This window comes from Halovenus marina (genome assembly GCF_051414115.1).
Taxonomy (GTDB): domain Archaea; phylum Halobacteriota; class Halobacteria; order Halobacteriales; family Haloarculaceae; genus Halovenus; species Halovenus marina.
Genome location: NZ_JBLKNZ010000001.1, coordinates 2,462,283 through 2,519,953, shown reverse-complemented (window position 1 = coordinate 2,519,953; position 57,671 = coordinate 2,462,283). Strand labels below are relative to the sequence as shown.

Annotated in this window: 47 protein-coding genes (2 of these 47 cut by a window edge); 20 read left to right on the top strand and 27 right to left on the bottom strand. The window is 63.2% G+C overall.

Going from position 1 to position 57,671, the window contains the following annotated elements; genetic code table 11:
• Positions 1-620, bottom strand: the 5' end (the start) of a protein-coding gene (locus tag ACMGFL_RS12770; protein WP_436935918.1) for an eIF2B alpha/beta/delta subunit family protein. 631 nt of this gene lie to the left of the window's left edge; 620 of the gene's 1,251 nt are visible here — the first part of the coding sequence; its start codon is at positions 618-620; its stop codon lies beyond the left edge, outside the window.
• A gap of 121 nt (positions 621-741) precedes the next feature.
• Here ACMGFL_RS12770 and ACMGFL_RS12765 point away from each other — a divergent pair, with 121 nt between their 5' ends.
• Complete coding sequence (locus tag ACMGFL_RS12765; protein WP_436935917.1) at positions 742-1,434, top strand: metallophosphoesterase; 693 nt, start codon at positions 742-744, stop codon at positions 1,432-1,434.
• 18 nt (positions 1,435-1,452) lie between these two features.
• Here the strand turns inward: ACMGFL_RS12765 and ACMGFL_RS12760 are convergent, their stop codons facing one another.
• A complete protein-coding gene (locus ACMGFL_RS12760; protein WP_436935916.1) occupies positions 1,453-2,724 on the bottom strand; it encodes an NAD(P)/FAD-dependent oxidoreductase in 1,272 nt (423 codons plus the stop codon).
• Positions 2,725-2,802: 78 nt separating this feature from the next.
• Between ACMGFL_RS12760 and ACMGFL_RS12755 the strand changes: the two genes are divergently transcribed.
• From ACMGFL_RS12755 to ACMGFL_RS12745, 3 genes are all read left to right on the top strand, one after another.
• Positions 2,803-3,978, top strand: coding sequence for a threonine synthase (locus tag ACMGFL_RS12755; protein WP_436935915.1), 1,176 nt, complete (start codon positions 2,803-2,805; stop codon positions 3,976-3,978).
• An 81-nt stretch (positions 3,979-4,059) separates the two neighbouring features.
• Positions 4,060-4,911, top strand: a complete 852-nt coding sequence (locus ACMGFL_RS12750) for a shikimate kinase (protein ID WP_436935914.1) — start codon at positions 4,060-4,062, stop codon at positions 4,909-4,911.
• The gene (locus ACMGFL_RS12745; protein WP_436935913.1) at positions 4,904-5,212 is read left to right on the top strand and encodes a chorismate mutase; all 309 of its coding nucleotides are present in this window, start codon (positions 4,904-4,906) and stop codon (positions 5,210-5,212) included. The genes ACMGFL_RS12750 and ACMGFL_RS12745 overlap by 8 nt, the downstream gene beginning before the upstream one ends.
• A 194-nt stretch (positions 5,213-5,406) precedes the next feature.
• Here the strand turns inward: ACMGFL_RS12745 and ACMGFL_RS12740 are convergent, their stop codons facing one another.
• From ACMGFL_RS12740 to ACMGFL_RS12730, 3 genes are all read right to left on the bottom strand, one after another.
• Positions 5,407-5,793, bottom strand: a complete 387-nt coding sequence (locus ACMGFL_RS12740) for a PIN domain-containing protein (protein WP_436935912.1) — start codon at positions 5,791-5,793, stop codon at positions 5,407-5,409.
• The gene (locus ACMGFL_RS12735) at positions 5,790-6,035 is read right to left on the bottom strand and encodes an AbrB/MazE/SpoVT family DNA-binding domain-containing protein (protein WP_436935911.1); all 246 of its coding nucleotides are present in this window, start codon (positions 6,033-6,035) and stop codon (positions 5,790-5,792) included. Before ACMGFL_RS12735 ends, ACMGFL_RS12740 begins: the two co-directional genes overlap by 4 nt.
• A 179-nt stretch (positions 6,036-6,214) precedes the next feature.
• Positions 6,215-6,649 (bottom strand): FAD synthase family protein, encoded by a 435-nt coding sequence (locus tag ACMGFL_RS12730; RefSeq protein ID WP_436935910.1) that lies wholly within the window; start codon positions 6,647-6,649, stop codon positions 6,215-6,217.
• Positions 6,650-6,838: 189 nt separating this feature from the next.
• On the opposite strand from ACMGFL_RS12730, the gene han reads away from it, so the two are divergent.
• Positions 6,839-8,767, top strand: a complete 1,929-nt coding sequence (gene han / locus ACMGFL_RS12725; protein WP_436935909.1) for a Hef-associated nuclease — start codon at positions 6,839-6,841, stop codon at positions 8,765-8,767.
• A 22-nt stretch (positions 8,768-8,789) separates the two neighbouring features.
• Here han and ACMGFL_RS12720 read toward each other — a convergent pair whose 3' ends face one another.
• Positions 8,790-10,430: a phospholipase D-like domain-containing protein gene (locus ACMGFL_RS12720; RefSeq protein WP_436935908.1), complete on the bottom strand. Its 1,641-nt coding sequence runs from the start codon at positions 10,428-10,430 to the stop codon at positions 8,790-8,792.
• Positions 10,431-10,573: 143 nt separating this feature from the next.
• On the opposite strand from ACMGFL_RS12720, the gene ACMGFL_RS12715 reads away from it, so the two are divergent.
• Positions 10,574-10,816, top strand: a complete 243-nt coding sequence (locus ACMGFL_RS12715; protein ID WP_436935907.1) for a DUF8151 family protein — start codon at positions 10,574-10,576, stop codon at positions 10,814-10,816.
• A gap of 18 nt (positions 10,817-10,834) precedes the next feature.
• Here the strand turns inward: ACMGFL_RS12715 and ACMGFL_RS12710 are convergent, their stop codons facing one another.
• A complete protein-coding gene (locus tag ACMGFL_RS12710; RefSeq protein ID WP_436935906.1) occupies positions 10,835-11,005 on the bottom strand; it encodes an HVO_0758 family zinc finger protein in 171 nt (56 codons plus the stop codon).
• A 106-nt stretch (positions 11,006-11,111) separates the two neighbouring features.
• On the opposite strand from ACMGFL_RS12710, the gene ACMGFL_RS12705 reads away from it, so the two are divergent.
• Positions 11,112-12,203: a glycosyltransferase family protein gene (locus tag ACMGFL_RS12705; RefSeq protein ID WP_436935905.1), complete on the top strand. Its 1,092-nt coding sequence runs from the start codon at positions 11,112-11,114 to the stop codon at positions 12,201-12,203.
• Between the two features lie 17 nt (positions 12,204-12,220).
• Here ACMGFL_RS12705 and ACMGFL_RS12700 read toward each other — a convergent pair whose 3' ends face one another.
• Positions 12,221-12,844 (bottom strand): YkgJ family cysteine cluster protein, encoded by a 624-nt coding sequence (locus tag ACMGFL_RS12700; RefSeq protein WP_436935904.1) that lies wholly within the window; start codon positions 12,842-12,844, stop codon positions 12,221-12,223.
• Positions 12,845-12,870: 26 nt separating this feature from the next.
• Positions 12,871-13,188: a transcription factor S gene (locus ACMGFL_RS12695; RefSeq protein WP_436935903.1), complete on the bottom strand. Its 318-nt coding sequence runs from the start codon at positions 13,186-13,188 to the stop codon at positions 12,871-12,873.
• Positions 13,189-13,341: 153 nt separating this feature from the next.
• Between ACMGFL_RS12695 and ACMGFL_RS12690 the strand changes: the two genes are divergently transcribed.
• On the top strand, positions 13,342-14,733 hold the full coding sequence (locus ACMGFL_RS12690; protein ID WP_436935902.1) for a PAS domain S-box protein: 1,392 nt from the start codon (positions 13,342-13,344) through the stop codon (positions 14,731-14,733).
• A 148-nt stretch (positions 14,734-14,881) separates the two neighbouring features.
• Here ACMGFL_RS12690 and ACMGFL_RS12685 read toward each other — a convergent pair whose 3' ends face one another.
• From ACMGFL_RS12685 to ACMGFL_RS12660, 6 genes are all read right to left on the bottom strand, one after another.
• Positions 14,882-15,700, bottom strand: coding sequence for an HpcH/HpaI aldolase family protein (locus tag ACMGFL_RS12685; RefSeq protein ID WP_436935901.1), 819 nt, complete (start codon positions 15,698-15,700; stop codon positions 14,882-14,884).
• 73 nt (positions 15,701-15,773) lie between these two features.
• Positions 15,774-16,529 (bottom strand): DUF8135 domain-containing protein, encoded by a 756-nt coding sequence (locus ACMGFL_RS12680; RefSeq protein ID WP_436935900.1) that lies wholly within the window; start codon positions 16,527-16,529, stop codon positions 15,774-15,776.
• Complete coding sequence (locus ACMGFL_RS12675; RefSeq protein WP_436935899.1) at positions 16,526-17,368, bottom strand: hypothetical protein; 843 nt, start codon at positions 17,366-17,368, stop codon at positions 16,526-16,528. Before ACMGFL_RS12675 ends, ACMGFL_RS12680 begins: the two co-directional genes overlap by 4 nt.
• Before the next feature lie 54 nt (positions 17,369-17,422).
• Positions 17,423-18,262, bottom strand: coding sequence for an RAD55 family ATPase (locus tag ACMGFL_RS12670; protein ID WP_436935898.1), 840 nt, complete (start codon positions 18,260-18,262; stop codon positions 17,423-17,425).
• A 59-nt stretch (positions 18,263-18,321) separates the two neighbouring features.
• The gene (hmgB, locus tag ACMGFL_RS12665; RefSeq protein ID WP_436935897.1) at positions 18,322-19,659 is read right to left on the bottom strand and encodes a hydroxymethylglutaryl-CoA synthase; all 1,338 of its coding nucleotides are present in this window, start codon (positions 19,657-19,659) and stop codon (positions 18,322-18,324) included.
• An 87-nt stretch (positions 19,660-19,746) separates the two neighbouring features.
• Positions 19,747-20,784, bottom strand: coding sequence for a lactonase family protein (locus tag ACMGFL_RS12660; protein ID WP_436935896.1), 1,038 nt, complete (start codon positions 20,782-20,784; stop codon positions 19,747-19,749).
• 204 nt (positions 20,785-20,988) lie between these two features.
• Between ACMGFL_RS12660 and ACMGFL_RS12655 the strand changes: the two genes are divergently transcribed.
• Both ACMGFL_RS12655 and ACMGFL_RS12650 read left to right on the top strand, forming a co-directional pair.
• A complete protein-coding gene (locus tag ACMGFL_RS12655; RefSeq protein ID WP_436935895.1) occupies positions 20,989-23,166 on the top strand; it encodes a heavy metal translocating P-type ATPase in 2,178 nt (725 codons plus the stop codon).
• 53 nt (positions 23,167-23,219) lie between these two features.
• The gene (locus ACMGFL_RS12650) at positions 23,220-23,795 is read left to right on the top strand and encodes a flavodoxin domain-containing protein (RefSeq protein WP_436935894.1); all 576 of its coding nucleotides are present in this window, start codon (positions 23,220-23,222) and stop codon (positions 23,793-23,795) included.
• A 44-nt stretch (positions 23,796-23,839) separates the two neighbouring features.
• On the opposite strand, the gene ACMGFL_RS12645 is transcribed toward ACMGFL_RS12650, so the two are convergent.
• From ACMGFL_RS12645 to ACMGFL_RS12615, 7 genes are all read right to left on the bottom strand, one after another.
• On the bottom strand, positions 23,840-24,079 hold the full coding sequence (locus ACMGFL_RS12645; RefSeq protein WP_436935893.1) for a hypothetical protein: 240 nt from the start codon (positions 24,077-24,079) through the stop codon (positions 23,840-23,842).
• 86 nt (positions 24,080-24,165) lie between these two features.
• On the bottom strand, positions 24,166-24,654 hold the full coding sequence (locus tag ACMGFL_RS12640) for a universal stress protein (RefSeq protein WP_436935892.1): 489 nt from the start codon (positions 24,652-24,654) through the stop codon (positions 24,166-24,168).
• A gap of 89 nt (positions 24,655-24,743) precedes the next feature.
• Positions 24,744-26,402: a hypothetical protein gene (locus tag ACMGFL_RS12635; RefSeq protein ID WP_436935891.1), complete on the bottom strand. Its 1,659-nt coding sequence runs from the start codon at positions 26,400-26,402 to the stop codon at positions 24,744-24,746.
• The gene (locus ACMGFL_RS12630; RefSeq protein ID WP_436935890.1) at positions 26,399-27,304 is read right to left on the bottom strand and encodes an ABC transporter ATP-binding protein; all 906 of its coding nucleotides are present in this window, start codon (positions 27,302-27,304) and stop codon (positions 26,399-26,401) included. The genes ACMGFL_RS12635 and ACMGFL_RS12630 overlap by 4 nt, the downstream gene beginning before the upstream one ends.
• 71 nt (positions 27,305-27,375) lie before the next feature.
• Positions 27,376-27,813, bottom strand: coding sequence for a hypothetical protein (locus ACMGFL_RS12625; RefSeq protein ID WP_436935889.1), 438 nt, complete (start codon positions 27,811-27,813; stop codon positions 27,376-27,378).
• 58 nt (positions 27,814-27,871) lie between these two features.
• Entirely contained in the window at positions 27,872-28,240 is a 369-nt protein-coding gene (locus ACMGFL_RS12620) for a DUF8147 domain-containing protein (protein ID WP_436935888.1), read from the bottom strand.
• Positions 28,241-28,275: 35 nt separating this feature from the next.
• On the bottom strand, positions 28,276-30,894 hold the full coding sequence (locus tag ACMGFL_RS12615; protein ID WP_436935887.1) for a cation-translocating P-type ATPase: 2,619 nt from the start codon (positions 30,892-30,894) through the stop codon (positions 28,276-28,278).
• 215 nt (positions 30,895-31,109) lie between these two features.
• On the opposite strand from ACMGFL_RS12615, the gene ACMGFL_RS12610 reads away from it, so the two are divergent.
• Positions 31,110-31,619, top strand: a complete 510-nt coding sequence (locus tag ACMGFL_RS12610) for a VTT domain-containing protein (protein ID WP_436935886.1) — start codon at positions 31,110-31,112, stop codon at positions 31,617-31,619.
• Positions 31,620-31,709: 90 nt separating this feature from the next.
• Here the strand turns inward: ACMGFL_RS12610 and ACMGFL_RS12605 are convergent, their stop codons facing one another.
• Together ACMGFL_RS12605 and ACMGFL_RS12600 are read right to left on the bottom strand one after the other, a co-directional pair.
• Complete coding sequence (locus ACMGFL_RS12605; RefSeq protein ID WP_436935885.1) at positions 31,710-32,744, bottom strand: PhoU domain-containing protein; 1,035 nt, start codon at positions 32,742-32,744, stop codon at positions 31,710-31,712.
• A gap of 122 nt (positions 32,745-32,866) precedes the next feature.
• Positions 32,867-33,934 carry an ATP-NAD kinase family protein gene (locus tag ACMGFL_RS12600; RefSeq protein WP_436935884.1) on the bottom strand — a complete coding sequence of 356 codons (1,068 nt, stop codon included), beginning with the start codon at positions 33,932-33,934 and terminating at the stop codon, positions 32,867-32,869.
• Between the two features lie 111 nt (positions 33,935-34,045).
• Between ACMGFL_RS12600 and ACMGFL_RS12595 the strand changes: the two genes are divergently transcribed.
• The gene (locus ACMGFL_RS12595) at positions 34,046-34,171 is read left to right on the top strand and encodes a hypothetical protein (RefSeq protein WP_436935883.1); all 126 of its coding nucleotides are present in this window, start codon (positions 34,046-34,048) and stop codon (positions 34,169-34,171) included.
• Here ACMGFL_RS12595 and ACMGFL_RS12590 read toward each other — a convergent pair.
• Positions 34,168-35,433, bottom strand: coding sequence for a NosD domain-containing protein (locus tag ACMGFL_RS12590; RefSeq protein WP_436935882.1), 1,266 nt, complete (start codon positions 35,431-35,433; stop codon positions 34,168-34,170). The two genes, ACMGFL_RS12595 and ACMGFL_RS12590, sit on opposite strands and share 4 nt — an antisense overlap.
• A 503-nt stretch (positions 35,434-35,936) precedes the next feature.
• Here ACMGFL_RS12590 and ACMGFL_RS12585 point away from each other — a divergent pair.
• The 4 genes from ACMGFL_RS12585 to ACMGFL_RS12570 all read left to right on the top strand — a co-directional run bounded on the left by ACMGFL_RS12585 (position 35,937) and on the right by ACMGFL_RS12570 (position 53,525).
• On the top strand, positions 35,937-46,928 hold the full coding sequence (locus ACMGFL_RS12585) for a PQQ-dependent sugar dehydrogenase (RefSeq protein ID WP_436935881.1): 10,992 nt from the start codon (positions 35,937-35,939) through the stop codon (positions 46,926-46,928).
• Between the two features lie 4 nt (positions 46,929-46,932).
• On the top strand, positions 46,933-49,422 hold the full coding sequence (locus tag ACMGFL_RS12580; protein WP_436935880.1) for an NPCBM/NEW2 domain-containing protein: 2,490 nt from the start codon (positions 46,933-46,935) through the stop codon (positions 49,420-49,422).
• Positions 49,423-49,606: 184 nt separating this feature from the next.
• Positions 49,607-52,276 (top strand): PKD domain-containing protein, encoded by a 2,670-nt coding sequence (locus ACMGFL_RS12575; protein ID WP_436935879.1) that lies wholly within the window; start codon positions 49,607-49,609, stop codon positions 52,274-52,276.
• 94 nt (positions 52,277-52,370) lie between these two features.
• Positions 52,371-53,525, top strand: coding sequence for a glycosyltransferase family 2 protein (locus ACMGFL_RS12570; RefSeq protein ID WP_436935878.1), 1,155 nt, complete (start codon positions 52,371-52,373; stop codon positions 53,523-53,525).
• Between the two features lie 25 nt (positions 53,526-53,550).
• On the opposite strand, the gene ACMGFL_RS12565 is transcribed toward ACMGFL_RS12570, so the two are convergent.
• Positions 53,551-54,261: a competence/damage-inducible protein A gene (locus tag ACMGFL_RS12565; protein ID WP_436935877.1), complete on the bottom strand. Its 711-nt coding sequence runs from the start codon at positions 54,259-54,261 to the stop codon at positions 53,551-53,553.
• 128 nt (positions 54,262-54,389) lie between these two features.
• Here ACMGFL_RS12565 and ACMGFL_RS12560 point away from each other — a divergent pair, with 128 nt between their 5' ends.
• Positions 54,390-54,584, top strand: a complete 195-nt coding sequence (locus tag ACMGFL_RS12560; protein ID WP_436935876.1) for a DUF8015 family protein — start codon at positions 54,390-54,392, stop codon at positions 54,582-54,584.
• 27 nt (positions 54,585-54,611) lie between these two features.
• Here the strand turns inward: ACMGFL_RS12560 and ACMGFL_RS12555 are convergent, their stop codons facing one another.
• Positions 54,612-54,959, bottom strand: a complete 348-nt coding sequence (locus ACMGFL_RS12555) for a DUF5811 family protein (RefSeq protein ID WP_436935875.1) — start codon at positions 54,957-54,959, stop codon at positions 54,612-54,614.
• 100 nt (positions 54,960-55,059) lie between these two features.
• Between ACMGFL_RS12555 and ACMGFL_RS12550 the strand changes: the two genes are divergently transcribed.
• From ACMGFL_RS12550 to ACMGFL_RS12540, 3 genes are all read left to right on the top strand, one after another.
• Positions 55,060-55,902 (top strand): polyprenyl synthetase family protein, encoded by an 843-nt coding sequence (locus ACMGFL_RS12550; RefSeq protein ID WP_436935874.1) that lies wholly within the window; start codon positions 55,060-55,062, stop codon positions 55,900-55,902.
• 215 nt (positions 55,903-56,117) lie between these two features.
• Positions 56,118-56,669 carry a hypothetical protein gene (locus ACMGFL_RS12545; protein WP_436935873.1) on the top strand — a complete coding sequence of 184 codons (552 nt, stop codon included), beginning with the start codon at positions 56,118-56,120 and terminating at the stop codon, positions 56,667-56,669.
• Positions 56,670-56,828: 159 nt separating this feature from the next.
• A protein-coding gene (locus tag ACMGFL_RS12540; RefSeq protein WP_436935872.1) for a radical SAM protein crosses the window boundary here: on the top strand, positions 56,829-57,671 show its beginning. 885 nt of this gene lie beyond the right edge of the window; 843 of the gene's 1,728 nt are visible here — the first part of the coding sequence; the start codon lies at positions 56,829-56,831; its stop codon lies off the right edge, out of view.

Below are 57,671 nucleotides of genomic sequence, written 5' to 3'. Positions count from 1 at the left end.
GTCCGGTCGTCTGCAGTTGCCACCGCTCGATTGACGCGGTTTGCGAGTACCGTCATCGACGGCCGAGCGTCGCGAAGATTCCGGGCGACAGCTGCGATCGCTTCGAAGTCGTCCCCAGCGTCGGTTTCGGCCCGCAGCCCTGCCTCGTCACGAAGCACGGCGAGCGCCCGGTAGGAAATCGTTGTAGAGCCATGCTCGGTATCTGCCGCGATGGTCTCGGCGGTCGGACGAACACGGTCGTAGGATGCCCACAGGTCGGGAACAGTTTCGCGTCGGAGGATTTCGGTCGGGCTGACCCACTCGAACTCGCTCGTTTCCCAGTTTGTCGCCACCGCACGGGTGGGACTCTCGAAGAGGTACGGGTGAACGCGCCAGTGCGTTCCTCGCTTCTCGTCGACAACATCGAAGGGATCGCCAACACGGACCAGCGTCGTCCCGTCGGGGTCGATACCCGTCTCTTCGCGAAGTTCGGTTCGCGCCGCCCGGTCGGGGTCACCCTCGGCGTGGCCCGCTACAGCGCCCCACTGACCGGCGTAGGAGCCGACATCGTCGCTGCGGCGGAGCAACAGCACTTCGTCCCGGTGTCTGAGAAAGACGGTGACGACGGAACGCTGTTCCATACCTCCGTTTGGTCGCCGGTCAGTATGTATCTGTCCTGAGAGAATGCGGTCAGTCAGACAGATCACGACGCCACGCGAGTCTCGTCGTCACGCCTATCAGCGTCGGGACCCCAGACGCGGTATGGACGCGTTCTCGGATGTGGTCTTCAGAGACCGTGCCGTCTTCCTCGACGGGACGCTCGTCCTCGCCGACCTGCACGTCGGGCAAGGCGTGACCTCGAACGTCGAGTTTCCCGTCGGCGACGGGGCGGACATGGTCGACCGCTTCGAGACGCTCTGTGACCACTTCGACCCCGAGGAGGTGGTCGTCGCTGGCGACCTGTTACACTCCTTCGACGGCGTGCCGCGACTGGCGGAGTCGACGCTCGGCGGACTACAGTCGGCGGCAGACGCCGCTGGCGTCCGCATCGTCGTCACGCCGGGGAACCACGACACGATGCTCGACACCGTCTGGTCGGGACCGACGACCCCAGAGCATCGCCTCGACGGGACAGTCGTCTGTCACGGCCACGTCGAACCGACCGAGGATGCAACGCGGTACGTAATCGGACACGACCACCCGACGATCACTATCGAAGGACAGCGCCGACCCTGCTATCTCGTCGGGGAGGGAACCTACGAGGGCAGCGACGTGCTCATGCTCCCGTCGTTCAATCGCCTCGTCAGCGGCGTCGAGATAAACGACATGCGAAGCCGGGAGTTCATGTCACCGCTCCTGAGAGACATCGGGTCCATGGCCCCGCACGTGCTCGACCCGGAGACTGGCGAACCGCTCGCCTTTCCGCCACTCGGGGAGTTCAGAAGCCAGCTATAGTGTCCCGTAGCGTTCTGCTCAGCGGTCGTCCGTCGAATCGCTGACCGCGCTCGCGGCCCGGACGCCGCTTTGTATTGCGCCCTGGATCGACGACCACGCGGTGTAATCGCCAGCGAGATAGACGGGGCCGTCGGGCGCGTCGACGGCGGGAAGCGAGTCGCGAAAGCCGGGCGGTTGCGCGAACTGGGCGAACTCGATTCGGTCGGTTCGCAGAAGTTCCAGATCCGCGAAACTATTCTCCGGGTACCACGCCGCCAGCGCGTCGCGCACCTCCTCGGCAAGTGCCTCGTCGTCCGCGTCCTGCTCACCGAGGAAGGTTGCACTCAGCAGGTGGTATCTGTCGGGCGCGTAGGACGGTGCGGCGTCGGTCATCGGTGCGACCTGATTCGGGCGCTCGTCGTCGGCGTTGAGAACGAGTCGCCCCCCAGTGTCGAGTTGCTGACTCCGGGGCACAGAGAACTGCTGTGTCACGCAGGCGCGCCCCTCGGTCGGGATGGACTCGACGCCGGTCAACTCGCGAGCGGAGCGAGGATCGGTCGCAACGACAACAGCATCCGCCCGCACAGTTTCGCTCGCCGTCTCGACGGATGCTTGCTCGTCGTCGGCGCGAACGTCGGTCACGGTTCTGTCGGTTTCGATGGTCCCGCCTGCGTTTCGTGCGCGTGTTGCGAGTTGGTCGGGGATTGCGCCCATCCCCTCAGCGGGAAGTGCCGCTTCACAGTCGAGCAGCATCTTGAAGGTGTACTCGAAGACAAACCGGGAACTCGACAGCGACCGGTCCAGCGTGATCCCGCCGTAGAAGGGCGCGAAAAAGCGGTCACGGAACTGCTCCGAGAAGCCTCTCTCTGCGAGATAGTCGGCAATCGTCTGGTCGTCGTGGTCGAGCAGTTCGGAGACGGGGGCCCGGTCGAGTTCCCGACGTAACCAGAGGACGCGGATGGCATCGCCGAGCGTGACGTTGTGGTTGAGCAGTGTCGGGACGAGCGCGCGCGGGTCCCGAAACGGGTCGGCGAGCGCCGACCGCTCGCCCGGCCGCGCCAGCGTCGCGCCGGGCCGAAAGGTTCCAAGCGACAGCGCATCCAGGTCGAGTTCTGACTGAACTGCGGGATAGGCGGGAAAGAGCACCTGAAATCCCCGGTCGAAGGTGAATCCGTCGTCGTGGGTCGTCCGAACCCGGCCGCCGACGGTCGGTTCGCGCTCGAACAGCGTCACGTCGGCCCCCGCCATAGCGAGTCTGCGAGCGGTGACGAGTCCGGCGAGGCCGCCACCGACGACAGCGACAGCGGTCATACCTCTTCTGTGTGTCCGAGGACCAAAACGCCTGCGAGGTGACGACAGGGCTTAGTCGCCGGAAGTCCACGCGCCGGTATGGAGACGACCGACGCGTTCGCTGGCCTGCGCTGTCTGGACTGTGCCGAGCAGTTCGACCCGGTGTCGACGACACACCGCTGTCCCGACTGCGGAGGGACGCTCGAACCAACCTACGGAAGTGACGAACTCGCAACCGCGACCGAATCGATGCCTGACGAGCCGCGCGGAATCGCAGATTTTGCACCCGTCCTCCCGGTTCCCGCCGACTCGCTCCTCACGACCGGCGAGGCGGCGACGCCGCGAATCGACTGTCCGGATCTGGCTGACGAGTTCGGTGTCGGCGGCGTGGGATTCAAAGCCGAGGGCTGTAACCCGACCGGTGGTGTCATCGACCGCGGGATGGCCGTCGCTGTCTCGGTGGCCCGAGAACACGGGGCGGATGAGGTCGCACTTCCGACCACCGGCAACGGCGGGCAGTCGGCGGCCGCCTACGCCTCCCGTGCGGGGCTTGACTCACACTCGTTTGCACCCTCGCGGACCCCGTTTGCCAACAAGGCGATGATAAACGTCCACGGCGGCGAGATGACGGTCGTCGGCGGCAGATACTCCGACGCGCGCGAGGCGTTCGAGTCGGCGGCGTCCGACCACTACTCGCTTGCGCCCTTCGCGACGCCGTACCGTCACGAGGGGATCAAGACACTCGCGTACGAACTCCACCTCGATGCCGAACCGACGCCGGACGCAGTCGTCTGTCCGACCGGCCACGGCGGGACCCTCGTGGGCATCTACAAGGGCTTTCGTGAGTTGGCGACGGCGGGAGCAATCGAGTCGATTCCACACCTGTACGCCGCGCAGGCCGCGGGATGTGATCCGATCGCAGCGGCGTGGGAGCGCGGCGCCCGCACGCACGACCCGGTCGACCATCCAGATACGATCTGTGGTCCGCTCGAAATCCCCGATCCGGCCGGTGGCTCGTACGTCCTGAACGCGCTCGAAACGACCGGCGGCGCAGCGGTCGCCGTCGAGGACGAGGCGATCCTCGAAGCGGCCGTCTCACGCTCTGGCGCGGGCGTTCCGACGAGTGCGACCGGCGGAACAGCAGTCGCCGCGACGCGACGACTCGCAGACCAGGGCGCCTTCGAGCCGAACGAGACGGTCGTGCTCGTCGATCCGGCGACCGCAAACCGCGAAGCCGACATCCTCCGGAGTCATCTGATGAAACAGGGGATCTAGCGACACTGTCAGATTCCGCCCGAACGTCGGGACACAGAGATCACCACAGGTATATACGGCGCTGTGGGAAGCATAGACACGATGGACGGTCAGGCACGCGCACCCGCGGCCGGGACGGTGTTGAACGCGCTCGCGACGGGAACAGGGTCGGCCTTTGCCATCGACGAGTACGTCACCGCGACCGTCTCGCTGGCGGAGGGTTCTGTCGAGGGAACGGTCGCCGGGCAGGCGGATGCGGACACGCGACTCATCGAGCGGTGTGTCGAGCGCGTGACCGACCGGTTCGGATCCGGGGAAGGCGGAACCGTTCGCACGGACAGCGAGGTGCCGATGGCGTCGGGGCTGAAATCGTCGAGTGCGGCGGCAAACGCCACCGTCATGGCGACGCTCGACGCGCTCGACGCTGCCGACGAGATATCTCGCGAGGAGGCCGCCCGGATCGGCGTCGCGGCCGCACGCGACGTCGGTGTGACCGTCACCGGCGCGTTCGACGATGCGAGCGCGAGCATGCTCGGCGGCGTGACAGTGACGGATAATACGGCGGACGAACTGCTCGCCCGCGAGACGCGCTCGTGGGACGTGCTCGTCTGGACGCCGCCGGAGCGCGCCTACAGCGCAGATGCAGATGTCGAACGATGTCGGGCGGTCGCGTCGATGGCCGAACTGGTTGCGGACCTCGCGCTCGATGGAAACTACGAGCAGGCGATGACGGTCAACGGTCTCGCCTTCTGTGCCGCACTGGGCTTCGATCCGGAGCCGATGGTCGAAGCGATGGAGACCACCGCGGGTGTCTCCCTTTCCGGCACCGGCCCGAGTTTCGTCGCCGTCGGCCAGCGGGAGCGACTCGAATCGCTCGAATCGGTGTGGGCAAGGCGGGACGGGCGGACGCTGCTGACACGGACCCAGACAGAGGGAACGCTCATCGATGACTGAAACCAACAAATCCGCCGGGCTCGACCCGGAGGACATGTCTCTTGAGGAACTGCGCGAAGAGATACGCGATATCGACCACGAAATCGTGGAACTGATCGCCCGGCGAACCTACGTCGCTGACACCATCGCCGAAGTGAAGGCGACGCGGGACCTGCCGACCACGGACGAACAGCAGGAACAGCGTGTGATGGACCGGGCGGGCGAAAATGCAGAGCAGTTCGACGTCGACGCGAATCTCGTCAAGGCCATCTTTCGACTTCTGATCGAGTTGAACAAAGTGGAGCAACGTGAGTCGAGGTAGGCGAAATACGAACTTTTCACGGGCTCTATCGGGCGCTCATCGATGAGAAGCTGGATTCTGAACAGTATTCAGTGGGTCTGACGTTCGAGCAGCAGACGGAAGACGAGAGTCGGCGCACGTTAGGGCATTCAACCACGACAACCGCTACGAGTACCACGCTTCGTTCAGAAAGTACTGTGTTCCCCTGTCCAGAGTCACTCCTCGTCGTTCGGTTCGAGTGGAACTCGTTCTACCTCGATGTCTTCGTAGTCTTTCTCGGAAGAGAGTACGTCCATCCCTCGCGTTTCCGCAGTCGCTGCGTGGAACGCATCGAGTGGCGTCATTCCCTCGTCGTAGTAGTTGACGGCTTTCAGAACTATCTGTTTCTCTTCCTCGTTCCGCACAGGGACGAGTTCGAGCAGGTTCGCCACCAGCGGAACGTAGTCGAACTCGTAGCGTTCCCGGGCCAGGAGGAGTTCGAGATACGAGAACGGTGACGTTTCGATGTCGTATTCGACAATAGCGTCCTCTGCAGAGCCCTGTAACCAATCAGTGTCCTTGGCGAGTGCGAGTAAGAAATCCGTCTCGACGTACACCGTCATCTGTCGCTGCCGGCTTCCTCTGCCTCGTCTTTCGCCTCCACCTCGATGTCCTCCCGAATGTTCTCGACTGATGTATCGTGAAGCTCGCCTGCCGCCTCGCGGACAGCGGCGAGTGGGTCGTCAGCCACCGGGATCAGCTCGATTCTATCCTCGTACATAACGATATGATACTTTTGGCCGTACTTCTCGCGCACCTCTTTCGGGATGTACAGCCGTCCCTGCGCATCCGTCTCTGTTGACATAGATGCGACTATGTTACCACGGAAAAAGAATCTTACCACTAACGCGTGGGTGATGGTTTCCATCAAAGTAATTCAGTAGCGCGTACGGTGGAACTCACCTATTTGAACAAGGTGAAGCAGGGCGAGAGTCGGTAACTACATCCGGCCCAAAAGCAGTCCGGCAGTCGCTCGGTGAGCGTTCAGTCCCGCGGTCGCTCTTCGAGGATCCGGTCGATGATGTCCCGCGTCGAGAGCAGTTCCCCATCGAACTGTGGAGTGCGAGCAGAGGCCCGATGGAGGTCACAGTCGATCCCGCGGCGGTCGAGTTCGGCTTCGAGTGCGTCTGTGTCGTGGTGCTGGTCGTGGCCGAGAACGATGACATCGGGGCTGATCTTCTCGATTGGAACGAAGATGTCGTCGGGATGGCCCAGATGTGCCTCGTCGACGGGGGCGAGTGCTGCAACCATCTCGGTGCGCTGTCGGTCCGGGATGACGGGACCGGGCTTGTGTGTCACGTTCGGTGTCCGTGAGACGATGACGTGAAGATCGTCGCCGAGTTCGGCTGCTTCCTCGAGATAATGTACGTGGCCAGGGTGAAGAATGTCGAACGTCCCCTGCGCGACGACCCGAGTCATGTCTGTGTACTCGACTGCTCGATGACGTCCGTCGACGGCCGTGTTCGCTCGCTCGTGTACGCGGATGGCAAACGGCAGGACGGCCGAACCAGTTCCATACACGGCGTTCGGAACCCGGCCTTTCTAAGCGTTCCGGCTGGACGGCGGGGATATCGAAGCTTAAAAACGGACCAGTGTCCAAAACAGGGTATGACTCCATCTCACGGTACCGGAGAAAACGGTGCCGCACGTGCGGATTCATCCGATAGCGACGGGGAGACGGTCGTCTACGACCTCGACCCGGGCTGTACGATAGACGATATCGAAGCGGACACCCCGTATCGCGCGACTGTCAACGGCGTCGTCGAGTACGGCGTCTTCGTCGACCTCTCGGAGAACGTCTCCGGACTCGTCCACACCTCGAATCTCACCGACAGCTACGAGGTCGGCGAGACGCTCGTCGTCGAACTCGGCGAGGTTCGCGAGAACGGCGACGTAAGCTTCGTCGAGGCCCGCGTCGACGACCCGGCGTACCGACAGGTCGGGGCCGGAACGAGCGTCGACGCCGGGTCACTCGGCGAGCACACCGGCGAGCGTGTCAACGTCGTCGGCCGTGTCGTTCAGATAAAGCAGACGGGCGGGCCGACCATCTTCCAAGTCCGCATCGAGGGCGGCGTCGTCCCCTGCGTGGCCTTCGAGGACGCCGGTGTCCGAGCCTTTCCGGAGGTCGAACTCGACGATATCGTTCGGGCGACCGGAACTCTCGAAGAACGGGACGAGTACACGCAACTCGAAGTCGACCGACTACAGCGACTCGACGGCGAAGGGCGACACCAGGCCATCGAATCGCTCGAAGCCGACGAGACGGGGAGCGAAGCCGCCTCAGTCGAACCGCTGGTCGAGTGGCCAGCCTTCGAGAAGCTCTCCGAGGACCTCCAGATGGTCGCATCACGGCTGCGCGAGGCAGTGCTGAACGGGCGGCCGATCCGGATCCGACATCACGCAGACGGCGACGGACTCTGTGCGGGCGTCCCCCTGCAGTATTCGCTCGAACAGTTCATCGACGAAACGTGGGAGGACCCCCAGTCGTCCCGGCATCTGATCAAGCGACTGCCGAGTAAGGCGCCGTTTTACGAACTCGAAGACGTCACCCGGGACCTGAACTTCGCGCTGGAGAGTCGGAAGCGCCACGGACAGAAGCTCCCGCTCTTTCTGATGCTCGACAACGGGAGCACGGCGGAGGACACGCCCGCCTATCGAAACCTCGCACACTACGACGTGCCGATTCTCGTCGTCGACCACCATCATCCCGACCCCGAGGCAGTCGAAGACCTCGTCGAGACACACGTCAACCCCTACATGTACGGCGAGGATTACCGGATCACGACGGGGATGATGTCGGTCGCTATCGCCCGGATGATCAGCCCGGAGATCACAGACGAGATTCGCCACGTCCCCGCCGTTGCGGGGCTTGCGGACCGCTCGGAAGCCGACGCCATGTCGGATTATCTCGAACTCGCACGCGAAGAGGGATACGATACGAACCGTCTGCGAGCGGTCGGCGAAGCACTCGATTACGCCACCTACTGGCTGCGCTACAGCGCTGGCCGGGAGTTCGTCAACGACCTGTTGAACGTCAACTGCACCGACCGCGGCCGCCACGAGCAACTCGTCGACCTCCTCTCGGAGCGTGCAGAGCGCGACGTCGAGACCCAACTCGATGCGGCGATGGAACACGTCACCCACGAGCGACTCGACAACGGCGCACACCTGTACCGCCTCGACGTGGAGCGCCACGCCAAGCGCTTCACCTACCCTGCGCCCGGCAAAACCACGGGCAAGATCCACGACCGGAAGGTCGAGGAAACTGGCGACCCAGTAATCACGATCGGATTCGGCCCGGACTTTGCCGTCTTGCGCTCTGACGGCGTCCGACTCGATATCCCCGAGTTCGTCTCTGAACTTCAGGAAGAAGTCCCCGGCGGTGGCGTCAGCGGCGGCGGCCACCTCGTCGTCGGGTCGATCAAGTTCGTCAAGGGGATGCGCACACGCGTCATCGACGCACTCGTCGAGAAGATGGCGGAAGCCGAAATCGACGAGGAACTCGGCAGTTCGGCTGTTCTCGCCGACGAAGACTGATTGCTGACGAAAGCCATTCGCTCTAGAAACCGCCCCAGCGGATCTGGTGGACGGCAAATCCCGCGGTGAGCAGTGCACAGACGAGCGCGGCCGCCACTAGCCCGAGCGGGATTGGGCGCTCGTCGTCGCCGCTCCAGTCGGCCTCGAATACCGCCTCGAAGTACGCCGCCGCGCGTTCGCCCTCGAGCAACAGTGCCACCTCGCGGTTGTTCTGTACGGAGTTTGCGTTCCAGTTGATACTACCGATGATCGTTCGGTTACCGTCGAGTATCACCCCCTTCGCGTGTATCTTCTCGAAGGCGTCACCGGGCGTCGCGAGTCTGGTCTCGATCGGGAGGTCGGCGGCCGCAGCTTGGTCGTCGAGCCAGCGCTGGAGCCTGCGGTTGTCCTCCTCGACGTACCACGCACTCGACAGCAAGATCCGAACCTCGACGCCGCGCTCGGCAGCGTCGATCACCGCCTGCAGAAATGCGAAGTCGGGCGCGCCGATGCTCATCTGCTTGATATCGATCGAGTGTTCGGCGGAGCGAATCGCCGCGAGGATTTCCGCCCGGGCGTTGTCGGGTGCGAGCAACAGTCGCGTTCGATTCACCGGAAGTGATGTCGGCTCGAATGCGGTCGGATAGCGCCGAGCACTCGAACTACTCCCCTGAACCGGTTCGCCCTCGGAAACGGCAGGTCTCTCGAACGCAGACCACGGGACCGTGCCGACCCAGTCAGCATCGGCGCGGAAGGTGTCGGTGAGTCCATCGACGATGGCAGACTGATTCGTGATGACGCCCCAGCCGCGACTGGAGTGTCCGCCGGTTCCGCTCGGCTTCCAGTTTTCGGTCGTGACGAGCGCACGGTCGTCGACGACGGCGTATTTCGCGTGGTGGTGTCGGTAACGGGCGCGCTCACCGTCGATGACCGAGACGGGAACCTCCGCACGCTCAAGGCGGTCGAGTGCCGAAGCAACGCTGGCGTCCATGCCGCCAACCGGACTGCCGTCGACGAGCACTTCGACAGCGACGCCTCGGTCGCTGGCTTCGCGAAGTGTCTCCACAACGCGGTCAGCAGAGAGAGTGTACCCTGCCAGCAAGATTCGGTCCTCGGCGCTCGACAGAAACTCGACGGCGCGGTCCGGACTGTCCGGCAACACGAACCCCTCCACGCGCCCGCTGTCGGCCGTGACTGGTGTGAACTCGGTTGCGCCGAGTGGCTCCCACTCGCGGGTTTCAGTGTGATAGATTTCCGATTCCGGCGCTGACTCGTAGCGAACGTCGTCGACGACCGTCCCGTTGTGACGGAGCGAGACAGTGTCCCCGGAGTTGGCGAGTTGCAGTCCACGCTCCACCTGAATTACGGCTCGATCGGTTCCGTTCCGCATCGTCTCTCGGTCGGTAAGCCGTCGGGTCAGCGTGGCGTTCGTCGACAGCGTCAGTGTCCGGTCAGTGGCAGTGCTGTTGTCTTCGACCAGCGTGGCGAGTGAGATTGGTTCGCCGTCGTCCACGAGCGTGTATTCGGCAAGGTCCGTGCCTGCTGGCACGTCGACGGTGACGAACTCGCCGTGGTCGCCGTCAGTCGTCGGGTTCGGGTACACCGCCGTAATCGTCGGTTCGGCGGCGACAGGAGCCCCGAGCGAACCAAGCAGTGTCAGGACGACGACGATACGAGCGATCACACGGCGGGATGGTTCGTTCCGAGATAAAAACGTACGCCCGGCGTGTCCCTCTGAGCGGTGGCAAACACAGGGTTGCAGACGCTCTTGCGTCGGTCCGATAGGTTTTTCCACGCGCATTAGAGAGTGGTGTATGATTACACACCATGCAAGAGGAAGTCATCGAACTGGGCATCGAAGCGTTCGTGTTCCTCAGTTACGCGGTCGCAGCAGCGGGAGTGTCCGCACTTGGCCTCTTTTTCGAGTACCGAAGCTACCTGTTCAGCAACTCCGGGGAGATGGTGCTTGCAGTCTGGCTTGCAGGACTTGGGCTGATAATGTTTGGCTTTGCGGCCCTCATCAGCAGAAATAAGCTGCTTGTGGCATACAGCGGGCTTCGGTCGGAGTAGGGGTAGTTCCCGGATATCTCAGCCGACGTCCTTCCACTCACTCCCGCATTCGGGGCACTTTCGCACCTTTCCAATTTTGTCGGGATCGTTTTTCGTCGTCAGCTCGGCGTCACACTCGGTGCAGGTCAGCCGACCGTAGGTGTCTTTCTCGACTGCGCCAGAGCGCAGACCTTTACGAATTGATTCCATATCGCCCACTACTCTCGCAGGGTAGTTAAGTGTCCTGACCAGTACGGGATCGCTGTCACATCACGGGATCGCGAGGTTTTTCGACATCCAGCCATACCTTGCCCTAATGGAATACGTCCAGGAGCGCATCACCACGCTCCACGACTTTGGCGATGTCTCGCCGTCCGCCCCCCTCGAACGGACGACTGTCGTGGTGCCGCTGGCCCAGCGAGACCACTCCACGCTGTCGGCCGATCGAGTGCTCTCGACGCTCGAACGGATCCAGCCTGATCGGGTCATCGTTCCCGTGCGAGCGACGGAGGACGAAATCGGCACCGTCGTCGAGTGGATCGACGGGTTCGACCTGAACACAGAGACGCTGTGGTGTACTGCTCCAGCGGTCGAATCCCGGCTGCGAGCGGATGGGCTCGACGGAACTGCTGGCAAGGGGCGTGATGTCTGGCTCGGGCTCGGCCTCGCCAGCGATTCCGAGTACGTCGCGGTTCACGACGCCGACACCGTCAGTTACGACGAGACACACGTGCCGCGACTCCTCTTTGCGCTCTCGCGCGGATTCGAGTTCGCCAAGGGCTACTACGCCCGCGTCGAGAACGACCGGCTGTACGGCCGCCTCGTTCGGCTGTTCTGGGCCCCACTCGTTCGTGCGCTGCGGGACACGAGCGATGCCCCCTATCTCACGTATCTCGACTCGTTCAGATACAGTCTTGCCGGGGAGTTTGCGATGACAGGAAATCTGGCCCGCAGCATCCGAATCCCGCGCGGGTGGGGCCTCGAAGTCGGCGTCCTCGGAGATGCCTTCGAGCACGCTGGCTTTGCGGGGACAGCGCAGGCAGACCTGGGCGTACACGAACACGACCACCGCTCGGTCGAGGGGCCGTCCGGACTCGGAGAGATGTGTACCGAAGTCGGACGGACCCTGTTCAACACGCTCGCAGACCACGATGTTCGACCGGACTTCGAGGCGCTTCCCGACCAGTATCGAACGCACGCGCACCGCCTGATCGACCAGTACGAAGTCGACGCGGCGTTCAACGACCTCACGTACGACCGCGACCAGGAGCGCGAGCAGGTCGACCGGTACGTCGAGTGTCTCAGCGAACCGACCGAAGACACGCGATTGCCGCCGTGGGAACAGGTCGACCTCGACCCCAAGACGGTCCAAGCGCTCTCGGCAGAGGCAATCGCAGAGCAGCGGTGATCGATTGAGGGCAAACCTCACAGTTCCCGGCGCGTCGCCGGGTCGTCGAGGTCCCACAGCACTTCGGGGAGGAAGGCGTCGAGGTGGTCGACCACCCGCCGGTCGCTCACGTCGAGGCCCTCACAGTGTTCGTGGGCGCTGTCTCGCACGGAGACGTGGATGTCGCCGTCCTCGACGGTGACTGCGAGGGGAAACACCGAGCAGCGGGCAGGCTTCCAGTCGTGTTCCGCGTGGAGCGAACAGAGTCCATCCTCTCTGAGAAAGTAACAGGCTTCCCCCTCGTCGTCGACGTGCTCGCTTCGGTCTTTCTCCTCCTTGCGGACGAAATCCTCGCCGCGCACCTGCGTGGTGGCGTCGGCGAGTGATGCACAGCCAGCCAGTTCCAGCAGGTCGGGTTCGTACAGCAAGACGCCGTGCTGACAGCACCACGTGCAGTCATCGACGCACTCGAAAGTCAGCGACGGATCGAAGTCCACGATAGCCTCCTTGTCTGGATGCACCTCGACGCGGGGCGAATCAGAGACGGCAGACGACTCTGGAGAACTCGCTGCAGGAGTGCCGCGTGATTCGGGACTATCATCCGTCTGCCGGGTCACAGAAGCAGATTGGAGATGCGTGGCAAAGAGCGCGGCGGTCGGCATCAGCTATCGAGTCCCAGTCAGCAGTATCAGTTGTACTCCCGCCAGCGGTAGCCACACTCCTTGCATTTGAAAAATCTCGTCGGCGGTTCGTCGGCGGAGGCGGTCTGTTTGATCGTGTACCACGCCTCGTCGTGGCCACACTCGTCGCAGATCACGTCAGTCGCGGTCGGTTTTCCCTCGAAGTCCGCACCCTCCTCTGTCTCGATGAGTTCCTCGCCCGACTGGGATTCGGTGCTGACGAACTCCTCGTCGCTCGTTTGCTCGGCGCGATGCCCGCAGTTGGTACAGACCATCACGCCGTCTTCCTTTTTCATCATCGAACCGCACTCGTCACAGAACTGCATACCTACTCTTGCGGGCAGGAGGAAAATCAATCTTTTCGCAACCAGTCCGAGCACAGTCCGGGTGCGGTCTCTGACGTCGGATGAACGAACTGGCGATTTCAGCAGGAATTCCACAGGACAAGATGTTATGTGCCCCAGAGACTGAATCGAAGTATGGCTGAGTCGTTATATCGGAAACTTGTTGAAGAGGCTACCGATATCGTGACGGTTATCGACGCGGGTGGGACGATTACATGGGTTAGTCCATCTGTCGAGCGAACATTAGGGTACGATCCCGAAGACTTGATCGGTGAAGTCGGATATGAGTATCAGCACCCGGACGACCGGGCGGCCGTCTCAGATGCAATCGAGCGACTGCAGGCCGAACCCGACAACCCACAGGTTGTCGAAACACGATTTCGTCATTCAGATGGGTCATGGCGCTGGCTCGAAGCAACGTTACAGAACCGATTCGACGACGAGACCATCGAGGGCATTCTCGTGGTCAGCCGCGACATTTCGGAACGAAAAAGTCAACAACAGGATTATCGCGAACTCGCACAGGAGTACAAGACACTTCTCGAGACGGTCCAAGATGGGATCTTCTTTTTGAGCGTCGAGCAGTCCAAGCCGGATTCGATGTTTCGATTCGAGCGCCTGAACCAGGCCTACGAAGAACAGACGGGGATCACGACAGAGGAAGTACGGGGAAAGACGCCGAGAGATGTGTTTGGGGACGAACTCGGGAGCGAACTCGAATCCAACTATCAGCGGTGTGTGAGACTCGGGGAACCGATCTCGTACGAAGAGAAAGTCCCCGTCGAAACAGGCGCACAGTTCTGGCAGACAAACCTGGCACCGGTTATCACAGGCGGTGACGCAACGAGAATCATCGGGATCACGCGCGACGTGACCGAGCGCGTCAAACGCGAACGACAGCTTCGGAGTCAAAAAGAACAACTCGACGAATTTGCGAGCGTCGTGTCCCACGACCTCCGAAATCCGCTCAATGTCGCGCAAGCGCGGATTACCCTGCTTGCAGAGGAGTACGAGAACGAGCACATCCCACCGGTAGAAGACGCACTCGATCGGATGGAGGAACTCATCACGGACACCCTGACACTCGCCAGACAGGGCCAGGTGGTATCCGAGACGGAACCGATCCGACTGATCGACCTGGTCGGCAAATGCTGGCAGACAGTATCGACCGCTGATGCAACCATCGAGATCGTCGACGAGGTTACAATCGAGGGGGACCGAAGTCGACTTCAGCACGTCTTCGAGAACCTCTTTCGGAATGCGATCGAGCACGGCGACTCGGGGCTGACTGTCCGGGTTGGGCAACACAGCGAAAACGGACTCTACGTCGAAGATACGGGGTCTGGAATCCCAGACGAGATCCGAGAGGAAGTGTTCGAGCCGGGTTACACGTCAGAAACGGACGGAACAGGCTTCGGGCTGACAATCGTCAAACGGATCGCTGAGGCACACGGCTGGGACGTCAGCATCGAGACTGGAACGGAGGGAGGAGCACGATTCGAGTTCACGAACGTCGAGTTCGCATGAACAACCCCGGAATCAACAGCACGAACCCGTCAGCGCGGGTATCCCTACGCCAGTGACGGCTACCTCGCATTCCGTCCGTCTCAATAGTGGTGTGTGGTCGGCAAATGGAGTCGTGTCAGTGCAACACTGATGACCTCATCGGACTCACTCACCGAGCGGAATCGTCAGGTATCGTCTCGGCGACACTGTCGAGCAGTTCACCGTAGTGGTCGTACAGCGCGGAGTAATCGCTCCCCAGAATGAGAAGCTGATTTCCTCGTTCGATGCTCGCCTCGACGTCGTCGACGAACATCGATCCGAGCGTCACGTCGGACGCGGCGATTGTCCGCTCGGATTCACGGAGCGCGTCGCGGACTGCTGGGTCGTCGAGTTCGAGCGGGTGGTCCAGCGAGTGTGACAGGTCGGCGGGGCCGGTGAAGGCAAACCCGAGACCCGGAACGGAGAGAAGTTCGTCGAGGGCTTCGACGGCGTCGCGGTTTTCGACCATGATCCCGATCTGTACGCTGTCGTCCTCGCGGTCGATGTATCCGTCCTCCATCATTCCGGGCCCCCACCGGGACGACCGGCCACCTCCGAATCCGCGTTCGCCGGGGTCGCCGTCGTCGGGGTAGAAGTAGCCCGCCTCGACTGCGGCCGTGACCTCCTCGCGGGAGGAGACGCGGGGAACCAGCACGTTTCGAACGCCGGTGTCGAGGACCTTTCGAATGAGCGGCGGGTGCGAGGACGCATCGCCGGAGGGGATGCGAACGATCAGGTCGATGTCGACCACGTCGGCGGCGCGGGTGAGCGCTTCCAGCCGTTCGCTATCCCAGGCGCTGAATCCGACGTGTTCGAGGTCGAGCAACGCGAAGTCCATCCCGAGGTTCCCGTAGATCTCGACCACAGTCGGCGATGCGGAGGCGACACCCGCGCCGACGAAAACCTCGTCTGTCTCTGCGGCCTGCTGAACACAGTTGACGACTGACATGCAACACGGATACAACAGTGAGGGGTAAATAGCTACGCTCCCGAGAGGGAGCGAAAGCGCACGAGCGACGCAATCACTCCCCTTCGAGTTCTCGACGGCGTGCAACGACCGGGCAGTCGACGACGCGAACGGTCTCGCTGTCTGGGAACTCGACGATTTCGGTTCCCTCGTGAGAACAGTGTATCTCCGGCGGTTCCGAGAAATGCTCACACTGCTCGCAGTAGCTGTGTTTCGAGACCTCATCGTACGTTCGCTGTGGCGTGTCTCTCACCGACTCCGCTCGGTCGAGTGTCTCCCAGACAGCATCGGGGTCGACCCCGTCGGTGCTGGTGTCCTCGAAGGGACCTTCGAGCGACGCGAACGGATCGCCCTCCCGCTCGGCCGGTTCGAACGAGTCAGCGTCGAGATCACCCCCCTCGAAGTCGGTTACAGACCTGTCAGGACCCGCACCAGGCGTGTCTGAATCGCCAGCGGCCGAACCTGGCGGAGTGGTGTCTGACCCGGAGTGGTCACCCGACGAGCGCGTCCCGGATTCGAGTGTGCCGGGGTCGGGTTCTGGTTCGAACGACTCCGAAGGTTGGTCCCGAGAGTTCGGTTCAGACGGCTCTGTCTCTGACGATGTGGCAGACGGGTCGAGACGCTCGAACGGGTCACCCTCCCGGTCAGGAGCATCCGCTTCGAGGCGCTCGAAGGGGTCTGTGGGGGATTCGTCCGGTTCGGTCGATTCAGAGAGGGGGTCAGCGGCGTCGTCTCGGTCGGCACTCGATCCCTCGGTGTCGTCTCTCTCAGTGTGCTCTTCCGGGGCGTCGTCAACTGTGTCGTCGCTCATCGTCGCTCACCGGATTCGAGCTGTGCGGCCACGAGGAGTTTCGGCGAACTGAACCAGCCACTCGCGGGCTGGATGTCAGAGACAGTCGCGTCACAGTGAGGGCACTTTGGATCCGTCAGCAGTGAAATCGTCACGCCGTTGCCACAGTTTTCACAGCTCGCGCGCTCGATATCGGCCTTCGCCGCCGCTCGCTTGATCCGCTCGACGGCCGCCATCCCGTGCCCGGACTCGTAGGCATCGCGCAGGTCGCTGACGGCCCACGCCACGGTCTGCAGTCGGTCTTCGAGCGTGTCGAGACGCCCGGAGTGGTCGTCGATATCGGCCGCGTGCTCGTCAGCGGTCTCCTGCTGCTGGCCTCGAAGCGACTCCAGATCCGATTCGAGTTGGGCAACCTCCTCGGCGAGACCGTCGATCGTATCGAACGCTTCGTGGGTGTGGTCTTCGGGTGCCTTCTGGTCGGCTTCGCGCTTGACCTGAACGACGCGGTCGCGAACGTCGTCGAGATTCGTCTGAAAGTCAGCCTCAACCTCGTCGATCCGAGCAGTGAGCGTCTCTCTGACCGATTTTGTCGCAGCAGTGATCTGGTCGTCGGCTACGCGCTCGACAGCCTCCTCGATATAGTCCTCCCCGAGAACCGCGCTGTGTCCCTCCCCATCGCCATCGATCCGTAGCTGTCCGTCGGATTCGAACTGTTCAGCTGTGCGATAAGAGGCGAGCAACTGAACGAGAACGGTCTCCCGGTCGAGTCCGAGTGAGGCTGCCTGCTCGTCGAGCCACTCGTCTAGCTCGGCGGGAAGCCTCACCGTCACGGTCTGCTCGTCGGTCGACTCGCTCGACATACTACAGGAGTTAGACAAGTGGATAGTTAAGCGTTTGTTCGGGGTCAGACACAGTTAGCGGATCTTGCGAACGTCGCTGATGTCGAAGCCAGCGTCACCGAGTTCTGTCTCGAATCGTCCGATGTTCTCGGCTTCGATCCGCGAGAGCACCCCGCGGAACTGCTTGACCACCAGGGTTCGGGCGCGGGTGCTGCCGCCAGTTTCCCACTGAAACCGGAAGGTCCCGCTGCAGGCGTCGATAAGCTGTCCGTGTTCGACCGACGATAGCGTCTCTCTGTTGACGTGAGCGAGGATCACACCACCCCACCGATGAGCGGCTTTCTCAAGCCCACGAAGGACGTACACGATGTCGGACCAGTCATGTTCCTCGCCGGTCGTACTGACGAGATCCGAAAGCGAGTCGACGAGGACCAGACTGCCCGGTGCCCGTCTGCTCATCGCGTCACCGAACGCGCTCAGGATGCTGTCACGCCCCTCGTGGCGCTTCTGGAGGTCGGTGATATCACCCATGCGCTCGGTGTACCAGGCGCGCGGCACCGGGCTGATGTGGAAGTAGCTCTCTGCGAGCGACTGAAAGGACACCTCCTCGAGACCCGCCTGAACGAGTTCCTCGCTCATCACCGTCTCGATCTCGCTGCGGAGCTCCGACTCGTCGTGGGTAAAGGAGATGTAGTGGATGTCTTCGGGCAGCGTCACCCGGTCGTGCAGGTCGCCGTAGTGCAGGTCGAACAGTTCGTGGTCGGTCTGGGCGAGTCCGTTCATCACCGCGGTCGTGTACAGAAACTCGCGAGCGCCCGCGCCCGCTTCGCCGGAGAGCAAGACGACACTCCCCCGAGGTGCGCCACCACCGATGGTGCTATCGAGGCGGTCGATACCAAAGGGGATCCGCTCCATACCCGTGTATTGCTGTCGACCCGTTTAAATTACGGGGGGAACACACCCAGAACAGTCAGCTACTCGACGAAGGTGTACTTGCGCTCGCCCATCCGACCCCAGCCGTCGAAGACGAACTCGGAGTCGGGCGCGGTCAGCGGTTCGACGTCGGTCGTCTCCTCGTGGTTGTGCACGTCGTGGATCGACTCATATTCCGCGAAGGTGAGTGACTTGCGGTCGTCGAGTTGTTCGGTGATGTCGAGCTGTTCGATCTCCGATTCCCAGCCGGGCTGGATGTATTCGGCGTGCATCTCTGCCTGCGCGCCGCTGCCGTAGGAGCCGACGAGCAGTTGCTGGCCCGTGAGGTCGCGGCCAGTCTCGTAGGCCTCCAGCAGCCCCGCGACGCGCGCGACGTGGACGGAGCCGGTGTACCAGTTTCCGACCTCGCGGGAGATGGACAGCGTCGGTGCGACCGTCCGCTCGTACCACTCCTGATATCGCTCGGTGTCGGTCAGTTTGTCGGTGTACTCCTTGATCGCCTCGAAGTACTCGTCCTCGTCGTCGTAGGCCTCCGGGCGGGGCTGGCGGCCAATCTCCGCGGCGAGTTCGTCTTCGATTTCCGTCCCGCGGATGCAGTGTCGATAGCCGAGTCCGGCAGCCTTGCGCACCATCCCGGGGAACGGCGTGTGAAACGGCACCAGCGCGAAGTTCTCGGGGTGGGTGTCCCCGCCAGCCTCTTCGAAGTCCTCCAGCGCCTCGCGCATCCGGGCGAGATACACCTGCATCGAGCGCTTGCCGTCGACGCTCGGGAACTGCTGGTTGGGCTTGAGAAAGTCAGTCTCGTCGGCACTGCCGTACCCCTGCGGCTCGCCGAAGGCGACCACGTCGGGGTTCTCGTCGATGAGCATCGCGACCGCACCGGCACCCTGCGTCGCCTCGCCGGGGTCGTCGCGGGCGTACAACGCGGTATCGGTCGCGATTACGAGCGCCGCCCGACCCCGGTTTCGCCCGGCGCGGATCCAGTTGAAGGCGTCGTCGACCGCCTGCGTCCCCGAGACGCAGGCGAACTTCCGTTCGCCCTTGTTCGCGTGGTGCAAGTCGCCGTCGTTGACCTGCTCCAGACAGCCAGCGACGTACGTCGAGACCGGCTTCGAGCGGTCGAAGGCGCTCTCGGTCGCCACGTCGATCCGTCCGATGTCGTCGAGTGCGAGGTCCTTTCGTTCGAGCAGGCGATGGGCGGCGTTTGCACCCATCGTCACGATGTCCTCGTACGCGTCGGGGAACGAGGAGGCGTGCAGACCGAGCCCCTTGGTGTACTTTTCCGGGTCCTCCCCCTTCTCGGGCGCGAAGGTCTCTGCCAGATCCAGTTTCAGCTTGCCAGTTCGTATCTCGACACCGTCGATTCCCACTTCCGACATACCCCAACGTGCGTCGAGGGTGTATAAGTTTCTGTCGACGTCAAGTTCGACAGGTGTCGAACAGAGAGGCAGCGGCGGGCGACGAACTTACAGCTCTCTGGTTGGTTCGATACAGACCGGTTGTGGGACAGAGACAGTCTCACCGGTCGGGGAAAGCCCACCATCGTCATCGATATCGAAGGGGCGGATATCGTTCGTGTGGGCATTTGCGACAAACAGCGTCGAACCGTCGGGTGCAAGAACGAAGTTCCGTGGCCACTCTCCGCCAGTGGCGACAGTCTCACGCAGCGAGATGGTGTCGCCATCCAGATCAAAGACAGCGACCGAATCGTGGCCGCGGTTCGATCCGTACACGTACACGCCGGTCGGATGGACGTGGATGTCGGCGGTGAGATTGTCACCGTCGAACCCCTCCGCCAGGGTGTCGGCACTGTCGAGTTCTCGCAGGTTGCCATCTGCCTCGCGGTCGAAGAGTGTGACCGTCGCATCGAGTTCGTTGATCAACACCGCGCGGTCACCATCGGGCGTGAAATCGAGATGGCGCGGGCCAGCACCGGCCTGCAGCGGGACAGTACCGGATCGAACGAGCGTCGCCTCCGCTGGGTCGAGGTCGTAGACGACGACTTGGTCGACTCCGAGGTCGGGAACGTAGACGGACTCGTTGTCGGGGCCGGGGCGGATCGAGTGTGGATGGGCGCTCGCCTGCCGGTCGGGGTCAGCGCCCGAGCCCTCGTGCTCGATGAGCGTCGGGTCGCCCAGACCACCCTCGTCATCGAGCGGAATAATCGACACCGCGCCGCCGGTGTAATGTGCCACCAGCAGCACCTGCCCGGTCGCGTCCACGCTGCAGTAGCAGGGATGGGCCGGGCCGATGGTCAGGTGGCCGAGTTCGTCGAGGTTGCCCCCCTCACCGATCTGGAAGGCGGTGACTGCGCCGTCCTCGTTTTCGTTGACCGTGTAGAGAACGTCCTCGGTGGGATGGGTCACGAGATAGGAGGGGTTCTCGCTGGTCGCGGCGAGTTCGATGTCCGAAATCGTCCCCGCCCGTTCGTCCATCCGAGCGCGATAGATCCCCTCACTGTCGCCGTCCGTGTACGTGCCGATGTAGGTCAGGTAGTCGGCCATGTCGGGGTTGACGGACGGACGGGTGAAAGCAATTGTGGGATATCGCATCGTCGAGGCGAGACGGCCCGACTGCGGATCGACACGACCGAAACAGTTGTCCCCCCGCGGCAGCCATTAGATTACAGTACTCTTCGGCCGGATCAGACTCCCGAAGACAGGGAACCGTTCCGGCGGAGCCCAACCCCGCGGTCCAACTGATATCCCATGACGGTCGACCAACCAACGCAGTTGTCTACGCACACAGCATCTGTCGAACGCCACGGCGGACGAAGCGAATCGGGAGCGCTCGCACTCGAACGAGAGCTGCACGAGACACCGGGCGTTCACGAAACCGACGTCTCGTTTCGGACTGGAACCGTGCAGATCACCTACGACGAGAGCATCACGACGCCCGACGAACTCGATGCTGTCATCAGCGACTACGGCGTGGCGCTCCGCGCGGACACCGGCACGGACGAGACGAGTACTCGGAGCGAACTGCGCCTCGAAGCGGTCTTCGTCGGCCTGACGCTCGTCGGGATGATAACTGGCGCGGCCGCCGAGTGGTTCGACGCCTCCGCACTCCTCGTTCAGGTGGGATACGGCACGGCGTACGTCTTTGGCGGCTGGTACGGGCTCAAAGGGAGTATCGAGAGCCTTCGCCTCCGGTCCGTGGACATCGATCTGCTGATGATCGTCGCGGCAGTCGGCGCGCTCTCGATCGGCGCGCCGTTCGAGGGAGCGATGCTCCTGTTTCTGTTCTCGCTCTCGAACGTCCTCCAGCACTACGCGATCGGTCGGTCCCGGCGCGCGATCAAGTCGCTGGTCAAGATGCGGCCGGACACGGCGACCCTGTTACGCGACGGCGAGGAAGTCACCGTCCCCATCGAGGAGGTGGCAGTCGGTGACGTGTTCGTCGTGCGACCGGGCGACCGGATCCCACTGGATGGCGTCGTCGAGCGCGGGGAGAGCACCGTCGACCAGTCCTCGCTGACCGGCGAATCCGTTCCCGTCCCGAAAACGCCCGACGACGAGGTGTTCGGCGGAACGATAAACGAGAGTGGGAGTCTGGAGATAGCAGTAACGCGGCAGGCTCACGAGTCCGCCATCACCCGACTCATCCGCATGGTCGAACAGGCCCAAAGCGAGAAGGCACCGACACAGCGACTCATCGACCGACTCGAACAGCCGTACGTGCTGGGCGTGTTCGCGCTCACCGTTATCGCTATCGCCGGTCCACTGGCTGTCGGTGCCGAGTTCACGTCGACGTTCTACCGCGCCATGACGCTGCTGGTCGCGGCGTCGCCGTGTGCCGTCGTCATCTCGACGCCCGCCGCGGTGCTCTCGGCAATCGCATCGGGCGGCAGGCAGGGTGTCCTCTTCAAGGGCGGCGAACACGTCGAGGCAGCGGCCGACATCAACGCCGTCGCGTTCGACAAGACCGGAACGCTGACCGCGGGTGAGACGAGTCTGACCGATATCGTCGTCCGTGACGATCCACCCGGAACTGAGAGCGTCAGCGAAGCGGACCTGCTGACGCTGGCTGCTGCCGTGCAAGCCAGGTCGGAGCATCACCTGGCGCAGGCGACAGTCGAGGAAGCGAACGCGCGTGGTGCCGAGGTCCCCGACGCACAGGACTTCACTGCAGTCGCTGGCAAGGGCGTCCGGGCCACCGTCGACGGGGAGACGATCCATATCGGGAATCGCAAGTACGTCGAGACGGTTCTCAGCGACAGGTCGATAACCGGACTGGAGACGGGACTGGAGACGCTGACGACGCTGGCCACGGAGGGGAAAACGAGTGTCCTCGTCGTTCGGGAGACCGACGAGGGGGCGAGCGTACTCGGCTGGCTCGCGTTCACCGACACGGCCCGCCCCGGCGCAGCCGAGATGATCGCCGAACTCAGAGCGCTGGGCATCGAACGGATAGTCATGCTGACGGGCGACAACGAACAGGTCGCCCAGCACATCGCAGACGAGGTTGGCATCGACGAGGTGCACGCGGAGTTACTCCCCGAACAGAAAGTCGAGCGAGTGGCGGAACTGGACGAGCGATACGACGGCGTGGCGATGGTTGGCGACGGCGTGAACGACGCGCCTGCGCTCGCAACCGCAACCCTCGGCGTGGCGATGGGCGGTGCCGGAACCGACGTTGCACTCGAAACGGCCGACGTCGTGTTGATGGGTGACGACCTGAGCAAGGTGCCGTACGTGCTCGGACTGGGCCGGAAGACCCGCCGGACGCTGACGATCAATCTCGCCATCGCGTTCGGTGCCATCGCGCTCATGATCGGTGCGATTCTGTTGAGAGGGATCCCCCTGCCGCTCGCCGTCATCGGTCACGAAGGATCGACTGTCGTCGTCTCGCTGAACGGCCTCCGACTGCTTGGCTTTCGAGAGTGACTCAGAATCCAGCCGCTGGAAAGAGTTACAAGAAGTGAAGACACAGAAACACTATGCCCTCAGTGCTCGTGCTGTACGGAACCGGCGAAGGCCAGACGGCGAAGGTCGCATCGCAGATTGCAGAGACGCTCGACGGCCGCGGACACGACGCGACGAGCATCGACATCGAAAATCGCCCCGACGAGTTCGCACTCGCGTCGTTCGACGCCGTCCTGATCGGCTCCTCGATTCACGTCGGCGCGCACGACGAGCAGATCCGCGAGTTCGTGAGCGCGAACAGAGACGAGTTGCAACGGCTCCCGTCGGGGTTCTTTCAGGTGTCGCTCTCGTCGGCTGTCGACGACCCGGAGCGACGCGCAGAGGCGGCGAACTACGTCGACACGCTGCTCGAAGAGACAGACTGGCACCCCGACCGGATCGGTCTGTTCGGCGGGGCACTGCGCTACTCGAAGTACGGCTTTCTCAAGCGTCTCATGATGAAACGGATCGCAAAGGGTGCGACCGGAGACGTGGACACGTCACAGGACTACGAGTACACGGACTGGGCAGAGGTCGACGCTTTTGCGAGTGACTTCGCCGCGTTCGTCGAAGGCCGACTCGACACGGAAGCCGACGCAGGCGAAAGTTGAGGTACGCCGGGCGAACAGTGAGCCACCTCGGGCGACAATTCACGTCAGGAGTCGGACTGGTCGTCCTCCGAGAGCAGTCGGGACAGGAGCACCCAGAGGCCGACGAACATCACGACGAACACCGTCGCGCCCTGGAGAAGCATCACGAAGCGTGACTTCGAGCCCCCCGACTCGTCCGACTCGCCGTCCTGTTCGCGCTCGTCGTCCGTCTCACCCCCGATGGAGGCGGGGCCGATCTGTGCGCCCTCGAAGTGCGGTTCGAAGATGGTTATTTTGACGCCCATACTCGGACTGACGACCGGATTGCATATATACCTCAGCGGCGGTCTGGTTAGTCCACGAGATTCGGGGAACAGAGATCGTGTCGAAGTTACGACAGTCGCTCTGCGGCCGGGACTTCCTCTTCGAGTTTCTCGATTTTCGGCGGTATCGCCTGCGAGACGATCATCGTATCGTACGCGCGGTCACCAGCAACGGACTGTCCGACGGTGATCGCGCTCACGATACGCCCCGCGTTCCGACTCCCGATGATCACGATACTTGCCTCGTTGGCCTTGGCAAACCGCCGGATACGGCTTGCAATCGTTCCGGTCGGAGCGTATCGGTCGGTGTACTCGTAGTGAAACTCGGCCTCTGGGGCCAGTTGTGCAACCTCGTTCCGAAGATACGAAACGACCGTCTCGGCATCGAACGGCTCCGATTCGTCGATCCACCCTCGCGTTCTGGCGTACTCGGCGTTGTTTTTCGGAATGACACTCATCACGAGGACGCCTTCATCGAGGACGGCATCGAACTGTACGGCACGGACGAGGGCCGCTCTCGAAAGATCTGACCCGTCGAATGGGACGACCAGCGTCATGACTGGAGATAGCTTCGGCGTACGTCGTGAAGTAGATGCTGATACCGTATCGGATTCAGCCGCAGTTGTGACCGGCGAGTCGTTCCCACCTAATTGAGCGTATAGCGGTCGAACCGACGGACTGCGTACCGGTAGGAACCGATCGGAGTGAGGACGAGCGGAACAAGGAGGACGGCTGCGGCGAGAAAAACCGTGTCAGTGGAGACGTCCCAGCCAAAGGGGAGCGCCCACGAGAGAACCCCAGCGGTGATGTCGCGTGCGATCGGTTCGTAGACGATTGCGCCCGCGCCGACCGTGAGAAGCAGATAACCCGTAAACAGCAGAAACGACCACTTGCTCGGCAGGACCGTCTTCATCGAACGCGTGACGTTCGTCGCCTCGAACCGGGGAAACGCCATCCCGATCCCGATCGACAGCACCGCCGCGACGACCATCACCACCGGCGTGGCGGCGGTGAGCACGGCTGTTCGTTGCATCTCGATTGGGCTGAGGTATGCCACACCCGCAGTGGCGGCCGTCCCGAACGGGACGGCGACGATGAGTCCTGCGACGATGTGTGCTCTGACGAACGTTCGCCCGCGAACCGGACTGAGCAGCGTCGCGGCGAGTACGGCTCCCTGGTCGCCCAGCGGGTTCAGCGTGAAGATGACACCGGCAGCCCACGCACTGAACAGCAGAATCAGGTACGGCAGATAGGCGGGCACCTCCCCGCTCTGAACGATGTTGGCGAACAGTCCGGCGAGCACCAGCAGAGGGTAAAACGCGTACAGCAGTTTCAGTGGTGCACGACGCGCGCGACGCCACGACAGCGCGACGAGCGACGCCGTCGCACGGCCGAACACGGGTTCGAGTCGCCGTTCGATGCTGGGGCCGCTCTCGACAGCGGTCGGCGTCTCCGCGCCCGCCAGCGCGGGGTCAGAAAACCAGTGTCGATTCGCAATAGTAGTTCCACCAACGAGCGCGACAGCCGCGAGGACGACCGTGAGCGCGACTGCACCGAAAGCAGACAGCAGCGACGCGTCCAACTCGGGCGTCCCGAGCAACATCAGGTCGGCGTACCAGCCGACGGGCGACCGCTGCATCGGCTCGAACAGTCGGATCATCAACTGGTCGACTGCGCCGACGCTGAGCGCCAGGAAGTACGCGACGAAGACGACGACGATGATGGCGGTCTTGTGTCGCGCGACGAAGATGTAGCGGCTGGCGGCGTGGCGGATCGAGAGGCCGAGCGGATACCCCAGCCCGACCCCGCCCGCGCCAGCGGCGGCCACGGCCGTCGGAACCGTGAGCGCAGGCCAGACGACGCCAGTTCCGACGGCGAGTCCGACACCGATCCCAGCAGCCGGAAGCAACAGCCAGAGCAGGAAGTAGACGTACTCGGCCAGCAACACCCCCAGCAGTGCCTGACTGGCCGGAACGACCGTCAGTATCCCTTCGGGATGCGAGAGCGTCCCGCGTTGACCGACCGTACGGATGACGTACACCAGCGCGAATATCAGCCAGAAGAGCGCGAGGATGCCGCGAACGATTTCGATGGGAGCGAACTCCTCCAGCGCGAGCGGCCCGTCACGGAGTGCCCCGCCGAGTCGGTAGCCGAGATAGCCACCGCCGAGTGTTCCAGCGGCCATCAGAACGACGTAGATCAGTACGGTGACCACAGCCGACCCGCTCTGCCAATCCATGTACTTCCGGAGCGTTCGCGTGACGTCGATGCGGGCGAGACGGACGCTGTGCCCGAGTGCGCTCATCTTCCGTCTCCCTTGACGCCGTCGTTGTCCTCGACACCGCCATCTCCCTCGACGCCACCGTTCCCCTCGACGGACGCCGCGGCTTCGACGCCACCGTCGCTCTCGGCTTCGACCGCGCTGTACTCCTGCGCGTGGTCAGCGGTGACCGAGAGGAACACGTCCTCCAGTGAGCCCTCGGTCCCGCGCTCGGCACGTCGTTTGAGTTCCTGCGGGTCACCCTCTGCGACCAGCCGCCCCTCGTGAAGCACGCCGACGACATCAGCGAGTTCGTCGACGACCGAGAGGATGTGCGTCGAGAGAAAAATCGTCGTCTCGTGGTCGGCCAACTCGTCGATGAGGTCCTTGACAGTGCGGGCGGCGCGGGGGTCGAGGCCGCTGGTCGGTTCGTCCATGAAGATGACCGTCGGGTCGTGGAGTATCGCCTGCACGAGTCCGACCTTCTTGCGCATCCCCGTCGAGTAGCCGTCGATACGACGGTCTGCGGCGTCGAGAAGGTCAAAGCGGTCGAGATACCGCTGGATGCGTTCCTCGGCAACGTCGCTCGGGATATCGTGGAGTGCGGCCATGTGCCGAAGCTGTTCGCGCGCAGTCAGTTCGTCGAACAGCGGTGGCTCCTCGGGGAGATAGCCGATGTGCTCGATGACGCGTCGTCGGTCCCGGACGTCAACTCCCATGATTCGGCCCTCCCCCGACGTCGCGCGGGTCAGCGTCGTCAGGATCCGCATCGTCGTCGTCTTACCGGAGCCGTTCGGTCCGAGAAAGCCGTAGACCGTGCCGCGGTCGATGGACAGATCGAGATCGTCGACCGCCACAACTTCACCGAACCGTTTGGTGAGTCCGTTCGCTTCGATCGCGACCGAAGCACTGCGCTGTTCGCTGGCGTCCGGATCCGCCGAGTTCATACGGGTACGTGTCACGGAGCGCAAATATAGCTACGCCCCCGTTCTCGTGGCCACGGAGTCTGAGGGGTGTGTCAGTCACGGATAGTAGACCGCTCGGGACCGACGACACAGCTCGTCAACGAGACGTTGAGCGCATCGGGACGCGCCGTCACCCCGACGGTCAGGTTCACGCAGTCTGTGAGTGCCCAGCGGGATTCGACCGGTTGCCAGTCCCGGTCCGGCGCTGTGACGACGAACCGGTAGGGGCCGCCCGTCACGTCCGGATAGACGATTTCGACCTCGTCACCGTTCAGCGTGAGTCGCTGTGTCCTGAGATCAGCATCCTCGATAGCCGTCTCCGCGTCGAGCAAACCGTACGCGAGCGTGATGCTCCCGCCGCTCTGGTTTTCCATCCTGAGCCGTCCCTCACCGACGAGCCCCTCGTCGTCCGCGTCATCGATGTCGAGACATCCAGCAAGACAGAACACGCCCGCAGTCCCGAACCCGCGAAGGAACGTTCGTCGGTCCATACTGAACATGTCACACGGAACGATGATAAAGGTGCCACGCAGACGGTCGCTCTGGCGGTCAGTCAGAGACCGCTCTGTCGGTCAGCCAGAGACCGAGGTAGGTGAGGATGGCAACAGCGATGGCGACGCCAGCGATTACTTCGACGGAGAGTGTACCGCGGGCGACGTTGACGTAACGCAGTGCGAGCAAGAGCACGACGGTGAGACCGAACGTCGCGTACGCACTCGCGACCCGACGAACGAACGGGGAGAGTTCGTCCAGCGAGTCCCAGAGACTGAGGAACGCGACCACACCCGCGAGCACGCCGACTGGAAGACCGACGAGCGCGGAGAACTCGACGTTCAGGAGTTCGATGACGGCAACCGACACGACCAGAACTGTCGTGAGACCGGTCCCGACGGCAGTGACTGTTCGGCGTGAACCCATTTGGTGGGGGATGATCGACTATCGGTAATCAGTGTTCACTCGACGCGTCCGCTATCGGCACCGTGAGACGCTTTCGCACGTTCGTGCTCGCGGGCTGCGTGTCGCCTGACGAGCCAGCCGGTCACAACGAGCAGGGGCGCGCCGATGAGAAGGACAAGCCCCAGAAGCATCCAGTCGTCGGCCCCGAGCGGGACCGTCCCGAAGGACTCGCTGAGCGGCGTGTACAGCACCGCGAGCTGGAGGGTCAACGAGGCCACAACCGCCACGGCGAGCCAGGGGTTCGTCAACAGCGGCGTCCCCTTCGTCCACCGAACGACGTAGAGTTTGACGAACTCGAAGACGACGAGGCCGGTGAAGACCATCGTCATCGTGTAGGGCGTGACCGACGACGCCCCATCGAGCGTGTGAAACATCAGGGCGAGCAACAGCACGGTCGCAGTCAGCCCAGCCCCGGTGACGAATCCAATCATCTCGGTGTCGATGATGCCAGTCGCCGCTGATCTGGGTTCGCGATCCATCACGTCGCCGCCGGGGTCCGTGCCGAGTGCGAGCGCCGGGAGGCCGTCGGTGAGGAGATTGATCCACAGCAACTGCACCGCGGGCAGCACGAGATAGCCAAACAAGGAAGCGATGAAGACGATAGCCACCTCCGCGGCGTTGGCGCTGAGCAGATACGTAACGAACTTCCAGATGTTGTCGAAGATGGCTCGCCCGCGCTTGATCGCGGCGCGGATCGACGCGTAGTTGTCGTCGAGCAGGACGATATCGCTGGCCTGTTTTGCGACGTCGGTGCCACGGACGCCCATCGCGATGCCGACGTCGGCGTTTTTCAGCGCTGGCGCGTCGTTGACGCCGTCGCCAGTCATCGCCACGGCAGCGCCGTTCGCCTGGAGAGCTTCGAGGATCCGAACTTTGTGTGTGGGTTCAGCCCGCGCGAACACGTCTATCTCCTCGACACGTTCACGAAGCGTCGCGTCGTCCATCGCCTCGACTTCCTGTCCGGTGAGGACGTCTGACTCGATGCCGACCTGACTGGCGATGGCGCGAGCGGTCACGGCATTATCGCCCGTGATCATCTTCACGTCGATGCCCGCACGGTGTGTGTCAGCGATCGCTTCGGGCACCTCACGACGGGGTGGGTCGAGCAGACCCTGCAACCCGACGAAGACGAGGTTCTCCTCCGGCCCGCCGTCGTCGGTGCGCTCCTTGTAGGCGAACCCGAGCACTCGGAGCGCGTCCGCACCGAAGTCCTCGACCCGTGTCCGAATGTCAGACCGCGTCTCCGCGTCGAGTTCGACTGGCCCATCCGGCCCGAGCACTCGAGTCGAGCGTTCGAGAACGACTTCCGGCGCGCCCTTGACGTACACCACGTCGTCGTGAATCGTCGCCATCCGCTTTCGCTCTGCCGAGAAGGACAGCTCGTCTCGTCGTGGCTGGGCTTCGCGACTGCTCTCGATATCGAGACCGTAGTCGGTCGCCGCCGTGACGAGTGCTCGTTCCGTCGGGTCACCCGTGTCGGCGGTTGCGTCGTTACAGACCGCGCCGATCCGATAGAGGAGGTCGAGGCGGTCGTCGTCGGGGGTCGAACGACTCTCCTCGGCCCCCGCGCCGAGCGGAACGACCCGGTCGTGGATCCACGCCCGCTGGACGCGCATCTCGCCTTCGGTCAGCGTCCCGGTCTTGTCGGTGCAGACGACATCGACCGCGCCGAGTGCCTCGACTGCGGGGAGCGTTCGCACGAGGGCGTTCTCGTCTGCCATCCGCCGGACGCCGAGCGCCAGCGTCAGGGTGACGACCGCCGGAAGCCCCTCGGGGACGGCCGCGACCGCGAGCGAGACGGCGGTCAAGCCTGCCTGCGCGAGTCCGCGGCCGCCGACCAGAAGCACCCCGACCACGAGCGCGGAGAGAGCGACCACACCGACGCCGAGACGCCGACCCAGTCGGTCCAGGTCGCGCTGGAGCGGCGTGCGCGGGTCGTCCGCGGTCGAGAGCGCTGTCGCGATTTCGCCAACTTCGGTCGCCATACCCGTCGCGACGACGACGGCGACCCCGCGCCCGCGAGTGACGTTTGTCCCCTTGTAGACCATGTTCTCTCGCTCCGCGAGCGGTGTCTCGGCGTCGATCTGACCGGTCTGCTTCTCGACTGGAACGCTTTCGCCGGTCAGTGCAGCCTCGTCGACTTCCAGCGAATCCGCCTTGAGGAGTCGGGCGTCGGCTGGGACGACGTCACCCTGTTCGAGCAGGACGACGTCACCCGGGACGAGCGCAGTCGCGTCGATATCGCGTTCCGTTCCGTCACGGCGGACGGTGACGACGGGTGTCGCCAGTTCGCGCAGCGCATCGAGGCTTCGCTCGGCGCGATACTCCTGGACGAACCCGAACACCCCGTTCAACAGCAGGATGACTGCGATGAGTACCGCATCGATGACGTGTCCGATAGCGACAGAGAGCGCGGCTGCGACGATCAGGACCCAGATGAGTGCGCTGGAAAACTGCGCGAGAAAGATCCACAGCGGACTCCGACCGTGGTCGCCGGTGATCTCGTTCGGTCCGACTTCCCCACGACGTCTCTCGGCCGTCTCGGTCTCCAGCCCAGCCTCGGCTGTGTCGAGTTCCTCGTAGACCGCTTCGATCGGACGAGTGTGCCAGCTCATGACTCGATATCACGGAACGACGGCCGCTCGTCGCGCCGCCCCGAGACTGACGGCAGAGAGAGCACGAGAACGACACGCCGAGCCATCGGCCGGAACGAGACTGCCCATATGCTCCGATCACGTGTGGTTTGTTAATATGTTTCGTGGGTCGTCTGGTTCATGGCTTGTCTTGAGCAGATAGATACCTATTTTGCGATACCCCGTCAACGGCAACCGTGGCAGTCTACGACGTTCTCCTCGGAAGTTCGTCGCCGGTCGTACTCCTCGGAGCGGCGTTTCTCTACTCGGTGGCCGTCGCCGCTGTCCTGCCGTTTCCAGCCGAAGCCGTTCTCGCCGTTTCGCTGGCGCTCCCGTATCGCCTGTCCGTGTCCGTGTCGCTGGTCATCCTGACTGCGGCAACCGGGAAAGCCATAGGAAGCCTCATCGCCCTTCGGATTGGCTACGGTGTGAGCCACTCCGGCCCCGTTACTCGCCTCGTCAACCGGATCCCCTACTACAAGCAGTTCAAAGAGCAGCGCCTCACCGCGTTCGTCCGCCGCTATCGGTACCTCGGACTCGCAGTCGCCCTCTCGATTCCGTTGCTGCCCGACACTGCGCCCATTTACGCGTTCAGCGTGCTCGACAACGATTCGCGACTGTTTGCGGTTGCGGCGTTCGTCGGGACGGTGGTTCGGCTCGTCATCGTCATCGTGGTCGCTGGTGGGGTCGTCGCAGTGAGAGGGTAATCCCGGGCCAGCGAGAGAGTCAGGGGACGATGATGACCTCGTTCGCACCAGTCTGGGTAATGTGCTACGCAAGAGCGTACACGCTTTAATTTAGCTAATCGAGATGTGGTCCGATTCTTTGTTGAGTGCGAGATTCGTCGCGATTTCGGCGTTCCGAACTGCGTACTCGGCGGTGTGATTGAGGCTGACGAGCACTTCCCGGATCTGGAGCAGTTGTTCGTTTTCCATCTCCGGCAGGTCGGCGAGAATCTCCTGCTCGCGGGTGTTGATATCGCCGTAGCGCTCCCGGACCTCGATAGCGATGTCGTAATCGCGCTCGACGGCGGATTTGACGGCGAGTTCGGTCAGGTCGTTGACCTCGTCGGTGAACTCCCGGACGCGACGCATCGTCTCCTGTTCGATGTTCAAGGCGTGACCCTCGGCTTCGAGTGCGATGTCGGCGATATCCTCTGCGTTGTCGGCGGTCAGTTCGAGGTTCTTTGCGATCGACCGGTAGCCGATGAGGGGGAATCCGTCAGTCAGCCCGACCGCTTGCGCGAGATTGGGGTTCTGATAGGAGGTGAAGATGAGCCTGAGGAGCAACACGAATATCTTGTTTGCCTGCCGCTCCCGATTGAGCGCGCGCTGTGCGAGATCGGGGTTCGAGTGAGCGAGGGCCTTGACCGCCTCGTTTCGCATCGTCGACCCCGTGGATTCGAGGCGTTCGAGGAGGTTATCGAGCGTGAAGTCCTCCGGGTCCACCGAACACCGGATCGCGATGCTCGATGGGGTCTCCTCGATCACGCCCAAGCCCATCAACTGCGTCTCGGCGTTGTAGACGGCGTTGATCTGTTCACTTTCGAGCGTGCTGTCGTCGCCCGACTCGACGTGGATGATCCGCCTGCCGAGGACGTACTGGGCGACGATGGCGCGCTCGACGCTGTCGGCGTCCAGTCCCTCGGTCTTGATCGTCGCCTCGCTTTCCTCCGACTGAACGGACTCGGGCATCACCGTCAGCGTCCCCTTGCCGCCCAGACGCAGGGAGACTTCGTCGCCCTTGTCGACCCCGTACTCCGATGTCCACTCGGCTGGTAACGTCATCGCGAGCGTCGACGGCCCCAGTCGCTGTACTTTCCGTGTTTCCATATGTCCCTTTACGTTCCCGAGACTACCTTAATCTTGTCCATACGCCCTAAATCACAGGAACGAATATGCACTACACTTCAAGATGCAACGTATCGTGTGGCGTCTGGTCGCCCGCTGGGTACCTACACCACTTCCATCAGTCGCGTCTCGAAGCGGCCGATGCGGACACGGTGCCAGCCACGAAGTGACTCATCGAGGTCGCGATCGCCGGTGTCGACGCGAAGCACCCCCAGGTCGTCCGCTTTTCGGCGTGAGGCGACGATTTCGACGTCGGACTGTCGGATGACGGCCGGAGAGATCTGATGGTTGCCCCGCCCGAAAATGAACCCCTGACCGCCGATAGGCGAGACGACGATGATGTTGCGCTCGCCCAGATGGTCGAGAATCTCAGATTCGGCCGCGTCGGTGACCAGCACGCCGCCGTCCCGATAGAGGTCGACCCCGAGCGGTGTTCCGTCGAAGCCGAGCGTCGATTTGATCTGCCCGACGGTTCCGCCCGGTCCGAGGATGTAGGTGACGCCCGATTCAACGGCGTCGACAAAGCCTGCTGCGACGCCTTCGACGGTGCCGCCGCTGATCTGCTTGCTCGCCTGACGCTGTGTTGCGACCGGTACGCGTGCGAGTGCTCGAAGCTGTGACCTGACCTCCCCCTCGCGGTAGGCGTCCTCGTCGATGTCGTTCACCTCCGCGCGCTCGGTGTCCTCGTAGGTTGCGACGATGTGTCCGGCCGCCCGGGGATCGACGGCAAACACCGCCGAATACACCTTCACGCCCGCGGGAACGCCGAGGATCGGCGTCTTCTCGCCCACTGATTCGACTGTCTCAGCGACGTCGACCGCGGTGCCGTCGCCGCCGACGAACAGGACGATGTCGACATCTTCCGCCAGAAATGCCCGGACGGCGCTTCGCGTGTCCTCGGCGGTCGTCGCATCGCCGTCGGGGCTGCCAACCACTGCTGGCTCGAATCCCGTTTCGCGGGCCAGCGCCGCGCCCATCGGGCCCCCGTAGGTGACCAGTTCGATGTCCGCGTCGACGTCGTGGAGTACGTCGAGCGTCTCGCGAGCGCGGTCGGGCGCGCGCTCCTCGGCCCCGAGTTCGCGGGCCTGTTCGACCTTGCCGTCTGTCCCCTTGAGGCCGACGCGGCCGCCCATCCCGGCAATCGGGTTGACCACGAATCCGACCCGTCTCATTATCTCCTTACAGGGGTCCGACGGGCAAAAACCGTCCGAAGCGAGACGGCGTTCACGACGACGGGCGCAGAATCGGAACGACTTACTGGCCCGACAGCGCTAGGAACGTACATGGGTCCGCTCGCAGAGGCGACACAGGTTGGAGTCGGAAGCACCGCAGTCGAAGCCGCCGCACTCGTCGTGTTACTCGGCGGGATCGCGCTGACCGTGCTGTGGACGTGTCAACTGTATCGCTAGACACTTACACCCCAGGTGACGTCGACCCCAGACGCGACTCGTTCTCCGGTTTGAACCTGCAACACTTCGACGACGAGCCGCGTCTGATCCACCGCGACGACGTGCGCGTAGGTCCCCGGAGCGGTCGATTCGACCCAGTGCTGCTCCGGTCGTTCCGCGAGCCCGTGTTGAATGATCTCGCCGTCACCGACGGTCGCTCGACCGCCGTTTTCCGTCCGGTATCCGCGATTGTCCCGGTAGACCGAACTAGTCGAGCGGGACCCTCGTTCGACGGCCGACGCGAGATTGTGCTGGAAGAGATTCCCTACGATTCGGTTCTCGCGGCTCGCGGCCGTTTCGACGAGTCCGTGCCCCTGTGTCTCGGGTCTGTCAGGGTCGTTGACCAGCGTCGACTCTGAGAGCGTGCTGTGGGACGCCCCGTCGAGCACGACGCCGCTGTAGGACCCCGGTGAGTCACGCGAGTTGTTTGCGAAGAACCCGTTTCTGAGTGTGATCCGTTCGCCCTTGACCAGCACGCCGTGCTTGCGGTTCCGTTCGCTGTGTGCGCCGAGGAGTGTGGTGTCCTGCGCGCTTTTGAGGAATCGAATCCCGGCCTCGCCGCGGGTGTCGTAGGCGTGGGGATGGACGAGTGTCCCGCCCGCGTCGGCCATCGTGAAGCCGTATCGTTCACAGGCCTCGGCGTAGAGGTTCGTGGCGAACAGGTCGCCGGTGAATCCGAAGACGAACCCGTCGCCGCCACAGCGCGCCACGTCGATGTCGGTCAGCGTCGGTTCGTAGGAGTAGCCGCCATCCTGTTTACCGTCGAACCGAACACCGTCGTCGGCTCCATTCCGCACGACGAGGTGGTCGAACACGACTCGCCACGTGTAGCCGTGGACGGCGAGACAGGCCCCGCGTTCGTTGGCCGACCGGTTCCCGTCGATGCGCAGATCAGAGATTCGGGCGTGTTCTGTTCCCTCTGGGACGGTCAGCAGGTCTGCATCGAGGCCCGGGGCCGCTCGGAGGGTCGTCGCACTCCCACTCCCCGAGAGCCACGTCGACCCCGCGAGTGTCACTGATTCGTCGAGTTCGTACGTGCCGGGCGCAATCGCAATTGCTGTCCCTGTCCCGGATTCTTCTCCAGCATCGATCGCGTGCTGGATGGCGGAACTCGCCGGGCCACTGAACACCGGTTCGTCGACGCCACGCCGGGACACGCGGCTCCTCCCGTCGGCCTGAAAGACGAGAAACTCCGGCTCCGTCGGGTCGGGCGCGTGTGTCATCGAGGGACCTCTGTGTCCGGTGCGTTCAGACCGCGCTGGGACCGCGTTCCGGCCGAGTGCGAGCGTTCCGGCTCCGGCAGCAATCGTCCTGAGAACTGCCCGGCGACGACGATCAATCTCCTCTCGAACCATCGGGGTCGTCCAGTAGCGCTCCTTTTCTCCCCTGTCTGGATAAACGTATCTTTTCTTGACGCGTGATCCCTATACATTTCCTAACAGATCCATCTTGAAACCACTACCAAAGTTAACCGCTCACTAGCGATGCATCTCGTACACGCTTCCCGTCCCGCGTTATTGCTGAATTTCTCCCGATCGAATATGTTATTTATTAATGTAGTTTTATTGATATATACTACTATTCTAATCTAACTCGATTATATATTAGCCTTCTTTACGTATGTTCGAGTTATTGTTAGTGTCGTGTCATCCTTTGTTTGGTAATCCCCGTCATCCACTCGTTATCTTCTATATTACGATATATGCGTGGTGAATGCGGGTTTTTGATGAGCAATACAGCCAGCGAACGAGGGGCCGCGCTGCTCCTGGTGGTCCTGATGGTCGTGTCAGTGTTCGCCACTGGGACAGCGGGGGCACTAGCGGCCGCTTCACAGGAACCGTCGACCAGCGAACAACCATCGCCGGACATTCCGGACGTTCCATCCGCAGGGCCGTCACAGCTGGACGCGAGCGCGGCCGATGAGAGTACAGTGAAGACGGCAGCCCAGCCGAACGCTGACGGGGACCTTCGTCGGCAGGAACCGGCGTCGATATCTCAGTCTACCGAGAGTGATGGCGCTGATGTGTGGTCCTCGCTCACGGCAGATGTCCCACAGGCGACGAACATCACTGGTCAGGCTGTCCCGACGAGCTTTCAGGAAGAGACAGTCTTGAGCGGGCTGAGCCAGCCCACCGCGATGACCTTCCTTCCCGATGGGCGCGCGCTCGTTTTGCAGAAGTCAGGCGACGTCCTCATCGTCGACCCTGACACGGGAGCCTCGGACACCTACATGAGTATCTCTGACCTCGACACGGCGGGGGAGGAGGGGCTCATCGACATCACGCTCGACCCGAACTTCGCGCAGAACGACTACATCTACATCTACTACACCCCGACGTCGAGCGGGAAAAATCGGATCGCCCGATTCACCCATCAGGAAAACTCCGGCGGACTCTCCAGTAGTGCTGATCCGTCGAGTGAATTCGTGGTCTGGGAGGACAACAGCCAGCGGAAAAGCGACTTCCACCACGGCGGCGGGCTCGATTTCGGCCCCGACGGGAAGCTCTATCTGACCATTGGGGAGGAAGTCGACGGGCCGCAGGCACAGGATCTGACCGAGGCCGGTGGATCCGTTATCCGTGTCAACAAGGACGGAACGATCCCACAGGACAACCCCTTCGTCGATGGTTCCGGCGGGAATGTGGACGCGATCTGGGCGTACGGGTTGCGCAACCCCTTCCGCGCCGAGTGGGACCTCCAGAGCGACACCCCCCGATACTACATCGCGGAAGTCGGCGGGAACAACCAGAACACCGCACAGGAAGACCTTCACATCGGAGAGAAAGGTGCCAACTACGGCTGGCCAGACTGTGAGGGGGTGTGTGACAACCCGGACTACACCGACGCACTCTACACCTATCCACACGAGGGGTCGGGCGCGTCGATAACCGGTGGCGTCGTCTACCACGGTGACCAGTTCCCGAGCCAGTACGACGGCGCGTACTTCTTTGCCGATTACGTCCGCGGCTGGATGAAATATCTCCAGTTCGACAGTAGCGGAAACGTCAGCTCTGTCAATATGTTCGACGACAGTGCTGGAACTATTGTCGAGATCGACCAGGGACCAGATGGGTCGCTCTTCTATCTCGACATCGCGGCGGGAACGCTCGAAAAAGTGTCCTACGACCAGACGGCGGATGCCGAACCGACGCTCGATGCTCCCGAGTCGGTCTTCGTCGACGAGGGCGAAAGCACGCAGATCACCATCACCGCATCGGACGCCGACGGTGACACGCTGTCGCTGTCTGCCTCGAACCTGCCCTCGTTCGCTTCGTTCACCGACAACGGCGACGGAACGGCAACGCTCTCGCTGTCGCCGTCGTCGGGCGATGCTGGGTCGTACCAGCCGACGGTGACCGTCAGCGACGGGGACGACACTACCAGCGAGGCGATTTCGGTTTCGGTCCTCGAACCCGGTGCCGACCAGGTGCTCTACCGATTGAACGCCGGACCGTCGTCGGTGCAGGCGATAGACGGCGGCCTCGACTGGGAATCGGACAGTCAGTACATGCAGACGGCGGGCGATGCATCGGACTGGTCGGGGACGACCTATTCCGTAGGGCAGGCAGTGCCGTCGACGACCCCCGACGCTATCTTCGAGAGCGAGCGCTACCCGACCGGCGGCAGCACCATCGACTACGACCTGTCGGTCACCTCCGGCGAGAGCTACGAGGTTCGGCTGTACTTCATCGAGCAGTACGACCAGGCACAGAACCCCGGTGACCGCATCTTCGATGTGAGTCTCGAGGGACAGACCGTCCTGAACGACTACGACGTGGTCGCTGATGTCGGATACAAGAACGCCACGATGGAGAGTTTCGATGTGACTGCCGACGACGGTACCCTCGACCTCTCGCTCACACAGGACGGCGGCAGTCACAATCCGCTGATCTACGGCATCGAGGTGATCAAGCCCGCTGACGAGACGAACCAGCCGCCGAGCGCGGCGTTCACCGCCTCAGCGACCGACGTCGAAACAGGGCAGTCCGTCGACTTCGACGCGAGCGGGTCGAGTGACTCGGACGGGTCGATCCAGTCCTACGAGTGGGACTTCGACGGCGACGGCCAGACCGACACAACCGGCGCGCAGGTCGCCCACGCGTTCGCAACTGCGGGCACGTACACCGTCGAACTCACCGTCACCGACGACGACGGTGCCACCGACACGGTCACCGAGACTGTGACGGTGAGCGCGCCGTCGACACAGCAGACACTCTATCGCGTGAACGCCGGTGGGCCTGAACTGCAGGCCAGCGACGGCGGCCCGAACTGGGCGAGCGACAACGCCTCCTCGCCGAGCCAGTACATCGTCGCAGACGGAAACATCGGCAACACGGTCTGGCCGGAGTTCGAACCGGGAACGACCTATTCGGTCGGTCAGGCGGTTCCCGCGAGCACGCCCACAGAGATCTTCGATTACGAGCGGTACACCACCGACAGCGAGTTGGAGTACTCGTTCCCAGTCACGCAGGGCGAGACCTACGAGATCCGGCTGTACTACATCGAACTGTTCGACGACGCCAACGGGTCGGCTGACCGCGTGATGGACATCTCCGCCGAGGGACAGACGCTCCTCAGCGACTACGACACCTCCAACGAGGTCGGCTTCGAGAATGGGACGATGGAGTCCTTCGAGGTGACCGCCGACGACGGCACCCTCGATCTGTCGATTTCCGACGTCAGCAACGACAACAACGCCAACGTCTTCGGTATCGAAGTCATCGAGCCCGGTGACCAGCCGAACCAGCCACCGACGCCGACCATCTCGTCGCCAGCCGACGGCACGGTCTTCCAGGCAGGAGACACGATCAGTTACTCGGGCTCGGCCACCGACCCGGAAGACGGAACCCTGCCGGACACCCAACTCGAGTGGACGGTTCAGTTCCTCCACAACGAGCACTTCCACCCGTACCAGTCGGGCGTGGTCGGGAGTAGCGGCTCGTTCGACATTCCGACGAGCGGGCACGACTTCCACGACGACACGCGGTACAAAATCATCCTCGAAGCGACCGACTCCGAGGGCGCGACGAACTCGACGCACGTTATCGTCGAGCCCGACAAGGTGAACTTGACCTTCCAGACAGATCCGAGCGGCCTCGAGTTCAATCTCGACGGCATTCCCTACACGTCGCCGTACGTCCACGATACGCTGGTCGACTTCCAGCACACTATCACGGCACCCCAGACGCAGTGTGTCGACGGCACCCAGTACGAGTTCGATAGCTGGTCCGACGGCGGCGCGGCAGAGCACACGATTACCGTGCCTAGCTCCGACACGACGTACACGGCGACGTACTCTGACGATGGGCAGTGCGGCACTGGCAACCAGACAATCGCTGAAGCGGTCGCCAGCCAGAACGCACCCACCGACCAGATCGGTCAACAGGAGATTCAGGTGGCGATCAACTGGTGGGCCACCGAATCGGAAGTCCCTGGTACCGATGGCGAACTCATCTCCCAGCTGGAACTCCAGCAGCTTATCAACATGTGGGCGACGAGTGCAACCGTCGGCGATGGCAATCAGCCGCCGACGGCTGATTTCCACGTCCACGATCCGATTGCGGGACAGTCGGCCACGTATCACGCGCAGGCGTCGGATTCGGACGGCTCGATCCAGTCCTACGAGTGGGACTTCGACGACGACGGCACCTTCGAGGAGTCGACGACGAACGCCCAGATCCAGCACACCTTCCAGTCGGCGGGCGACTACTCCGTCTCGCTTCGGGTTACTGACGACGACGGTGCGACCGACACGATTACCAAGACCGTGTCTGTCGCGCAACAGCAGACGGCACAGGTGCTCTACCGTGTCAACGCTGGCGGACCGGAACTGCAGGCGACCGACGATGGCCCGAGCTGGGAGAGCGACAACAGCACCTCGCTGAGCCAGTACATCGTCGACGACGGCAACTTGGACAACACGGTCTGGCCGACGTTCGAACCGGGACAGACCTACTCGGTCGGGTCGGCCGTCCCGGACAGCACGCCGGACGCCATCTTCGACTACGAGCGATGGGCTACGGACGAGGATCTCGAGTACTCGTTCCCGGTGACGTCGGGCGAGACCTACGAGGTTCGCGTGTACCTCATCGAACGGTTCACCGGCGCTAATGGGTCGGCCGACCGCGTTATTGACGTCTCGGCTGAAGGACAGGCGTTCCTCACCGACTACGACACCTCCAACGAGGTTGGCTGGAAGAACGGGACGATGGAGTCCTTCGAGGTGACCGCCGACGACGGGACGATCGACCTCTCGATCTCCCAGGACGCCGGGAGCCAGAACAGTCCCAACGTGTTCGGCATCGAGGTGCTCGAAAACACAGATGGCGCGACGAACCAGCAACCGGACGCCGCGTTCACCGTCTCGCCACCTGACCCGAACGTCGACGAGACTGTGACCTTCGACGCGAGCGGATCGACTGACTCGGACGGCTCGGTCCAGTCCTACGCGTGGGACTTCGACGGCGACGGGCAGACCGACGCGATGGGACAAACCGCCACCAACGCGTTCGCCACAGCCGGTGACAAGACGGTCGAACTCACCGTCACCGACGACGACGGTGCGACCGACACGGCTACTCAGACTGTCTCGGTGAGCGGGCAACAGGTGATCTACCGCGTGAACGCTGGCGGGCCGGAGCTGCAGGCGACCGACGGCGGCCCGAACTGGGCGGTCGACAACGCGACCGACCAGAGTCAGAGCCCGTATCTGGTCGGTGACGGTGACGTGACCGTCCACGACCAGCAATTCACCGTCACCGAGACGGTTCCGTCGAGTACGCCCGACCAGATCTTCGTCACCGAACGGTACGTCGATTCGGAGATGGACTGGGAGTTCCCAGTCACACAGGGCGAGACCTACGAGGTGCGCCTGTACTACATCGAGCAGTGGGCACCGAACGCACAGGTGGGTGAACGAATCTTCGACGTCAGTATCGACGGCACGACCGTCCAGAACGACTACGACGTGATGGCCGACGTCGGGTTCGACAACGCGACGATGAAGTCCTTCGAGGTGACTGCCGCCGACGGCACCCTCGACCTCGACTTCACGCAGGATGGTGGAAGTGCCTATCCACTGATATATGGCATCGAAATCCTCGGTGTGAGCGACGGCAATCAGTTGCCGATCGCATCCTTTACCGCGTCGCCAACGAACGCAAACACCGGCGAAACCGTCTCGTTCGACGCGAGCGGGTCGAGCGATCCGGACGGATCGATCGCGAGTTACAGTTGGGACTTCGGTGACGGCGAGACCGCAACCGGCGCGACGCCATCGCACACTTACGACACTGCTGGCACCTACACCGTCGAACTCACCGTTACCGACGACGACGGCGCGACCACGACGGTGACCGAACAGGTGTCGGTCTCCGAACCGGCCAGCGGGGAGTTCGTCACCGAACAGATGGCCAGCGGCCTGCAGCAACCGGTCGCCATGGAGGTGCTGCCGGACGACCGGATGCTCATACTGGAGCGTGACGGCGGTGTGCTCATCGCTCAGGAGCAGGGCAGTTCGCTATCGACGTCGGAGTACCTGTCGCTGTCGAGCGTCAGCACGAACGGCGAGCAGGGACTGCTCGGTGTGACGATCGACCCGGACTTCCAGTCGAACGGGTACGTCTACCTCTACTACACGAACGAGAACACGGACCGCAACCAGATCTCCCGGTTCGTCCATCAGGAGAACGGCGGCGGCCTCGCGAGCACGGCCGACCCCGCGAGTGAAACGAAAATCTGGAACAGTTCGATCCAGGGTGACGCCACGTTCCACCACGGCGGCGGGCTCGACTTCGGCCCCGACGGGAAGCTCTACCTCACCACCGGCGAGCAGTTCACCTCGACCCGGGCACAGGACCTGAGCTCGACCGGCGGCAAGATCATCCGTATCAACAAGGACGGCTCGATCCCGTCTGACAACCCCTACGTCAACGACGGCGATCCGAACACCCGCGGTGATATCTGGGCCTCCGGGCTGCGGAACCCCTTCCGCGCCGAGTGGGACCACGAGACGAACCGCTTTTTCGTCGCGGAAGTCGGCCTGGAAACCGCCGAGGACATCCACCTCGGCGAGAAGGGGGCCAACTACGGCTGGCCCAACTGTGAAGGCGAGTGCAGCGACCCGGCCTACACTGATCCGATCTACTCATATCCGTACGATGGCGGTGCGGCCGTCACCGGCGGTGACTTCTATCGCGGCTCCCAGTTCCCCAGCGAATACGAGGGCGTGTACTTCTACGGGGACTACGTCCGTGGCTGGATCAAGTACCTGACCTTCGACAGTTCGGGGAACGTCACCGGCAGCCAGGACTTCGTCGACGACGCGAGCAACGTCGTCGAGATAGACCAGGGCCCCGACGGGTCGCTGTACTACATCGACATCACCGGTTCGGTCCACCGCATCTCCTACGTGCCCGCGGAGGAGGGCAGCGCGACCGTCTCGCTCAACGAGGGCAACTCGAACATCGACACGAGCACCTGGAAGACCGGTGCCGTCGAAATCGACAACACCGGTGACAAGGCGATCGAGTCGGTGTCCTTCGACCTCTCGACGACGGCGATGCCGGACATCGTGTTCGGGCCGCTGACCGACAGCGGCACGCCCGGCAACGCGGTGAAGGACGCGTCCGGCGTGGGCGGGTTCCAGACCTCGTACAGTCAGCCTCACGACGGCAACCCGGACGACGGCTACGACGAGTTGACGTTCACGTTCGACGACTTCCAGCCCGGCGAGACGTTCACGGTCTCGCTCGATACGGATGCCACGAGCATCAAAGGGGCGACCCCGATCCAGCAGGGCCTCGAAATCTCGGGGCTGGAGACCACCGGGACGACCGTCACAGTCGAGTACACTGACGGCACGACGCAGACGACGACACCGTTCAGTGACGGCAGCGCCGCGGGCGCAAAGGCAACGTCGAAGTCCGACGTGCCGCCCGCGCCGACGCTCGACGTTCAGGGTGTAACTCTCGACCAGGGTGCACTCGAACCTGAACACAGCGCGGCGACCGTCTCGACGTCTCAGCAGACAGTCGAGGTCAGCGGCCCGCCAGGAGCGACCGTCCGCGTCCTCCGGTTCGAGGGCGAACTGAACCTCGATGGCGTCAGCGGCTACGACCTCGAACCCTACGAGGCCAATCGCCTCCTGAACGCCGACGAACAGACGGTCACCCTCGACAATAATGGAGAGGCGACGGTCGACGTGACGCTCACGAACAGCAGCGCGACCGGCGGGCTGAACTACATCGTCGCCACCGTCGAGGACGATCAGGGTGACACCGGAATCACCTCGAACACGGTCGTCCTCGACTACGACTCGAGCGCGCAGCCATCCGGCGTCGAGGCGACAGTCAAGCTTACGACGTCGCAGGATTCGTTCCCCGACGGAAAGGTCACGCTGCAGGACGCGACCACCTACTTCGCGGGTTCGACCTTCGTCACCAACACCGGTGACGAGGAGATAGAGACGCTCATCATCAACAAGAGCACGGCGCTGATCTCGTCGATGGTGTTCGACCCGACGGGTTGCGCTGGCGATGGTGGCTGTAACCCCGGGGACACGAGTATCCGGATTCCTGACGAAGGTGGTACCGGGTACACTGACCACCAGTTCCTCGATCCGGTGAACGGCGTCGACGGTACCGACGGCTACGCAACGCTACAGTTCAACTTCAGCGACTTCGAGCCCGGTGAGACGTTCGTCTGGGCCTCTGACGGCGACCCGAACAGCATCAAGGGCGGTGGCGGCCAGCAGTCAGTGCTCGCCGGTCCCGAGTCCGGAATCGACCTGACTGGGACGACCGTCACCGCGTCGTTCGCCGACAGCACGACCGCCTCTTCGGGGACGTTCAACGAGGGAAGTCTCGCCGGATCGACCGGTGTTGCACGCGCGAACACGCCAGCGGCACCCACGATTGACGCCCAGGGAGTCAGCCTCCAGTCGACGACGCTCACCGACCGACACACCGCTGCGACAGTCTCGGACGCTCAGCAGACCATCGAAATCACCGGGCCGCCCGGCGAGACGGTGCGGCTGATGCACGCCGAGTCGACGCTTCTGCTCGAAGATGTTCCGGACTCCGACGGGGACGGAATGCCGGGCTACGACATCGAGGCCTACGAAGCTAACAACGTCGAGAACTACACGATAACGAACGTTCAGCTCGACCAGAACGGCGAGGCCACGGTCGACGTGACGCTCACCAATCTGACTGGGGAGCTGACTTCGCCCGCCGACAAGAGCGGGTTCAACTACTTCGTCGCTGCTGTCGAGGGCGACGACGGATACGCAGGCCCGGCCTCGAACGTGGCAATCCTGAAGTTAGACGAGAGCGCCGACATGCCGAGCATCCAGCAGGTCGACGACCAGTTCCTCACGGAGGGTGACTCGACCACCGTCACTGTTCAGGCGAACGACCCGAACGGCGATCCGTTGACGCTCTCGGCGTCGAACCTCCCCGGGTTCGCGTCCTTCACGGACGACGGCGGCGGATCGGGCACCCTCACGCTCACGCCGCAGTCCGGCGACGCGGGCACGTACGACATCACGCTGTCGGCATCGGACGGCGACGATACGACGACACAGCAGATCTCGGTGACCGTGTCCGAACCTGGCGCGGATCAGGTGGTCTACCGGCTGAACGGTGGCGATTCGACCGTTCAGGCCGTCGACGGCGGCCCCGACTGGGAATCCGACAGCCAGTACGAGCAGGGAAGCGTCTCTCAATCTGACTGGTCCGGTGCGACCTACTCCGTGGGGCAGGCCGTTCCGGCGACGACTCCCGACGCCATCTTCGAGAGCGAGCGCTACCCGACCGACGACAACACCCTCGACTACGACTTGCCGGTCACCTCCGGCGAGAGCTACGAGGTTCGGTTGTACTTCATCGAGCAGTACAGCCAGGCCCAGAACCCCGGTGACCGGATTCTGGACGTCTCACTGGAAGGCCAGACGGTTCTGAACGACTACGACGTGGTCGCTGATGTCGGATACAAGAACGGGACGATGGAGTCCTTCGAGGTGACTGCCGACGACGGCACCCTCGACCTCTCACTCTCGCAGGACGGCGGATCCAACAACGCTCTCATCTACGGCATCGAAGTGATCAAGCCCGCTGATGAGACGAACCAGTCCCCGAGCGCGGCGCTCACCGCCTCCGCAACTGACGTCGAAACCGGGCAGTCCGTCGACTTCGACGCGAGCGGGTCGAGTGATGCCGACGGCTCGGTCGCGAGTTACAGTTGGGACTTCGGTGATGGCGAGATCGCAACCGGCGCGACGCCATCGCACACCTACGACACCGCGGGGACGTACACGGTCGAACTCACCGTCACCGACGACGACGGCGCGACCGACACTGCCACGACGACGGTCACGGTCACCGAACCGACGACGGCATCGGTGCTGTACCGGGTGAACGCTGGCGGGCCGGAACTCCCGACTCAGAACGGCCCGAACTGGGAGAGCGACAACAGTACCTCACAGAGTCAGTATCTCGTCGACGACGGTGCCGTGGGCACGACGAACTGGCTGACCTTCGAGTCGGGTGAGCTGAATTACTCGGTCGGGTCGGCCGTCCCCGAGAGCACGCCGGACGCCGTCTTCGAGCACGAGCGGTACGCTGGCGACGGCGATCTGGACTGGGCGTTCCCGGTCACCACCGGCGAGAGCTACGAGGTTCGGCTGTACCTCATCGAGCAGTACGACCCGGCCAGCGGGTCGGCCGACCGGGTCGTGGACGTGACCGCCGAAGGGGAGACGCTGCTGAGCGGCTACGACACCTCGAACGAAGTTGGGTTCAAGAACGGGACGATGGAGTCCTTCGAGGTGACTGCCGACGACGGCACCCTCGACCTCTCTGTCATCCAGGCGAGCGGCAGTAACAGTCCGAACGTCTTCGGAATCGAGGTACTCGCGCTGGACGCTGACGGCGGAAATCAAGCGCCGAGCGCGGCGTTCACCGCCTCAGCGACCGACGTCGAAACAGGGCAGTCCGTCGACTTCGACGCGAGCGGGTCGAGTGACTCGGACGGGTCGATCCAGTCCTACGAGTGGGACTTCGACGGCGACGGCCAGACCGACACAACCGGCGCGCAGGTCGCCCACGCGTTCTCGTCGGCGGGAACCTACACCGTCGAACTCACCGTCACCGACGACGGCGGCGCGACTGCGAACGCGACGCAGACGGTGACGGTCAGCGCCCCCCCACAGACGCTCTACCGCGTGAACACTGGCGGGCCGACGATCAGCGCGGCGGACGGCCCCGACTGGGCGGCCGACAACAACACGATGTCGAGCCAGTATCTGGAGGTGAATGCCGATCTAACTGAACACGACCAGCAGTTCACCGTCACCGGGAGCGTTCCGGCAGAGACGCCCGACCAGATATTCGTCACCGAGCGCTGGCCAGCGTCCGGCAGTACGCTCGAATATGGCTTCCCCGCCACCCAGGGCGAGAGCTACGAGGTGCGCCTGTACTTCATCGAGCAGTGGGACCCGAACGCACAGGAAGGAACGCGGATCTTCGACGTGATTGCTGAGGGGCAGACCGTCCTGAACGACTACGACATCATGGCAGATGTCGGGTTCGACAACGCGACGATGCAGTCCTTCGAGGTGACCGCCGACGACGGGACGATCGACCTCACACTCACGCAAGATGGCGGCTCGGCGAACCCGTTCATCTACGGTATCGAGATCATCGAGGCGGAGGGCTAATACCATGAACAACTCACACACCGACACCGACACACCCAACGATTCGGCACCGACGGAACGTGGAATCCGTCGCAGAGATGTGCTTCGCGGAACATCGGCACTCGGTCTCGCCGGGCTGGCACCGGGTCTGACCGTCGGACAGCAGACGCAACCCGACGAGACCACCTTCGTGAGCGTCCCGGACATGTACAACTGGGACATCGCCAACCCCCAGTCAAACTGGGAGGACGCGATCGACTGGTTTTTCAACCAGCTTACCGCCGTGGAGGGCGCCGATTTCGCCCTCTCCGCGGGGGACATCATGGACGCCCGGTGGTGGTCGGACACCCAGCAGGTCGAGACAGAGGCCGACAAGTACTGGGGCGGATACAGACAGCGGTTCGACGACAGCAATCTCCCGGTGTATGTCGCCCCCGGTGACCACGAACGGGGCGACAACGACTGGCCCGACTGGAAGCTGGATCTGGTGCCCACGTTCGAACAGAAGTTCGTGGAGATCTTCGACCACCCCACGAACGGCCCGGCGGGAAAACAGGAATTGGCCTACTCCTTCGTCAAGGACAACGCCGTGTTTATCACCGTAGACACGTGGGAACTGAAAGACGGTAATGCGCATCTGAGCGTCACCGGCGACCAGCTCACGTGGTTCGAGAACACCCTCTCGAACCATCAGGACAAGGACTTCATCGTCGTCCAGGGCCACGTGCCGGTGATTCGAGGCGTCAACACCCGGAACTCGAGCGGGCTGTATCTGGAGGGCGGCCGGTCGTCCGGATTCTGGCAGGCGATGAAGCAGTACGGCGTCGACGTCTACCTGTGTGGCGAACATCACGCCATCACCACCGACGAGGTCGACGGTATCTGGCAGATCGTCCACGGGTCCCTCTGGGGGACGCACACGAACCTGAATTACCTCGTCGGCACGGTGGGGTCAGACACGCTCGAACTCGAACTCAAGGAGTTCGACGTGACCTACAGCGGGGGCTACATCGACCAGATCAACCGGAGTGACACGAACGCGCCCCGCGAGAGCATCAGTATCAGTGACAGCGCCAAGCAGAACGGCCCCACAACTGTCCAGTCGATCAGTATCGACAGTACGGACTCCGACAACACAGACGACGAGGGCTGTCCGGTCTTCAAAACCGTCCCCGACCTGACCACCAACGGAAACGACGGGTCGCTCACGGGGAACGTGTCACAGGTAGCCGCCAAGGACGGTCAGGGCCTGGCGTTCAACGGTGGGTACGTCACCGTCGAGGAAAGTCCCAGCATCGACGTTACGGATCCACCGCTCACGGTCGAGTGCTGGGTGAACCCAACCGACCCGAATGAAGGCGGAAACGGCTACGAGCCGTACCTGACGAAGGTAGGAGACACGGGCCAGTACTCGCTTCACCGAACCTCGCTGGACAACCCAGCGAATGGCCAACTCGAATTCGCTGTCAGTTCGGATGGGACGTTCTACACCCCACAATCCCCCGTTCCCGATGACTGGCAAGGCACCTGGCACCACCTCGCTGGCGTGTTCGACGGCAGCGCGGTCAAACTCTACGTCGATGGCGAGGAGAAAGACAGCGTTGCGTTCTCGGGGACGCTCGCGGACACAACGAGTCCCGTCGAAATCGGGCGTAACTTCGGGAATCAGGAGCGCAACCTCACAGATGGGACGGTTATCGACCGAGTCCGGATTCACCGGCAAGCCCTCGGTGCGAGCGAACTCGACCAGTCGGACCCGTCGACGAGTGCGAACCCAGTCCTCTGGTTCGACTTCGAGTCGATCAACACTGACGCGACCGACCCGCCCACGAGCGACACGTACCTCAGCGACATCGAGCCGATAGACTTCACCGTCGGTTACACCTTCACCGACTTCGGCAGGGACGAGGCCGTCTCCGGAAGCCCACTGCAGGTCGACGGGCAGACCTACGACAAAGGAATCGGGACGCACGCCACCTCGGAGATACGGTACTGTCTGGACCAGCAGGTGGCCCGATTCAAGGCACTGGTCGGCATGGACGAGAAGGGCGGCGAGTTCACCGGCGGAAACGCGGGCGGAAACGGCGTCGTGTTCCGGGTACTCGGTGACGGCCAGATCCTCGCAGAGAAGGGGCCGGTGACCCACCCAGAAGGGACAGTCTCCATCGATGTCGACGTGTCCGGCGTCAGCGTGCTCACGCTCGTCGCAGACGGAGATGGCGATACGTCGTACGACCACGCCGACTGGCTGGAGGCCCGAGTCACCACGCAGACGGTTCCCGAGGCAGTTGCAGGTTCCGACGGTACGATAACCGCCTCGGAACTGCAGCTCGCTGTCGACTGGTGGAAAGCTGGTGCTCCAGTGCCGGGTACTGGCGGCGAGACAATCGGCTTTGGAGAGATCCTACAGCTGATCAACCTCTGGGCGACCGGGGAGACTGTCGGTGACGGGAGCAGTTCGACCGCAGTCCAATCCTTCGGCTCTGCTCATAGCTTGGAGGGCCCAGACCGATGATGCAGTCATCAGAGGGCGGCCGCTCCCGCCCACGGAACGAACGGCCACGCGACGCGGTCGAGTGGCCACCGCCCGAGAGAGGGACGCTCCAGGTATTCGAGTCGACAGCCTCGGCTGACCTGGAGACCTGGCGCGCACCGACTTGCGAACACGGACCCACGATCGACAACCACGGAGATTCCCTATGACCACACGCACCACACGAACCAGATGGCTGCTCGTAACCGCCGTCGCCCTGCTGGTCGTCGTCTCGGCGACCGGGCTGGTCGGCGTCGCGGCCGCACAGCCGACTGTATCGATATCACAGACAACGCAGTCCGGGTCCACGGTCGCTCCCGGTGACACGGTCACCGTCGAAGCGACGATGAACTATGGGGAGGTCAACTCGCCCGGGATCGATGCGACCCTGCCATCGGGCTGGACCGTCGTGAGCCACACTGACGACGGCGGCTCCTACGGTCCGCCCGAACCCGCATGGGTGTGGCTCGAAGGCGACAACGACGGCGTCAACGGCAGTCACACCGTCACCTACACGGTTCAGGTTCCGTCCGACGCCGCGCAGGGGACGTACACGATCAGTGCGGACGGAACGGCTATCGATCCCGCTGATAGTTCGTTCGTCTCCAGCACTGACGACCTTGTCATCACTGTCGACGAACAGCAGGCACCCACTGCGGACGCTGGCAGTGATCAGACGGTCGACGAGGAGACGGTCGTCACGCTGGACGCATCCGGATCCAGTGACCCGGACGGTGACTCGCTCAGTTACTCGTGGACGGTCACAGACGACGCGGGCACCGGCGTGACGCTCTCGGATGCTTCCGCGGCTCAGCCGACGTTCACGGCACCGACCGTGGAAAGCGCGACGACACTCAGCTTCGAGGTCGAAGTGAGCGACGGAAACGGGAACACTGACACCGATACCGTCGAGGTCACTGTTCAGCCAGTCGAGACGAACCAGCCGCCGACAGCGGACGCCGGGCAGGACCAGACAGTCGACGAGGGCGCGTCTGTGAGCCTCGATGCGTCCGGGTCGTCGGATCCGGACGGCGACACGATCACCTACACGTGGTCGCAGACGAGCGGCCCCGACGTGTCGTTGAGCGACGCCGCTGCCGCCCAGCCGACGGTTACCGCCCCGAGCGTTACGACCCCGACGACGCTCGAATTCATGGTCACTGTCTCCGACGGGAACGGGGGCACCGACACCGACACTGTCGCTATCACCGTGCAACCGCTCAGCACACAGCCGAGCGTCTCGCTCACGCAGAGTGCGACATCTCCGACGACGGTCTCGCCGGGTGGAACCGTCTCCGCAAACGTGACCCTCGACTACGAGGACATCAACTCGCCGGGAATCGATGTTACGCTCCCATCGGGCTGGACCGTCGTGAGCCACACTGACGACGGCGGCTCCTACGGTCCGCCCGAACCCGCATGGGTGTGGCTCGAAGGCGACAACGACGGCGTCAACGGCAGTCACACCGTCACCTACACCGTGCAGGTTCCCGAGACTGCGTCGCCCGGAACCTACACGATCTCGGGGGAAGGGTCGGGAATCAACCCAGCCGATGGTGCATCGGTAATCGGTAGCGGCGACCTGACCGTTACTGTGCAGGCCCAGAACGAGGCACCGACAGCCGACGCTGGCGACAACCAGACAGTCGACGAGGGGACGACGGTGGCGCTCGACGCCGCTGGGTCGGCTGACTCGGACGGCTCGATCGAGACCTACGCCTGGACGCAGACCGACGGCCCTTCGGTGACGCTCTCGGACGCCAGTTCGGCGGCACCGACGTTCGACGCGCCGGACGTCGACAGCCCGACGACGCTCACCTTCGAGCTCGAAGTCACCGACGACGACGGAGCGACCGACACCGATACCGTCACCATCTCGGTCACCGATGAGACCGATGTCGGTACGTACGGCGTCTCGACGGGGCAGGCGAGCGATGTCGTCATCAACACGAGCACGGCCACCAACGCCAGTGCCACTCTGAGCGGTGATCTCACGCTCGGAGACAAGAGCGAAGCCACAACCTACGTCCGGTTCTGGGTGCAGGGTCAGCCCGAGACCACGTACTGGTACGACGGCGAGACGATGACCCAGTCCGGCGAATTCGACCTGGATGTCGTTCTCAGCCCGAGTACGACCTACATGTGGCAGACCCTCGCCGAGAGCGGCGACGGCGACTGGAAAGTTGGACAGACGAAGACGTTCACGACGCCGATCGGACAGTTCTTCGGCGCGACGACCGACGACCCGACGGAGGTCGGTGTCGAAACCGCGACGCTGAACGGTGAACTTCTCAATCTCGGTGACAACGACAACGCGACGGTCTACTTCACCTACTGGGAGCAGGGCCAGAAGGAATCGACGCTGACCTGGTACACTGGCTCGGTGCAGAATTCGACAGGGCCGTTCAACACCACGGTCGAACTCGACCCCGGCACGGCCTACGCGTACCGGGCGTTCGGGCAGAGCAACGAGGGCGAGTGGAAGGCCGGGCCGGTCAAGACGTTCACCACCCAGGCCGATCAGGCCTACAGCGTCACGACCGACAAGGCAACCGCTGTTGCGTCCGATTCGGCCACGCTGAACGGCGAACTGACCGGACTTGGCGATTACGACAGCGCAACGGTCTACTTCACCTACTGGAAGCAGGGCCAGAAGGGCTCGACGCTGACCTGGTGGACCGGATCGTCGACGACCAGCCCCGGACCGTACAGCGCGGACGTGACCGGTCTCGACTCTGAGACGACCTACGTCGTGCAGGCGTACGCCCAGAGTGACGAGGGCAAGTGGACCGCCGGAAGTCAACAGACCGTTACTACATCCGCTGGAGGGGGCTGAGAGACGCCGTGTGGCAACCGATTCGGTTCCGCCAGCACTGTTCGATCGATCGACCCCGAAATAGCACGACACAACACACTGCGCTCACCTCACGATGATCTGGCCTGAACTCGTCACGTTGATCCAGCTACTCGGCGTCTTCGTCGGTATCGTCTTCACCCTGATGATGGGATCTGGCTTGCTACTCTCGCTGCGCTACGACCCCGACCGGAGCGACGAGCGAGCCGAGAACGTCAGGCTGGTGATCACGACAGTCGCCGACGAGCACGTCGGCCCCGCGCTCCGCGAGACGCTCGATCACACCACCGAGCGCTTCTCGGAGTACGACATCTACTGCGTGCTCGACGAAGGAAGTGACCTCCAGGCCGAACTTGTGGGTCGCGAGGACATCTCGACCGTCGTCGTTCCGGACTCGTTCGACTGCGACGCAGTCGCCAAGGGTCGGGCGATGCACTACTTCATCGAGACGGTCGTCGCAGACGCGCCCGAGTACTGGTACGGGTTCATCGACGACGACAACCGCATCCTCGACGACCGGTTCCTGTACGAGATACCCCACTACGAGGCGCGCGGCTATCGCGCGATGAATCCCGTGCTCGTCCCGCGCTCTGGCCGATCACTGGTGACGTTCATGGCCGACCACATCCGGCTCGTCGACGACCACTCGATCTACCGGCTGTTCACTGGCGTTCTCGGAACCCCGTATCTCGGCTTTCACGGCGAGTTACTCTGTGCTCGCGGCGATGTCCTCACTGATATCGGGTTCGACCGGGACACGATCGTCGAGGACTTCGCGTTCGCGCTCGAACTGGTCGACCGCGACATCTCCGTCTGGCAGAGCAAAACCCGTGTCAGCGTCCTCAGCCCGCACGACGTCACCTCGTTCCTGAAACAGCGGTCCCGCTGGTATCTGGGGATCGCGCGATACCTCCCGAACGCCCCGTTCGCAACGCGGATTGTGGTCGGCGCGCGCATCCTCACCTGGACCACCGCCGTCGCATCGAGTTGGATATTCCTGCCGCTGTGGTTCTTCGGACACGGGGTCGTGCTGCCGGTCTGGTTCGTCGTGCTTCTGGCGGTCGGAACCCTGATATACGCGGGAACGATCGGTGTGGGCGCGTGGCGGGTCGGCGGTCTCAAGGGCGCCGTGCTGCTGTTGTTCGTCCCCGTCTACGCGACGCTGGAGCACGTCGTCCCTCTGTACGCGCTCTGGACGCGAGACACCGACTTCGTCGTTATCGACAAGTGAGAGTGCGCCCGGGCGCTCTCGGGCTCTAGTTCGTCGAGTTCGCTTCGTCTGCTGGCGTCTCGACGCGTTCGCGCAGCCACGCCATCGCCTCGGTGACTGTCTGTTCCTCCGTCCCTTCCACGCGAAGCCTGACGTTCTCGCCCGGATAGCTCCCCACCTTCACGTCGAACTCCTCGCGAAGGGTCTGTACCCGGTCGAGCAGCGCGCTCTCGGGTTCGCTCGTTTCCACGACTTCGACGTGACGCGCCGTGCCGGTGAACTCCGCGGCGATTTCCTCGAACATCCCGCGCATCTCGTCGGGCAAGCCAGCGAGGACGTACACGGAGTCGATCTGACACCCCGGCGCGACGCCGTTTGGATTCCGGAGCAACTGCGAACCCTTCGGGATGTGTGTCGTCCCCTCCGCGAGGTCGTCGGCGCTGTATCCACCCTCGGTTTCGAGCCACTCCGCGACTTCCGCGCTCGGAGCCAGTTCCGTCCCGAACGCGGCCGCGACGGCTTCCATCGTCACGTCGTCGTGTGTCGGCCCGAGTCCGCCGGTGACGATCACCGCGTCGTACGTTGCCCGGTACTCGTTGACGACCTGTGCGATGTCGGCCACGCGGTCCGGGACGACGGTGACTCGTTCGAGGTCTGCGCCTCGCTCGGCGAGACGACGGCCCAGCCACGCGGCGTTGGTGTTGACCGTCTCCCCCGCGAGCAGTTCGTCCCCGACAGTGACCAAGGCGACGTGCATACCCCCGATTATGTGGACGAACACCAAAGCCCCATCGCACGAGCGACCTGACTGTGGCAGTGAATACGACACAATCGCTCCGGCAGAGTAATAATATTTAATTACTATCGGTGAATATACAGAATACAGTGCGAGTATCACAGGTAGAGACAGCGGTCACCCGACACGATGTGTCGCTGTTCGTCATCGGCTGTCTCTTCGCGGTGGCGGTGCTCACTGGGGCACTCTCGTCGGTCGAGCAGACCCGAGCGCTCGCGACAGCCGCCGTACTCTCGACTGGCTGTCTCGGATACGTGCTGTTCTATCGGCCGCCAGAACAGTAATCGCGTCCAGTACAGAAGACGACGCAGCTATTTGGCGGTCGGTGAGGTATCCTCGCGGATGGCCTGCTTGACCTGAAGCGCGGCGCTTGCTGCGAGTCCCGCAGCGATGTCGTTTCGCTCGGTGTCGTCGATGCTGACGCCATCGTCGGGCACGTAGTCGGCGCTGACAGCGGCACCGATCGGCGGCTGCACTGCGACTGTCGCGCGCGTGCCGTCGGCACCCTCGGTGAGTTCGGAGCCGACGACGAACTCGCCCGGGAGCAGTTCTCGCGTGCGCTGGGCGACCTGCGAGAGGTTCTGTCGAAGGACCTTCCGTTGTTCGGCGTTCAGTTCGCGACCGGTCGACCCGTCCCCGAACGACGTGTTTCCATACATACAGGGTTCCTCCCTCACTACGCGGCCATCCAATAAAAAATGCCCGGCTCCGACGAATCGGTTCGTCACGTACTTGTTTGCAGGGTCGTAACTCCGCCTGATGGAGTATCTGAACGAGCGTCGGGACCGCATCGAGACACGCCTCGAAGCGGTGCTCGACGGGACAGAGCCCGCGGCGTTGCGCGAGCAGGTGCGTCACGTGACGCTGTCGGGCGGCAAGCGCGTTCGGCCGATGGTGACGGTGCTGGTCTGTGAGACACTCGGCGGCGACGTCGACACGGCGGTCGAATTCGCCGCTGGCATCGAATTCGTCCACAACGCTTCGCTGGTCGTCGACGACATCATCGACGAGTCGGAACTCCGCCGGGGAACGCCCGCCGCGTGGGCAGCGTTCGGCCACGGGTCGGCGATCATCGCCTCGGACGGGTTGCTCGGGGAGGCGTTTGCGCTGTTTTCGACCGACGAGCGAGCGATGGAGGCCGTCTCCGAAGCGATGGTGCAACTCGGGGAAGGCGAAGCGATGGAACTCGCAGACCGCCCCGTCTCCGAGGCGGAGTACATGGAACTGGCGCGGCGCAAGACCGGCGCGCTGTTCCGGGCCGCCGCAGAACTGGGTGCAATCGCGGCCGACGCCGACGTCTACACCGTCGAAGCGTTCGGGCAGTACGCCGAACGCGTCGGCGTGGCCTTCCAGATGCGCGACGACGTCCTCGATGCCACTGCGGACGCCGAACAGCTCGGCAAGCCCGCTGGCCACGACGCGGAGATGGACCGGCCGTCGATCGTCGAGGTGACCGACCTCTCGCCGGAGGCGGCGAACAGACGCGCCCGCTCGGAGTCGGAAGCCGCTCGGGAGGCGCTGAAATCGGTGGATATCCCGGATTCCGAGCCAGTTGACTATCTCCGCGACCTCGCTGAATTCGTCGTCGAGCGCGACCGCTAGAGTTCTTTCTCACGAAGGAAATTATACGTAGTGGGTCTCAAACTGTCGAATAGCGGTACATCTCTCTGTCATCCGACCCCGTCCGACAGTACTTCGCGCGATACTGGAACCGTTCCCTCGCCCTGAGCAGATCTACACCTTTCGATGGTATTGAATGGTATCACGTGGTAATAGACGCAACCTTTATACTCTCTCGACCTGTAGGTAGTACTACAATGGTGGATTACACCACACCCGTGACGGCGACATTCGAGATGCAGCGCCAGTCGATCAAGCAGGGACAGGACGCCCTCGAACAGTCCATCGAACTCCAGAAGCAGTTCGGACAGGCCTTCGTGAGCGGTCTGGAGAGCCAGCAGCAGGCCCAGCAGACGCTCGTGGAGACATCCCACGGTGCAGTCACCGAGACCTTCGACTTCATGGAGGCGAACGTTCCGGGCGTCGAAGCAGTGATCGGTCAGCTCCGAACCGCCGTTGACGACGGCTACGACGAACTGCTCGAAGCCCACGCGGAGGCCTACGACGAAGTGTTCGCGAACGTCGACGAGAGCATGGACGCCTACGACGAGTTCAGCGCCGAGTACCTCGAAGCGCTCGACGAACAGCTCGAACTCGTGCTGGACGCCCACGGGCAGTTCGAGACGCAGTCGGTCGAGGCAACCGAGCAGGTCGCAGAGCAGGTCGGCGAACTCGAACAGACTGTCGAGGACGTGCAGGCCCAGATCGAGGAAGTCTCAGAGCAGGCCGCCGACGCAATCGAAGCCTGACTCCCCCGACGACCCCTCAAACCCCACGCTCCGGCGGATTCCCTTTCTTTTCGGACTGTGACGGAACACTCCCGGGTCTGTTCGTCTCATTCGCGTCCTCGCCGACCCGGCGTCGCCGCGTGTAGACACCGTTTTGCGTATCGAGCGACAACAGCGCGTATGACCGATCCGGCACACCTCGAGGTGACTATCGTCGACGGCTACGTCGACGAGCCGGCACATTTCGGCGTTCCGCCCTACATCTCGACGTATCCCCGCTACGTCGCTGGCGCGCTGGTGGACGCAGGCGTCCCCGAAGGACAGATCCGCTATCACACCATCGATGCGCTTCGGGAAGAGCAGGAGCGCTGGCACTCCGTCGAGTCCGCGGATCTACTCGTCTACGTCGGCGGCATGACCGTCCCCGGCAGTTACGTCGGCGGCACACCGGCCGAACCCGACGAGGTCAAACGCCTCGCGTGGACCGCAAACGGAACGACCCTGATGGGCGGCCCGGTGCGCTTTGGGGTTGGTGAGAAAAACGAGGGTGCGACCGAGACTGCACGCGACGACTTGGATTACGACTTCGTCGCGAAAGGCGACGTCGAGGCCGCCGCCTACGACCTCGTTCACGGCGGTATGGAGGGCTTTGGAAACCGGATGCGCGACAACGACGAGATCAGCCGATGGGCACGGAAGGGTGCGTTCGTCGTCGAACAGCATCCGAACCACCCCGAGTATCTCATCTGCGAGATGGAGACCTCGCGAGGCTGTCCGTATCGTTGCTCGTTCTGTACCGAACCGCTCTACGGCGCGGACCCGAGCTTTCGGTCCCCGTCGTCGGTCGTCGGCGAAGTCTCGGCGCTCGCGGACCACGGTGCGAGTCACTTCCGACTCGGGCGACAGGCCGACATCCTCGCCTACGGCGGCGACGGCGAAGCGCCCAACCCCGACGCGCTTCGGGAACTGTACCGTGGCATCCACGAGGCAGTCCCCGATCTGGGGACGCTTCATCTGGACAAT

Excerpts from the sequence above, each read along its gene's own strand:
- ACMGFL_RS12640 (WP_436935892.1), bottom strand. The coding sequence starts at position 24,654 with ATGACGCTGGTCGTCCCATTCGACGGGTCAGATCTTTCGAGAGCGGCC.
- ACMGFL_RS12570 (WP_436935878.1), top strand. The coding sequence starts at position 52,371 with ATGATCTGGCCTGAACTCGTCACGTTGATCCAGCTACTCGGCGTCTTC.
- ACMGFL_RS12660 (WP_436935896.1), bottom strand. The coding sequence starts at position 20,784 with ATGGCCGACTACCTGACCTACATCGGCACGTACACGGACGGCGACAGT.
- ACMGFL_RS12615 (WP_436935887.1), bottom strand. The coding sequence starts at position 30,894 with ATGAGCTGGCACACTCGTCCGATCGAAGCGGTCTACGAGGAACTCGAC.
- ACMGFL_RS12585 (WP_436935881.1), top strand. The coding sequence starts at position 35,937 with ATGAGCAATACAGCCAGCGAACGAGGGGCCGCGCTGCTCCTGGTGGTC.
- ACMGFL_RS12690 (WP_436935902.1), top strand. The coding sequence starts at position 13,342 with ATGGCTGAGTCGTTATATCGGAAACTTGTTGAAGAGGCTACCGATATC.
- ACMGFL_RS12625 (WP_436935889.1), bottom strand. The coding sequence starts at position 27,813 with ATGGACCGACGAACGTTCCTTCGCGGGTTCGGGACTGCGGGCGTGTTC.
- ACMGFL_RS12705 (WP_436935905.1), top strand. The coding sequence starts at position 11,112 with ATGGAATACGTCCAGGAGCGCATCACCACGCTCCACGACTTTGGCGAT.
- ACMGFL_RS12670 (WP_436935898.1), bottom strand. The coding sequence starts at position 18,262 with ATGGAGCGGATCCCCTTTGGTATCGACCGCCTCGATAGCACCATCGGT.
- ACMGFL_RS12700 (WP_436935904.1), bottom strand. The coding sequence starts at position 12,844 with ATGCCGACCGCCGCGCTCTTTGCCACGCATCTCCAATCTGCTTCTGTG.
- ACMGFL_RS12595 (WP_436935883.1), top strand. The coding sequence starts at position 34,046 with ATGGGTCCGCTCGCAGAGGCGACACAGGTTGGAGTCGGAAGCACCGCA.
- ACMGFL_RS12580 (WP_436935880.1), top strand. The coding sequence starts at position 46,933 with ATGAACAACTCACACACCGACACCGACACACCCAACGATTCGGCACCG.
- ACMGFL_RS12760 (WP_436935916.1), bottom strand. The coding sequence starts at position 2,724 with ATGACCGCTGTCGCTGTCGTCGGTGGCGGCCTCGCCGGACTCGTCACC.
- ACMGFL_RS12635 (WP_436935891.1), bottom strand. The coding sequence starts at position 26,402 with ATGAGCGCACTCGGGCACAGCGTCCGTCTCGCCCGCATCGACGTCACG.
- ACMGFL_RS12655 (WP_436935895.1), top strand. The coding sequence starts at position 20,989 with ATGACGGTCGACCAACCAACGCAGTTGTCTACGCACACAGCATCTGTC.
- ACMGFL_RS12575 (WP_436935879.1), top strand. The coding sequence starts at position 49,607 with ATGACCACACGCACCACACGAACCAGATGGCTGCTCGTAACCGCCGTC.
- ACMGFL_RS12565 (WP_436935877.1), bottom strand. The coding sequence starts at position 54,261 with ATGCACGTCGCCTTGGTCACTGTCGGGGACGAACTGCTCGCGGGGGAG.
- ACMGFL_RS12645 (WP_436935893.1), bottom strand. The coding sequence starts at position 24,079 with ATGGGCGTCAAAATAACCATCTTCGAACCGCACTTCGAGGGCGCACAG.
- ACMGFL_RS12620 (WP_436935888.1), bottom strand. The coding sequence starts at position 28,240 with ATGGGTTCACGCCGAACAGTCACTGCCGTCGGGACCGGTCTCACGACA.
- ACMGFL_RS12630 (WP_436935890.1), bottom strand. The coding sequence starts at position 27,304 with ATGAACTCGGCGGATCCGGACGCCAGCGAACAGCGCAGTGCTTCGGTC.
- ACMGFL_RS12745 (WP_436935913.1), top strand. The coding sequence starts at position 4,904 with ATGACTGAAACCAACAAATCCGCCGGGCTCGACCCGGAGGACATGTCT.
- ACMGFL_RS12755 (WP_436935915.1), top strand. The coding sequence starts at position 2,803 with ATGGAGACGACCGACGCGTTCGCTGGCCTGCGCTGTCTGGACTGTGCC.
- ACMGFL_RS12680 (WP_436935900.1), bottom strand. The coding sequence starts at position 16,529 with ATGAGCGACGACACAGTTGACGACGCCCCGGAAGAGCACACTGAGAGA.
- ACMGFL_RS12710 (WP_436935906.1), bottom strand. The coding sequence starts at position 11,005 with ATGGAATCAATTCGTAAAGGTCTGCGCTCTGGCGCAGTCGAGAAAGAC.
- ACMGFL_RS12605 (WP_436935885.1), bottom strand. The coding sequence starts at position 32,744 with ATGGAAACACGGAAAGTACAGCGACTGGGGCCGTCGACGCTCGCGATG.
- ACMGFL_RS12695 (WP_436935903.1), bottom strand. The coding sequence starts at position 13,188 with ATGCAGTTCTGTGACGAGTGCGGTTCGATGATGAAAAAGGAAGACGGC.
- ACMGFL_RS12675 (WP_436935899.1), bottom strand. The coding sequence starts at position 17,368 with ATGTCGAGCGAGTCGACCGACGAGCAGACCGTGACGGTGAGGCTTCCC.
- ACMGFL_RS12650 (WP_436935894.1), top strand. The coding sequence starts at position 23,220 with ATGCCCTCAGTGCTCGTGCTGTACGGAACCGGCGAAGGCCAGACGGCG.
- ACMGFL_RS12750 (WP_436935914.1), top strand. The coding sequence starts at position 4,060 with ATGGACGGTCAGGCACGCGCACCCGCGGCCGGGACGGTGTTGAACGCG.
- ACMGFL_RS12740 (WP_436935912.1), bottom strand. The coding sequence starts at position 5,793 with ATGACGGTGTACGTCGAGACGGATTTCTTACTCGCACTCGCCAAGGAC.
- hmgB (WP_436935897.1), bottom strand. The coding sequence starts at position 19,659 with ATGTCGGAAGTGGGAATCGACGGTGTCGAGATACGAACTGGCAAGCTG.
- ACMGFL_RS12765 (WP_436935917.1), top strand. The coding sequence starts at position 742 with ATGGACGCGTTCTCGGATGTGGTCTTCAGAGACCGTGCCGTCTTCCTC.
- han (WP_436935909.1), top strand. The coding sequence starts at position 6,839 with ATGACTCCATCTCACGGTACCGGAGAAAACGGTGCCGCACGTGCGGAT.
- ACMGFL_RS12550 (WP_436935874.1), top strand. The coding sequence starts at position 55,060 with ATGGAGTATCTGAACGAGCGTCGGGACCGCATCGAGACACGCCTCGAA.
- ACMGFL_RS12545 (WP_436935873.1), top strand. The coding sequence starts at position 56,118 with ATGGTGGATTACACCACACCCGTGACGGCGACATTCGAGATGCAGCGC.
- ACMGFL_RS12685 (WP_436935901.1), bottom strand. The coding sequence starts at position 15,700 with ATGTCAGTCGTCAACTGTGTTCAGCAGGCCGCAGAGACAGACGAGGTT.
- ACMGFL_RS12555 (WP_436935875.1), bottom strand. The coding sequence starts at position 54,959 with ATGTATGGAAACACGTCGTTCGGGGACGGGTCGACCGGTCGCGAACTG.
- ACMGFL_RS12715 (WP_436935907.1), top strand. The coding sequence starts at position 10,574 with ATGCAAGAGGAAGTCATCGAACTGGGCATCGAAGCGTTCGTGTTCCTC.
- ACMGFL_RS12735 (WP_436935911.1), bottom strand. The coding sequence starts at position 6,035 with ATGTCAACAGAGACGGATGCGCAGGGACGGCTGTACATCCCGAAAGAG.
- ACMGFL_RS12590 (WP_436935882.1), bottom strand. The coding sequence starts at position 35,433 with ATGACACACGCGCCCGACCCGACGGAGCCGGAGTTTCTCGTCTTTCAG.
- ACMGFL_RS12730 (WP_436935910.1), bottom strand. The coding sequence starts at position 6,649 with ATGACTCGGGTCGTCGCGCAGGGGACGTTCGACATTCTTCACCCTGGC.
- ACMGFL_RS12600 (WP_436935884.1), bottom strand. The coding sequence starts at position 33,934 with ATGAGACGGGTCGGATTCGTGGTCAACCCGATTGCCGGGATGGGCGGC.